The organism is Paenibacillus sp. J22FR5, assembly GCF_059691975.1.
The window spans coordinates 1-57,671 of sequence record NZ_JCAUAN010000031.1; the positions used below are offsets into that span (position 1 = coordinate 1).

Genomic DNA, 57,671 nt, shown 5'->3' on the forward strand with positions numbered 1-57,671 from the left:
CATCAAGATATCAGTGGACATTAAAAAAGATGACCCCTGACCAGTTCAGGGACCATCTCCTTGCTGCTTAGTTCTTTTTATTAAAATGTCTACGAAACGGGTTACAGTTCAAGAATGCAAGGACCTCTTCTGTTTATTTTACCGCGGCTTGACTTGCCACTTCGTGCTCTGATAGACGTTTCAGTAATTCCTGCAACGCCGTCATCTGTCGGCCGCGACGCTTCCCTTCGGCAAGGGAATTTCGCATGGATTCTACGTCCTGAGCACGAACCTTACCGCCATGATGGAAGCGGTTGAATGCCGGATAATCTAGTGGCAGCATGTCCCGTTCCATTTTTAGGTGTACTTTTGCCATCATGCGCGGCCCCATGAACAAGGCTATCATCTTACCGAACAAACCATGTTGCGGGAGTGCCGCTATTTCGCCTTGGGCACGGATGGCAAGTCGCCAAAGTTCCTTGTTCGCCACAACCGTCGAGAAGTCAGGCCAGCCCATAATGTCACACGCTCCGTATACAGGAAAGCCAATGCTGGAGTAAATGTTAAACAGTGCTGGGCTTAGTTGACCACAACGCGAGACCTCACAACGGTTGTAAATCTTGACGAATTGCTTTGCTGCAGCTTTGTTGTTGGTCTCGACTTGGAAACCGACCCTGTTCGCGGGATGCTTATAACAGACAATGGCCTTTGCTACCTGTGCCGGATCTGTTGGTGCATGTACAGGCAAGTTAGCGCTTCCTTGGTGACTTAGCGTGCCGAGAACTCCTCTTAGCAAGCGATCTTCCGAGATCTGCATGACCTTGAGATAATGCTCGCGAAGGCCAATCCCGGCACCACACATAATGACAGTAGCTCTAGAAGCGCGTACCAAGTCGCCGAGTTTACGCAACATGGCTGTGCCTTCCTTCGTGTGGCTGGCAATTCCGTCAAGTGTAATGATGATAAACTGAAATTGTTTATCCGCCAGTTCAGCGACATCCTCGATGACGCTGAAACCGGTGAAATTTTTCAGTGTAGCGTCGTCATAACAATAAAGCTGTTGAGGAGAATTGTATGTGGCTTTTCGTCCTTCTCGCACGAGGAAGGTAATGTCAGTACCGGACAAACTGAGATGGTATCCGATAGAGAGTCCTACTGCCCCCGCTCCTACTATTAGGATATTGGGTTTGTTCATGATAGGTGTCATTTTTATGCACTCTCCTTGTATTCGTTGAAATAGAGTTATACCGTCCTCCAAGACTCCGTTCTGATTATTTCCATTAAATGAACATATGTTGATTAAATGCCACAGTGATAGTATAATCTACTAATATCCAGAATCACAATAATCAATATACGAGTTAATGTTATTAATTCAACATATCGACTTGAGTTTGTTTAAATAGATGGGGAAAGAAGAGGATCGTATGGTCGGAATAAAGAACAATAGAAGAACCAAATATACGACAGACCTCATTAAGAGGAGTTTCCTTTCTCTGTTGGAAACGAGAAAATTGCCTCAAATAACGGTCACCGAAATATGCAAACAAGCAGACATTAACCGCGGTACCTTCTATCTGCACTACAAAGATCCTTATGAATTATTTGAAGTGATGCAGAAGGAAATTAATCAAGAGATATTGGAGACGTTGCAAAAGGATCAGAGTCCGTGCACGGTAGATGGATCCTTAATCAAGCTATTGAACATAATCCAAGAGAAGAAAACGATCTATCGAATCATGATTTCGGATAGAGGAGAAAGTAACTTTTTATCAGAAGTATTGCTTGAGGTTCATAAAGATTATCGGCATAGAATGGGAGATGACCAAAACAAAAAGGACCCGTCTGCAATGGACTATTCTTTTACTTTTATGGTTCACGGTTCTATGGGAGTCATTAATCAATGGCTGGAATCGAATGGGGAGGAAAGCCCGAGCGCTATTGCGCATATCATTTCTTCTTTTAAACCAGAATGAACGTGAACAGGGCTTTATTTCTGCAATAATATACTAAATGGCATTTCATTTTATGCAATAGGCGTAACATTGCGTGGTATTCAACATTATAACTTGGATGGCAGTCTACAATTATCCTATCAAAATGGAATTATGCTTTTTAATCCAGAACAGGCCCATGACGGAATGGCACATGATAAGGAAGGCCTTGATTATGTCATGCTATATGCCATATTGAGTGAAAAAGATGAGGCGTTGTGCAGTGAATTACTCTTAACCCTCACGGTTAGTCTGATTCAAACCAATCTTTCTACAGACGACAAGAAAGATAACGCGCTAATTAGAAAAGCAAAGGATATGCTTCATGCCAAATTTGAACATGTACTTAAGCTTGATGAGATCTGTAAAGAGCTTCATTTATCGAAATTTCAGTTTATCCGATTATTCAAGGCTCATACTGGAATTTCACCCTACCAATATTTTCTTAACTGCAAAATCGAATGTGCAAAGCAGTTAATCGAAAAAAATAGAGATATTTATGTCGCACATAAATTGAGGTTTCTGCCTAGATCCGTTTACCGGACCGGGACAGAGGGATAAAACAAGGAAGAGAGTATGTTAGATCCTTTGCTTTCAGAAGGATCTTTTATTTTGCTCTTTGAACTGTTTAATCCCTCCCCTAATTAAAGGAAAGAGTATGTTGAAACAAACGACAGATTTCTTGAGAATGAATCAAAGCAATGAAAAGATTGTCATGTTAACAGCCTATGACTTTCCTTCTGCAAAACTTGCAGAACAAGGGGGCGTTGACGTCATTATGGTGGGTGATTCGCTTGGAATGGTGGTTCTGGGTTACGATTCAACAATCCCAGTTACACTCGGAGATATGATTCACCACACGAAAGCTGTTAAACGAGGAGCAAAGGATACATTTATCATTACGGATATGCCGTTTTAAACCTATCATTTATCTGTTAGAGATACATTAATCAATGCCGGGAAATTAATTCAAGAAGCCGGTGCCCATGCTGTGAAGTTGGAAGGTGCCGATGAAGTCATCGAACATATCACCATCCTGACAAGGGCAGGAATTCCTGTCTGCTCCCACCTTGGGCTGACACCGCAATCGTCGGAGTTTTAGGCGGATATAAGGTGCAGGGAAAAGATGCGTCAGCCGCTAAAAAATTGCTGGAAGATGCTAAGAAATGTGAAGCGGCAGGGGCATTTGCGCTTCTTTTGGAATGTGTTCCAAGACAACTTGCAGAAGAAGTAACCAAAGCCCTTTCGATTCCAGTGATTGGAATCGGTGCTGGAGTGGATGTGGATGCCTAGGTTCTCGTCTATCATGATATTTTAGGCTATGGTGTTGAGCGGGTACCTAAGTTTGTCAAACAATACCATTCGGTGAATCCGATTATATTGGAATCAATTCAAGCTTATTCTGCTGATGTGAAGAATAAACGTTTTCCTGAAGAAAAAATATTTTTACGATGAAGGAAGAGGAACTGAAAGTACTTTATGGAGGTAAGCAATGAAGGTAATTTAACAGAATCAAAAAAGACATCGCAAAAAATCATTCAATCCACCCATATTTTCAACAATAGGGAAAACGTTTATTCCAAACTCATTATCCATTAATATAATAGTCTTGTAATGTAAACAAAAGGAGGAGTGTATAATGAGTTGTTCAAGTGGACTTGGAGGTGGATGCTGTCCTCCTGCACAAATGTTCCAAGAACAAATTTGTGGTAATTTTAACGGACCTTCAGCAGGTGACGTATGGAGTGCCCCTGCTGGAGCTTATTTTGCAGGAACCTTTCAAATATTCAACTCAGCTTCGAGTACAGCGATTGTTACTGCTCCAGGGACTGCTACTCCCGCTATTGCTTTAAGTGCAGCTCAAGGAAATACGGATTCCCAATCTGTTAATAATCCTACCAGCTTTTCAATTATCTCAGCCGTTGGAGACAGTGGCACGTTTTGTATCACTCTATATAAACGTATACTGGCGTAGCCTATTGATATCATAATCAAAGTGTTTCGTCTACTCTTACTATCCAGGATCGTTGATGTTAAGGTACCCGCAAGGGTACCTTTCTTTTTAGGCGAAATAAAAAAGTTTATAGTAAAAAAATAAATAGAAAAGTGGTGAAGAACAATGGGAGGATATTTGGTTCTCTTCCAAATGGGCCTTTCTCACCCATCCTCTTTTTTGCTACTTCTACCGAAACGACAACGGGTAATCTAGTCGGTGTCGGTGCAGTCGATGTTCTCACGCTTGGCGTAAGTCCGTCAAGTCCAGGTCAGCATCAAGTAAAGCTTGATTCGACAGCCGAGTTAGTCTTAAACAAACCTGCTGGTACTACTCTTACTTATAGTATTGATTATCGGTTACAAAAAGACGGTGCAAATATTGCAGTCCTCACAGAATCTGGGAGTTTTACTGTTCCGAACGCTAATGAAGCTTATATCCTAATTCCAAGCCTAACTTGGAATGACACAATTACTACTTCTGTTACTTACACAGTGGAAATTCAAGTTACAACGATCACACCAGCTGCTACTACGATAACGGCACAAACTCGGGCGCTGAATGCTATTGTATTTTAAAATGGTATTTTGCTTAATAGGTAGTTAGTTATTTTCTATAATACAGGGTTATCCAGTATTTACCACTGCACTTTTGTTCTAATTTACCTTCAAAACTGATTTCAAGATTAGTTATAGATTTGAAAGTTACTGATTTGGTTTGATCTTTTTCTTCGATGGTAAATAAGGTTATATCTGGGATGCCATCACCATCCATATCTGCTTTGACAGTCATCATACATTCACTGGAATTAAACACTGTAACTGAACCGTGAAGAGGAGAGATGTCAATTGATCTCCAATATTCTATAAATTTACCGTTACAATCCTGTTGAATGATACCGCATAATTCATCCTTCACAAGTTCATCTTTCGGAGATTCTGAAGGTAAAGGAGGTTTAGGCGGGAAGAACGGTGGACACCCGGATGGAGGGTTCTTAAATATACAATTCGATGTGCGCAACTTTCTCCTGCACGTACATGAACGCCGCCGTAATGGTGGACGTGCCCGACAAGACCCATAGCGCCGCGATTTTTTTTTCGGTTGGGATGATGAGGTGACGCATCGTATTCCGCATGTAATTTGAACCCCCATTGTTCTCCCTCTTTTCCATTAAACTGATGCTTCATACTATGTTGAAACCACCACGTATGCAATTGTTCCAATGAAAATAGACTCATAGTAGGGGGATGAAAGTTACTCAATATCTGCTCCCTTGGATTCCAGAAACTACCTATACAGACAGGCCCATGCAATTGCGCATGGGCCTACTCAATTGATTTATTTTACCGTTTTGTTATAAGCACCAATTTTCTCCGTAATGCTTTTTGCTGCGCTGTCAAGCGCCTCTTTTGGAGCTTTTTTGCCAGTCAAAGCTTCTTCGATTGCCGTTTCGACGATTTGACGAGCTTCCGGGAATACGCCCAACACAGCACCTTGGGTTGCTGTGTTCGCTTTTGTTATATGCAATTGATCAATTGCAGTTTGGAATTGCGGGTATTTCGCAAAATCCATAGATGCTTTCATTTTGTTGATGCTTTCATCATAAGTACCTTGGAAAACAGCCTCAACCTGTACATTTTTCTGAGAGGCATTGAAATCTGCGACTAACTTATCGACGGCTTTGCCAAGCTCTACGCTCGTCGAGTGCCACCAGATCACTTTAATGGGTTCAGTTGGTTTTTTTACATCAGTTGTAGCGGAGTTTGCATATTGAACAAGAGGATGTTATAGCTGCCTCGGCTGCGGGACTGGATAAAGGATGAGACTTACACGATTTATTTTCCTGTTGAACAGAAATGAGTTTTAGGAGCGAGATGGATAAAATGACAGTTAGCGGCAAATAGTAGATGGGGTGAGACAAACTTTTTTGGATAGAGAGAGGAGGAAGCGAATATGCCAAATAGTCAGTCCCAGATGACCCAAACGACATCCGATCGCAATGTGCTTACAGACAAGGAACTCTCCTATGTGAAAGACTTTCTGTCTTGGGAGCTGCTCGCGATGAAGAAGTGCCATGATACCGCTAATCGGTGCACCGATCCGCATATTCAAGCACTTATTAACCAAACGGGACAAAAGCATCTCGACCACTACAATTCGCTGCTTACGCTGCTTCATTAGCGGTTTGCGGCATCCACTGGAGGTACAGTTATGAGTCTAGAGCTCGCCATGCCCCAATCGGGACAACTTCCGCAAGTGAAGGGGCCGGATTTAAACGATCGCGATTTTTTAAATGAAATTTTAACCAATGAGAAGTACTTGTCTTCCGGGTATAATACGGGGTTGCTTGAAATGCAAAATCCAAAGCTGCATGAAACGGTGCAAAGTATTTTGAGCGATACCCATAATACCCAATATCAGTTGTTCAACCAGATGTTTCAAAAGGGCTGGTACAAAATGAAAGTCGCGGATCAACAGGAAATTCAGCAAACGAAAACGCAATTTACGAATTATCAAACGCAGTTTCCGACGTTTCATTAATGGATAGAACGGAGCCTTTGCACCCAAGTGCAGTTGGTTCCGTTTTTTTATCTTAAAAAAAGCGCGACGCTAGAAATGAGGCGGAATCATGCGAGGTTGCATGCTGACTTCGATTTCGCCAAGCCAAAGATTGCTTCCTTCTATTTTACGAACAGGAAAAAATATCATGTTTTTGTATAGATTTCATAATAATTACAAACAATTCAATACAAGTGGAATTTTGTTTGATAAAGAGGAGGATTCGTCTGTGTTAAATTGGGTTGAAGTTTTATTGCGCACATTACTATCGATTGCTGTACTTTTCCTTATGACAAAGCTGTTGGGTAAAAGACAAGTTACTCAACTTTCCTTCTTCGAATACATAACGGGTATTTCAATTGGTAATCTTGCGGCATCCATTTCGTTGGATATTGACTCGGCATGGTATCTAGGTCTAGTTTCCTTAGGTGTATGGGTTGCATGCACGTTAGGTATTGAATTTTTGCAGTTAAAAAGTAAAAAGATGCGCGATTTCATTGATAGTAAAGGAACTGTACTGATTAGAGAAGGAAAAGTTTTGGAAGATAATTTAAAGAAAGAACGTCTCACCACCGATGAACTCATGGAGCAATTGCGTAAAAGATCGGTATTTAAAGTGGCCGATGTTGAATTTGCGATCATGGAACCCAGCGGGGAAATCAATGTGCTTTTAACTCGTGATAATCTACCGTTGACGCCAAAACATTTGGGCATCAAAGTCGCGCCCGAGAAGGAGCCCCAAGCGGTGATTATGGATGGTGAAATCATGGTTGAAGCCTTAGCCACCCTTGGTTTTAGTCAGGCATGGTTGAAAACCGAGTTAGATAAATTGGGTGTTACGATTGAAAATGTGTTTCTAGGTCAGGTCAATTCTTACGGCCAATTGTTTGTGGATTTGTTTGACGATAAGATTATGGTCCCTGTGCCACAGGAAAAAGCAACCCTTTTTGCAACATTAAAACAGTGCGAAGGCGATCTAATGTTGTATGGACTGACCACGAATAATAAAAAGGCAAAAGAGATGTACGAGCAGTGCTCAAAACAAATGGAGGAAATCATTAATCAATTGAAGCCTGTACTTAAACATTGATGTTTAAAATTTAATCCTGCACAAACATGGATGAAATAGCAGTTAATTAGCAAAGAAGACTTCCATTCCATAAGTGAATGGGAGTCTTTTTTTGTAGGGAAGCCTATATAATGCGAAGTTTTCGTCACTTTTTAAAGAAAACGACAGATTTCAAAATATACTTTTAGCTCCTAACTGTCTAGAGTATGGGTATCGAAGGTTCATACATTGGCAATCTGGTAACTAAGGAGAAGAAGACAAATGAAAACGTTTTAAAAAAACTACAGTTTAACTTTATTGGCGTTACCAGGAATAGCGTTATTATTTATTTTTGATTATCTGTCATTATACGGATTATTACTTCCTTTCAAGAATTACAAGTATGATCTGGGAATCTGGAATAGCCCGTGGGTTGGATTGGATAATTTCCAATTTTTATTTAAGGGCGATGTGTTACAAAGAGTGTTAAGAAACACTTTGCTGTACAACCTTGTTTTCATCACATTAGGCACAATGGCTTCAGTTATATGTACGCTGATGCTTCTGGAGGTCAGCAAGAAATTTGTGAAGGTTCGATTTCGACCTTGCTGTTGAGTCGAAGGGGATGAGCATCGCCTTCCGGGAGATCGATTCGGAGCGAATTGAATTCGAGACGGAGGCGGGCAACGTCTATGTTTTACTGCCGTCTGTGGCAAAATCATAGTACTGACTATGGTAATGGAGGTGAATGAATGTTCATCTCCATCGGGTGACTCTATACATACAATAGGACTAAAACAAGAAAAGCGATATCTTGTTTTAGTCCTTTTCATGCTTAATTATTGTGAAAAATGCAAGGAAAAACTAATTAATTAAAATGAGTTTATATAAAGTTTAGTTGAATTTAAACTAAAATAGGGTTGACTCGCTATTTATTTCGATATATGATGATATCTAAATTCAAATATACTAAACTAGATTATTTGAATTTATAATATTTTCGTGTGTAATTTTATGTGTGTTCCAATTCCCTTTGTTGAATATTTCAATAAAGGGAATTTTTATTAATTTGGATGTGAGGTGCTAAGATGACGAGATGGAGGAATATTCGATTTCAGACAAAGTTGTTTGCAATGTTTCTTCTTCTCAGTAGTATCCCGTCTCTCCTGATCGGGATTATAGCGTATCAGAAATCAGCCGTCATGCTTTACAATCAGACGCAGCAGGATTTGAATGTTATTCTTGCACAGATGAACACGTCTATCGAACGTCAAATTAGTGATTTTGACCGTTTCTCTATGCTGCCTTATTTTATACCGGAGACATTTAATTTTTTAAACAAGCCGTATACGTTGCCGGAACAATGGGGCTCAGCGGAAAGGGATGCGCAGCGAACGCTAATTCGTCTTATGAGTGCATATCCGTCGATTAATTCATCCATCAAAGGTTTGATGGTATACGGAATGAACGGATCTAAGAATGGTTATCTCATTAGTGGGAATCCAACCATTAAACCGGAGGTAGATGAGAGAGAGTCGGTATGGTATAAGAATGTGATGGAGAAGAAAGGTGGTTTTGTTGTTACAGGCATTATGGAAATCAAGCAATTCAAGGATTCTTTCAATGCGATCATTGGCTCCCGTTTGATTGTGGATGAGGATTCTCAACCTCTAGCTGTCATAGCGTTCTATATTTTACCTGATTTCATACCGAAAATCGTTAATTCCTTAGAACTGAAAAATGTTCAAGTCACAGTCTTGGATCAGGATCGAAACTTGATATATACCTCTGACAAAAAGTTGGCAGAGCGCATTCAATCGATCGGTCTTTTCCAAAATATTGGGACTTGGGAAACCACAGTTACAGAGGATTCTAAACAGAGATCTTTCAGTGGCATATTTCTTAAAAGTGATTACTTAAACTGGAAAATTTATATGGGTGTGAACAGTGATGAAATGCTGAAAGGCAGTCGAACTATTCGTAACTATACCTTTGGAATCGTAATCATTATGGGGTTTGCGGCGGGGGCAGTATCTTGGCTTCTGGCGAGGGGATTATCGAAACCGATCTCGAGGCTTATTCGTTCCATGAGGGACGTTGAAAGAGGGAAATTCTCTGTTCCTGATTCGTTTGGCCGCGGGGATGAGATAGGTCAGTTGCAGGTTAGCTATGGAAAAATGGTGCATCGGTTAGATGAATTAGTACATTCTATTGAGGAAAAAGAAAGACAAAAACGTTTTGCAGAGCTGTATGCGCTCCGAGCGCGGATTCAACCGCATTTTCTCTACAATACGTTAAATTCTATCCGAATGTTGGCTATCCTCCAGCAGTCTAATCAGATCGCAAAGCTTATTCATGCGCTTAATAAGCTATTGCATGCAAATATGAAACTCGATACGGAGCTTGTTACATTGGAGGAAGAAATTAGATTACTAAAGGCTTATGCTAGCCTAATGGATCTTAGGTATACGAATGTTTTTGAGGTAGAATGGCAGATCCCTGTTGAGCTTTACCATGCAGTTGTGCCTCCCATGGTGCTTCAACCCTTGCTTGAAAATGCAATTTTCCACGGTGCTAAAGGGCTGGAACGCAAAATGCATATTGTTGTATCGGCTGCTCTTTGTACTGACCACAGAACACTTATCCTCCAAATTTCTGACGATGGCGTGGGGTTTGAGAAAAACTCATTGCATCTGTTGAATGAAATGAATGATGAGGAAGAATCAACGCATATCGGGCTTCGAAACGTTAACGATCGAATTCGTCTCCGTTTTGGTTTTGAATATGGGTTAACGCTAGAACGGCAGATGGAGTGGACATGTGTTTCGCTTAAGATGCCATATACCTACAAGGGGAATGGAGGAAGAGGAAAATGTGGAACCTGCTCGTAGTTGAAGATGAATCCATTGTTCGACTAGGGCTTAGGTACATGGTCAATTGGGAGAGCCTAGACATATTTTGGAAAGCGGAAGCGTCGAACGGAGAAGAAGCCTTACGCATATTGGAGAGCGAGCAGATTCATATCGTAATGACGGACATCCGAATGCCAGGAATGGATGGACTGGAGCTGGCGCGGCAAATTAAAGAGCGTCATTCGAATGTACAGATTATTTTTTTGAGCAGCTATGACGATTTTGCCTATGTCAAGGCAGCACTCCGTCTCGGTGCTATCGATTATTTGCATAAACCGACGATGGATGAAGAGGAAATTATAGGTACTCTCCGGAAAACTGTTGCAATGCTCGAGGAACATTCTCAGGCTTCAAATCCACAGCTTACAGAGGATGATAGGAACCAATATTTACTATCTCTGTTGGATAAATATACGTTCCCGGATTCCCCACTGATTGCCGAGGTTATGACAGATGAGCTTAAGTCGGGCTGCTGGTTAACCGTCATTCGGAAGAGAGGGGATGCGATGTCAGAAGAAGCCGATTCTGAGCACCTGCGTTTTCTTTCCATGCTCTATTTGGTTGATGAATTCGTCTCCAAGGACTGGGGAGGAATTGTATTTCATCGCCACTATCGCGAAATTATTTGGATCGCACCAGCCACTGCAAAGTCAGAAACCATTAGGCAAGCAGAGCGAGTGAAGTATTTGGAAAGTTTGAGGCAGAAAGTGTTAGAGCTTCTGAATATTGCTATTATTTATTCGTCTAGTACCTCATGCGAGTCTATTACTGAGTTACCAAAAGCGTATCTGGAAGCACTGCTAAGGCTGCCCGTTAATGAACAGAGCGACAATCTGATTGTCCGTATGGCGAAGGAATTGATTGATAAGTCTTTATTTGAAGATATTACACTTACAAAAGTTGCTGTAGATATTCATGTTAGCTCGGGCTACTTAAGCCGTGTGTTTCTAAAGGAAGTAGGCGAAAATTTTAGCGATTATGTCATTCGCAACAAGATGGACTATGCTCAAAAACAGCTTCGCGAGACTACAAAGAAGGTCTATGAAATCGCTGCCGACATCGGATACACGAATGCTTACTACTTTAGCAAGCTGTTCAAAGAACGATTTGGTATAACGCCGCTAGAATATCGCAATCAATAGCGCATAAGTTACTTCCCTTGTACTGCAAACCTTTTGCGGCATAAGGGATTTTTTCATGTTTTTTCGAATTGAACAAAAAAGTATAGGAAATGTCAAAAATCAGCTATGGATAATGTTATCTTGACTATTTCATCAATTTAATTGGACATAATTACAATGGAAAGTGCAGTTTCCGTTACTATTATGCTACGCCGGACTTCCGTACAATGTTAGTATAACCGATAGCGAAAGGAACAGGAGTTATGACGAAGCAAATAGAGAATACATTCGAAGTTGAACAGTGGGGGAGATACGAATTCCGCTGCGAAGGACCCCATCAAGGAAATCCGTTTACCGATGTTTACTTCGGTGCACGTTTCAAATACGGTCATCGCGTGGTGGAAGCAGATGGTTTCTACGACGGAAAAGGTCAGTATTGCGTTCGGTTTATGCCAGACAGATTAGGAATATGGTCTTTTGAAACCGTTAGCAATGTGTCTAAATTGAACGGTCTTACAGGAACTTTCGATTGCGCAATACCGGGGCCAGGCAATCATGGGCCCGTAAAAGTCGATAACATCTATCATTTTGCCTATGCGGATGGCATACCGTACCGACCATACGGCACAACCTGTTATGTGTGGAATCACCAACCTGAGATGTTGGAAAAACAGACGTTGGCAAGCTTGCGCCAATCTCCCTTCAATAAAATCCGGATGTGTGTGTTCCCCAAACATTATGATTACAACCTGAAGGAGCCTGAATTATATCCTTTCGAGGGTTCACTTGAGACCGGCTGGGATTTTAGTAGATTTGATCCGACATTCTGGGAACACTTAGAAAACCGAATTCAAGACTTACAGGATTTAGGAATAGAAGCCGATCTTATCTTATTCCATCCGTATGATCGGTGGGGATTCGCTAAGATGAGTTCGGATGTAGACGAACGATATTTACAATATGCCATTGCTAGACTGTCTTCCTTCCGAAATATATGGTGGTCGTTGGCCAACGAGTATGACCTCATGCATGAGAAGAAGATGAGCGATTGGGACAGGTTCTTCCAAATCGTTCAGGAGCGTGATCCTTACCAGCACTTGCGTTCAATCCATAATTGGCACAATCCGGAGATTCATTATAGAAGCAATCTGCATTGGTACGATCATGGCAAACCATGGGTGACGCATGCTAGCATTCAGCATCATGATCTGAACTTTGTTCCAGAATGGCGGGATCAATACCTTAAACCAATTGTTGTCGATGAATGCCGGTACGAAGGAAACTTGAATCATGGCTGGGGTAATATTACGGGGGAAGCGATGACTGAGTGCTTTTGGAGTGGAATGGCTAATGGAGGTTATGTCACGCATGGGGAAACATTCTTACATCCGGATGTCATCTGGTGGTCACATGGCGGGACGCTTCAAGGAAAAAGTCCGGAGCGCATTCAATTCTTAAGGAATTTATTAGAAGATGGGCCCCAACTCGGGTCAACCTCAATTAACTTTAAGTGGGATGCGGCTGCCAGCGGTGTGGATAATGAGCTTTATCTCGTTTACTTTGGACAAAGTTGTCCCGCGTATAGAATGTTGGAGCTTCCCGAAGATGGTCGTTTTGAAATTTCCTTGATCGATACGTGGAATATGACCATCACGCAGCTTGATGGAGAATTCAAAGGTGCTTGCCGTGTCGATCTGCCTGGGAAGCCGTACCTAGCTATGAGAATCAAGAGAATTGGAAACGATTAAAGGGGGTGATCTATGCGATTTGAAACGGGAGAAGCAGCACATTGAATCATCAATTCAGATTTTACTATTAGGGGGAAAACGTATGAAGAAAATGGTAACTGTACTCATGAGTGTTATGCTCGCAGGTGGTGTGTTAGCAGGTTGCGGTACGGATAGCAGCAATAATGTAAAAGGCAATGCAACTGCAACGACTTCCGACAACGGAGGAAACGCAACTAAAAAAGTGAGCATATCCTTATGGACTTTGGATAATGGCTGGGATTGGGTGGCTAAAGCTCTCGAGGATTTTAAAACGGAAAATCCCAATATAAATGTGCAATTAAGCAAATATGCAGTGGATCCCTTTAAAGAAAATTTGAAGCTAGCTGCAAATTCAAAGACGCTTCCGGATATGTGGTTTACTTGGGGAGGGACTCTTGGTTCCTTCTACCCTGAGAACGGACTAACTCTTGATTTAACTTCAATTGCTAAAGATCATAAGTATGAGGGAATGTATAATAAAGCGGCCTTGGATATGTCATCTTACGGTGGAAAGCTAGCTGGCATTCCAATCCACTTGAACGTTATGGGCATGTGGTATCCGAAAAATATATACGACAAAGCCAAGCTAACCCCGCCTACGACTTTTGCTGAGTTTGACTCGCAATTGAAAACTATTAAGGATAGCGGTGTTATTCCACTTTCCTTCGGAAGCAAGGGTGGATGGCACACAATGCGCTTGACCGAAGTGCTTCTTGAACATTTTGCAGGACCGGATCTACACGACAAGTTATCAAACCTTACCGCGTCCTGGAACGACCCGGCTGTTGTCAAAACATTTGAGAAGTTAAAGGAATATACGGATAAAGGCTACTTTTCGAAAGGCTATGTTTCGCTTGATCCACAAGAAGCCCAAGCTAGTTTCGAACAGCAAAAAGCTGGTTTGATAAACGAAGGGACTTGGTTTGACCGAGATATTAATAACGCTGGTACTGACGCTAAAAATTTTGGCGTATTTAAATTCCCGACGGAACAGAAACCTGCTAGAACTTCGGTATTTGCTGAAATGTTCCAAATTAATGGTTCATCAGATAAAGCAAAGCAGGAGGCTGCAGTAAAACTTGGCGAGTATTTGACTAGCGTTAATGTAATAAACAAGTACAACGAAACTTACGGAACGCCGGCTGCACTAAATACGAAATTGTCTGATAAAACACCACATGTGAAAGAAATGCTAGAAAGTGCAAATGACGGAGCCTTTTTGATTATGGATCAGGCTTTACCACAACAAGTCATTCAAAAAGTATTCGAAGCGCAAGACCGTGTCGCACTCGGCGAATGGACGCCACAACAAGCGGCGCAAGAAGTTGATAAGGCTGCTACAGATTTCAAAAGTAAGAAGAAATAAAGTTTCGTAACATCATAGAGGGCTTGGTTGGAGCGATCAAGGATTTGATCGCTTCAACCTCTTCCAAAAGGAGGATTCCGGATGGAATTCAGAATCTTGAAACCTGTGCTGTTTTTACTTCCTGCGTTTTTGATTTATTTGGCGGTTATTCTCGTTCCTTCCTTATATACACTGTATCTTAGTTTTTTCAGTTGGAACGGGGTAGCACCGAGCAAAGATTTCGTAGGGTTGCACAATTATATGGATCTAATTACAAAGGACACTGTATTTCCGAGGGCTTTAAAAAACAATTTGCAGTGGATGCTTGGCTCACTGGTTATGACATTGGGACTCGGACTGTCACTCGCGTTACTGTTAAATAAGAAATTAAAGGGACGCACCATGTTCCGCGGCATCTTTTATTTCCCATATGTGTTGTCGGGAGTCGTCGTCGCTACGGTCTGGGCTTGGATGTATAATCCGACACAGGGTTTTGTCAACAAAGTTCTGGAAACCATTGGACTAGAAAGCTGGACGCATGCATGGCTGGCGGAACCGAAAATGGCTCTTTACGCGGTATTTGTCGCTGCTGTGTGGCAAGGGGTTGGTCAGCCAATAGTACTTTTCCTAGCAGGATTGTCAACAATCTCGCAGGATCCATACGAAGCAGCAATCATCGATGGCGCAAAGCCCTACCAATCATTTTGGTACATTACCCTTCCACTTCTTCAAGAAACATTCATTATTGTCATCGCAACTACCATGATTGCTGCAATGAAGGTATATGACATCATTTATGCCATGACAGGCGGTGGTCCGGCGGAAAGCACGCAGGTGCTGTCTTCCTATATGTATTATCAAACCTTTAAATTCGCCAATATTGGAATCGGGTCAGCCATTTCATGGATATTAGTGCTTATTGTTATGGCCGTTCTTATTCCATATGTATATTACACAACAAAAAAATCGCATTTGTAAGTTGAGGAAGGTGATAGAAGAATGCATGAACAGAGAAAACACCCGATTTCCAGTGCGATGACATACGCTTCATTGGTCGTGCTGTCCATTTTGTTTTTGATACCGGTTATTTTTATAGCGTTTACTGCACTCAAGTCGAACGCAGATTTATTAAACTATCCGTTCTACTCGATACCGAAGGAATTTCACTGGGATAACTTCCTGAAAGCTTGGGGTCAGGGAAGAATGAGTATGTACATGAAGAATACGATAATAATTTGCCTGGTTAAAGTTCCTTTAGGGATTTTAATTGAAGCCCTAGCGGCTTTTGCCTTGACGAGGCTTAATTTCAAATGGAGCGATCCCATTTTTACACTTTTTCTGATCGGTATGATGATCCCTATCCAGGCAACGCTTGTACCGCTCAACATATTACTAAACAAAGCAAACTTAGCAGGCACATATCCTGGAATCATTTTAGTTTATATTGGATTTGGAATTCCATTCGGTATCTTAATCCTTCGTGGTTTCTTCAGAACAATTCCGAAAGAATTAGACGAGGCATCGTTAATCGATGGCTGTGGAGACTGGAGCAAGTTTATTAAAGTTATTCTTCCACTTTCCATGCCCGCAATCGCGACGCTGATCATTTTTGACTTCATGGCGACTTGGAATGAATTCCTGCTTGCACAAATTTTCATTACCAAGGATGCAATGAAAACGATTACGACAGGGCTGATGGCCTTCCGTGGAGAGCGTTCAACGGATTACACACTTTTGAATGCTGCCGTGTTGATTTCAATTATTCCAGTTCTCGCTGTATATTTGACGTTCCAGAGGTTTTTTGTCAACGGATTGGCAGGTTCAGTGAAAGGATAAGCGATAGGAAAGAGCAATATACGTAGATGGACTATTACCAATAATTTTACTTTGATACAACGAAGGGGTTTCTATGATAATTCCAACGAGTTCGCGGATATTCTCGGCACCACGCGCGGCGTACATGTATCGACTTGATCAATCAGATGGCGAATTTAAGCTTTTTTCCTTATTGCTGCTGCTGCAGTAACGACAAGTAAAGGCAACAAATAAGAGAAAGTGGCCCAAAACGCATGAATGACGGAGACCGCATAAATCCAAGGGGCTGCTCCATTTTCAATTTGATGCAGAGAAAAGAGATAGCAGATTAGCGCTAGAGGAAAGACAAGGATTCGATCGTCCCGGAGCCCGAACAATTTCGTGAATGTCAAATTCAGTATAAAGAGAGTAATCGTTGCTTTTATAAAAGAAGTCATGATCAAGGAAACACCGATCATGGACTCAAATCTTTGAATGACTTCAAGCAGGTCAATGATTCGAGCGACCTCGAACATCGAATATTTTCGTTCGCCTGCCATTGGACCGAACACCAGAATTGTGCTGAGCGTTACAGCGATTAAAAAAAAACCATTCACAAACAAGGCGAGATACATGCCTTTCTTTACTTTTGGCCGATCTTCCTTACGCACATAAGGAAGCAGCATGGCCATAAGCACAAGTTCGACATAGGGGAAACCGTATGAGAAATATGCGCCAAGTAGGACTGGCTTGATGCCGTCCGGCAGAATGGGGAACAGATGATCGATCTCGTAATTGTTGGCAGACAATATAAGAACGAGAATGATGAAACTGAGGACCAAAACGATAGGAACAAAGAGCATTCGGGCGATCGTTTCTATCCCTGAACGTACGGTCAGAGCGACTACAACAAATACAGCAAGTACAAATAGATACAACGGGGTTTGGCGCATCATGGAACTTGTCATAAATAACCCAATATCCAGGACAATTCCGGATGTCATGTGGAATTGAAACGAAATGAAAGGAATTATTAGAAGGATTGTAATCCATTTGCCGACTAAAGCCCTGCTGGTTTCGATGAAAGTAAGGTCTGGAAATTTTTGGTACAAATAAAGAATGCAGGATAAGATGAATGCGCCAGCAGTTATAGAAAGGATAAGGGAAATCCATGCTCCGTTTTTGGCGTAGCCGATTAGTGGTCCTGGGATATTTACTATGGAAGATCCCGTCATGAATGAAAAAAACAAGACACCCATTTGTGAGGAGCTAATTTGTTCTTTTGATTTCATTACTTGCACCCCCGCAGTCGCGATTTCGATTAGTTAAGAGGGAACCTTTAAAAATTCAACAATGCGACGGGCAGGATCGCTAAGGAGTGCAGCGGCGGCTTCTTCCAGAAAAGGCCATTTCAGGTTAAATACATGACTAATGCCGAGATAAAGAGAAAGCAGCAGCATAGCTGAATAAGCCATGATCTCGCGGCCGGTCAGCTTTTTAAGTCTCGGTATATCCGCTATCGAAATAGCCGCGTAAATCACAAGCAGCAGGAATATCTTGATCGACATTTTTCATGTCCCTTCTATTTTTTCAAAACAGGATTAGCGATGGATGTTCCGCTGTTGATGACCTTAACATCAACGGAGATATCAAACTGAGTGTTTGCAAAGCGGTCATCCCATTGTGGCTTCCATTCCTTCCACAAAGTCGGATTTTTTTGATAAATTTTGTTGCCCAGGCCGATGGCATCGAATTTATTTTTTTTTAACCAACGGGTTGTTTCCTCAATTCGTTGTTTGATCGTCTCCTCCACTTTTTTGGCAAACTTCTTTTCCTCATTTACCGTTTCCAGCTTGGAGCAGGACATTTCCATGAGAGCTATTTCTGCGCTAACCTTAACTTGAACTTTCAGCGAATCCTCATTCATCACTTTAGGCTGCCATTTACTTTTGAAGGTGAGGATTTCAACAGCTTCTTCATTCTGTTTGGGCTCGGACGGATTCTGGCAGGGGATTTCGATCATTCCACTGTCATATTTGTTAAGAAGCATTTGCACGATTTCTACGTTAGAAGGTTCCATTTTACCCACAAATTTCCCCTTTTTAAGCATGGCAACTCCGGCAATGTTCGTGACTGTTTTTCCATCTTTGGATAAATACAGATAGGGAACCGTAGCGTTGCCGACCTCGCTTTTCATTTGCAGACCTAATTTCAACAAATTGGTTGCTATTGTTTTGCCGCTATTGGACGAAGATGATTTTTCACTTTGAAATAGTTGTTGGCTTATCGTATTTTCGATGATCGGCTTCATATTCAAATATTTGTCAGCTCTTCCTTGTGCGATCATGATGGTAACTGTCAGCCGGGGCTCGTGATCCCGATAAAAAAATTCGAGCAAAGGGAATAGCTCCCCTTCACGAGCAAGCTCTTCTCCGACAATAATTAGACGGGTATGGCTCCACTGGGTTTTGCGGCCGAGATTAATGGGAATATCCCGTATGGCTCTGGGAAGCGTAGCCGCGACTGTCGTCACATTGGCATAGGCTTCATTGGTCGATTTACCGCCAATCGAACCAACACCCTGGGTTGGCTTGAATACTTGTGTAGTCAGTGAAATTTCCCTTTCTCCGGCTTTATCCAAGGCAATCCCCATCACAAACCCTTTCTCAGGAAGCTCTGCCCGATCCCAACAACCGGTCAAGACGAAAAGTGCCGATAAGCTTATGAACAATATCCATATCTGCCTTTTCATGATGTTGGCTCACTCCTGATTTACGAGTTGGATTGTTTTCAAGGCTGCCTTAATGAGGGTTTCGCGGTGAGCGCATTAATATATGGAGCGGTGCACGAATGAGTATATCTTTCATATGTTTCGGTCTAAAAGGACCGATTGAGCCTAAATAAGGCTGGCCTAAAGAACGTAAATTCGCCAAGTGAAGCCAAATGAGCATGAATGCGATTAATATGCCGAATATGCCCAACGTGGCTGCGAATACCATGACAGGAAACCGTAAAATGCGCAGCGCTATGGCCAAGTTATATTGAGGTACGGCAAAGGAGGCAATTCCGCTTAGGGCAACGGTGATCACCATGATCGGGGATGCGATGCCGGCATTGATGGCCCCTTCTCCGATAACAAGCGCTCCTACAATACTGACCGCTGATCCGACCGGACGCGGCAGACGAATTCCGGCCTCCCGAAGCAGTTCAAAGAAAAATTCCATAATGAATGCTTCGAAGACAGCGGGGAATGGAATCCCTTCACGGGAATTGATAATGGCGAGCAGCAGAACGGTCGGAATTAATTCTGGATGGAAAGTGGATAAAGCAATATATACGCTGGGCAAACCCACGGCAATAAATAAGGCTGCGAATCGCAATAAACGGATAAGACTTGCAACAATGGTTCTTTGATAATAATCTTCGCTGGATTGCAGTAGTTCGACTAACAAACCGGGACAGATCAGCATGGAGCCGGTCCCTTCAACCAACACGACAATTTTCCCTTCCAGTAAGGACGCAACGGCTACATCCGGTCTTTCGGTGTAACGGTATTGAGGAAAAGGAGAGTATGAGGAATCCTCAATAGCTTCTTCAATATACGAGGTTTCTAATATCTCTTTGCCCTGAAGACGGGTCAGTCTCCTTTCAAATTCGGCTAACGTTTCAGGATTGACGGTTCCATCCAAATAACCATAAGCAACTCTCGTCTTCGTTTGACCCGAAACGGGCAGCATTTCAAATTTAAAATTTGGGGATTTTAACCTAAGTCGCAGCATGCCTAAATTTTTATTTAAATTTTCAACTGTGCTTTCGCGAGGTCCTTGAACGACCGGTTCGATGACCGATTCAGTGACTTGTCTGGTTTCAAGACCTATCGCATTATAACTTAGTGCTTTGTTCCATTGGTCAAAGAAGACGATCAGCTTGCCGAGTAGTACATCATTAATGGCATCATTTAAATCCTCAATTAATGTGGCGCTTTGCGCTGAGGCGACATGACGGCTGAAAAAGAAGTCAATATCATCCGGAGTAACCATCGTTCCCGGGCCAACTTCTTGTGTGACCAGGTCCTGGAGCGATTCTTTAAAGAAGTTATGTTCTTTTTTTTGAATCAGTGCCTCCGAATAGATGGAGAATGCGGCATGCTTCATTTCTGGACCGTAGTGCCACTCCAGAATGACAATGTCGCTGCAACGATCGAATACCGTCTTCATTCTCAACAAGTTGTCCATCAAATGTGCAGAGATGGCATTAGCGTTTACATCTGCTGGCAGTGGCGGATTCACAGTGTCAGTTGTGGAAAGCTGTTCATTAAGAACGTTATGCAAAGGCGTATTGTCGCGATAACGTCTTTGAGTAAGCCTTTTGAATAGGTTCATGAGTTCAGTCCTTCCTCGAGGATTGTATTATTTTCCCCATAAAGCTGGAAAGTAATTCGCAGGAAGGGTATTTCTGTTAAATATTTTTAGGCTATCACCCATTGCTGCAACGAAGAATAATCTGTAGGGAACTAATGCCAGTGGAGGCGTCCATTATGCATTATAGTGATTATCAATACAAGCTCCGTAACGGCCTATGTAGGATTTGAAGAATTAATCGATTATTCCGCGACGAAGGGAGCGGTCGCCTCCTTTACCCGCTCATTAGCTTTTGATCAAGACTCTTGTAGCGTTTGGATGATGTAGTCGGCCGTTCGAATCGCCAAAGCCACTATGGACAAAGTAGTATTCGTTGCGCCGATGGAGGGCAGCACGCTGCCGTCTGCTATGTAAAGACCAGATACACCATGAATTTGTCCATACCTGTTCGTGGCGGAAGTATGCGGGTCATCCCCCATTCTGCATGTTCCTGACTCGTGGTTATCGGTTCCGATCGGCATTAAGCAAATCTCGGGAACACCGTTCTTGGTCGTTGCCAGGTCCAACTGCATAGCTCTGGAAGCTTGCTGTAAGGCGGTCGACATCTGCCGGATAACCGCTTCATCCTTTTCACTGTATGCGAAATTGACTTGTATTTCTGGTACCCCGTATGCGTCTCGACTGCTTGGATCCACATACACTCTGTTTTCGTAACGTGATTCCACCTCGCCGGAAGCGCCGAAAAAGCTGATTTTCCACAGGTCCTTGATCGGTTTTTGTTCGTATTGATAGTTAAAATATTGTTCCGGACCTTGCAGTTGAAGCTGATAGGGACGCCCCATAAGCTGCGGAATGATAATTCCCAATACGCCTAGCGGCTCAGTAAAACCTCGGGTATTTACGTTTGCTGTGGCAATCAAGTACGAATGGTTAATGAGATAACGGCCGATTGCTTTTCCCGGAATCTTAGAGTTAAGCAATATTCGTGGGGTTTGTAACGCGCTTGCCGATAAAACGATTGTTTTCGCCTTAATGAAATGGGATTTCTTATCCGGGGTCATCACCCGAACTCCGACTGCTTTGCCACGATCCGTTACCACTTCTGTAGCATAAGTATTAACGGCCAAATCAAAAGGACGCCGAGCTAATGCTCTCGCCAAAGAAACAATGGAACTGTAAAAAACGTTTGAATGAATTTTACCGAATCTGGTTTGATCCAGATCGGCGGCGACTGGAATATCTTCTGCATTGTAAAAGCCGTTTTCCCGAAGACGCTTAAGCAGGACTTGGGTAATTGACGAATCTTTCGTATAAGAGCGGGTGACACTCATCAATTCTTCAGCGATATTGTAATAAAAATTCATTTCTTGGATGGAAACCGGCCATTTGGCTATGACGTGATCAGGCATGCGCGGAGTGATCGCCCCCCAGAGCAAGGTTCTTCCGCCTAAAGCATAAATAAGCTTTGCGCCGGGAAGTTGCGGGAGCCGGTCTCCAATCGGATAAGTTATTCGATATGGTCTTAATAATCTAAAGTTATCGCCGTTTATCGTCGCTATGTTCATTGCATGGGTAGGCAGGGAAATGTCTCCTCTTTCGACGACGCCAATCTTCTTACCGTTGTTCCCCCACTGCTCGGCTAACCGCCAAAGGGCGGCTCCTCCTCCGGCTCCTGTCCCGACAATAAGCACATCGTATTCGGTTTGGGCCATCTGTTCTGCGGAAGTGAGCGGAATCCACTCGCGAAGAAAATCCGGCTCTGGTACAGGCGGGCAAAATTCGGCAAAGATTCGGTTATCGGCTTCAGGCATGGTCATGTCAGGAAGGTTAACCCGCTCACCTGTGATAATTGTATCGGGCCTTGCGATATGTGGATTAACCGACATCATTTGCAGTAATCCTACCTGAAATTTTCGAGAAATTTGAATAAGGGTATCTTCGTGATCGGCAACATAGATCCTCATGTAATCACTTCCTTTTTAAATAACGTATATGCTCCCAATACCTATGTTAATGACATGTATGATAAATGGAGGGATGAATCGATGAAAGTAAGGATTGGCAGCGGACAGATGTTTGAGATGAAACCGATCCGCGTGACCATATGGAATGAATTTATTCATGAGAGAACAGACCCGCATGTAGCCCGCATCTATCCAAAAGGCATTCATCAAGCGATTGCTGCTGGTATTGGACCGTACGGATTTCAAATTCAAACGGCAACCTTGGATCAGCCGGAGCACGGATTAACGACGGAGGTGCTTAACCATACGGATGTATTGATTTGGTGGGGGCATCTGGCTCATGATGTGGTATCGGATGAGATCGTCGATAGAATTCAAGCAAGGGTATTGCAAGGCATGGGTCTCATCGTACTTCATTCTGGCCATCGTTCGAAAATTTTCCGGAAATTAATGGGGACTTCATGTGATTTGAAATGGAGGACAGATGCAGAGCGGGAAAGGTTATGGGTTGTCGACCCTTCTCACCCGATTACAGAAGGAATTGGCGAATTTATCGAATTGCATACGGAAGAGATGTATGGAGAGTTTTTTGATATCCCTGCACCCGAGGAGCTTGTATTTGTCAGCTGGTTTCAGGGAGGAGAAGTATTTCGTAGCGGCTGTACCTATAGGCGTGGACTCGGGAAGATTTTTTACTTCCGACCAGGACACGAAGAGTACCCTACCTATCACAACAAATATATTTTGCGGGTTATAGCGAATGCAGTAAACTGGGCCGCGTCACCCCATGGGGCAGAGCCTGTATACGGATATATGCGACCGCTTGAGCAAATGAATAAAGAAGTGCCTCCTGTACCCGTTCAAGTGAACATGGCATTCGGTCGTATATCCAAGCAATATTTCGGGAAAACCGCTGATGGTGAACCTGTGTATCTCTATATATTAACCAATAAACACGGCATGCAAGCCTCAATTATGACTTACGGCGGCATTATGCTGACCCTCAAAGTACCGGACCGAAACGGAGCAATGGAAGATGTCCTTCTTGGTTATGGGACGTTGGAGGATTTCTTACGAACCGGGAATAAGCCATACTTCGGGTCGGCCATCGGACGGTACGCGAATCGCATTGCAAATGGCCAATTCATCCTTGATGGTGTGACCTATCAGCTATCCGTCAATGAATCACCCAATACGCTTCACGGCGGAAAAAGGGGATTTAACAAGAGGGTTTGGGCATCAGAGGAAGTCTATCACAATGACGCAGTTGGAGTCGCGTTATACTATACTAGCAAAGATGGTGAAGAGGGGTTCCCAGGTAATCTTGGAGTAAAACTTAACTATACGCTGACAGACAACAATGAGTTAATCATTAATTATTCAGCCATGACAGATAAAAAGACCGTTGTAAATCTGTCCCAACATAACTATTACAACTTGGCAGGCGCGGGCAAAGGGAATATTCTTGGTCATGTGCTTACGATTCAAGCCGACCGGTTTACGCCGATTACGCCGGATCTTATTCCGACTGGGCAAATTCAAAGTGTCGCCGGTACACCGCTTGACTTTCGGATCCCGATAGCAATCGGTGCGCGGATCCATTCCCAAGATCCCCAGATGAAGTATGCAAGAGGCGGTTATGATTTTAATTATGTACTGAATCAAAGCGGTGCCGCTATAGTTAAGGCAGCAAGCGTGTATGAACCGAATTCGGGCCGGATGATGGAGGTCTATACGACACAGCCAGCCATACAGTTTTATTCAGGAAACAGTCTGGATGGAAGTGATATCGGGAAGGGAGGAATCGTTTATAAACGGTATGACGGGCTTTGCATCGAGACTCAGCATTATCCAGATTCTCCGAATCATCGCAATTTCCCTAGTACTGAATTGCTCCCGGGTCAGATTTACAAGCAAACGTCCATCTATAAGTTTTCAGCATTTTGAAACGTATATCAATCGTTATCAGCAGCTATCTTTTGTATGAGCGCTTAGTTGAGATTGGATTAATTAAAAAATAAATCAGAACGGGAATGACCACCACATCATTTGATTGTGGCGGTCATTTTTTTTTGTAGTAGCAGTGTAAATATGAGCCTGGCTTAAAAAAACCGACACTTGACACTCATGGCCTTTGCTATTTATCAGAATGGTCTGCAAGGGAAAAAAGGCCTTCTATCCAAAAGAATAATGGCTAATAGATCAAACAGAACTAAAGGGATGATGAAAGGCAGGAATGAAATTTGCGCTTTCTTTCCATTTCGTGCCGGTTTTAAATAGACCCTATTACCGTCCACTTTCACTATGGTTCCTTTGTAAGTGCCATGAGTCGTTCTTATCATAACTTCTCGATTGAGGTACTTTTTACAAATTAAATAGGAATCTGATCGCTTCAAAATGAATACCTCCTTTCTAGCTTTATTTATCTAGTATATGTCCGTCCAATAGAACAAGTGTGTGTTATAAACAACTAATAATAATTCCTGTGTCTGATGCTACAGTTTTATTTAAAGTGAACAGACGTTCCAAATAGTTTTTCATATCCAATTTAATATATATTTCTAATTAAGTATACTTTAATAACCAATTTAGTATATATATTGAATTTGAAATGTTTTACAATTGATTTGTAAAGCGCTTACAATACCGTGAGAGGAGTTAAACAAATTAGGCTTGTCGTCTTTTATAAGAAAATGAAAAAAGTAATTTGTCTCATTTATGAAAAAACTAGCAGAGGAGTTTTTTAATGAAAAAAAGGTATAAAATCTCAAGCATTGCTGCCTTGGTTATTGTAATTTTCTTAATGTTGTTGACTACTGCAAGTGCTTTCGGCCCTTCTACCCTATATACGTCGCCAAGCACGGATCCAAGTCCGGGAACCTTATATCCGAGAGCACTTACCCTCAATTATAGCGGTTCTTATAATGGAAGGATGCTGGCGACATTTGAACATTATGTTAATGGTACCCCTTCTTTCCCTATCTACCAAAGCACGGATGGAGGAGTAACCTGGTCACACCTTTCAGAAGTTACGGACCAAGTCAATGGATGGGGATTACGTTATCAGCCATTTTTGTACGAACTGCCGCAAACTATTGGCAATATGCCGGCTGGAACTCTTTTATGCGCGGGTAACTCTATTCCTTCAAACTTGTCCTCAACGAAGTTAGATCTCTATAAAAGTACGGATCATGGCGTTACTTGGACTTTCGTTAGCAGCCAAGCAACGGGTGGGAAGGCCGATCCATCTGGTGCATTCGATCCGGTCTGGGAACCATTCCTTCTTGTAGCCAACAATAAGCTCATTTACTATTATTCAGATGAAAGAGATCCTCTTCACAATCAAAAGCTAGTCCACATAACTTCAACAGATGGGATTAACTGGAGTTCTATTGTCGAGGATATTTCCCTTGCAGATTCGACAAAACGACCGGGTATGACTACCGTCGCTAAAATGGGGAATGGCAGCTACATCATGACGTACGAATACGGTGGTGCAAGTCCTAATTTTGCGATTTATTATAAGATTTCTACGAATCCAGAAAATTTTGGGGCAGCTACTGATCCCGGGACTCAACTCATCACGCAGGACGGTGTTAAACCTTCGAGTTCACCTTATGTGACATGGCTCTCGGGCACAGGACCTAACGGGACAATTGCTGTAAGAGCAAATTCAAGTTCAGAATTATTTTTGAATAACGAAAATGGAGCATCGAACACATGGACCAGAGTTAGTACGGACGTTGCAGGTGGTTACAGCCCAGCATTAATACCTCTTGCTGATAATCACAATGTGCTAATTCTTAACGGAGGTCCCCTCGGAAGTACGAACCATAATTCGGTCACTTATGGAAGTAAAGAATTGGGAGACGCTACTCTGTTGCACCAATGGGAATCGTTTAGCGTACCCGGTTCTTATATGAGGCATTATAATTTTGCTGGGAGAATTGATCCGTCTCCTATTAGTCCGATAGATGACTCCAAATTTCGGATGGTACCGGGACTTGCGGATTCAAGTGCTGTCTCTTTCGAATCGCTCAACTTCCCAGGGTATTATTTAAGGCACTACAACTATGTACTCCAAGTGGGTAGAAATGACGGAACCACTACATTTAAGAGTGATGCAACATTCACGAAAGTGGCGGGATTGGGTGATTCTTCTAAGGTGTCCTTTAAATCATACAATTTCCCGACACGCTACATTCGCCAGTTAAGTAATGTTCTTAGAATCGACCCTATTAGTACAACGCAAGAAAAAAATGATGCTACCTGGATACAGCATTGATAAAACAGTATTTGAGAATATTAGCTTAAGATAAGGGCTTTCAACATAAGGTGGAACGTGAAGGAAGTCGGAGGATTGAAACATAAAGGAGATCGTCACACACCTTCCCAGGAAGATGTATGCCGATCTTTGTTTTTAGATGGGGATTGGATGTCCAGTCGTGGTAAAATATTCCTGTAAAGGCGTTATTGGCCTGTATTTCGATACTAAAGTTGGGATGGAGTGGTATTTGATGAATTTGCATGTGAAAAACGAGCTTGTTTTGCCGCGAAGCCTTCCAGAAGCTCAAGGCCTTTCCTCCTCATCCGTAGTGGAATTTCTGGAAGCTGTACGGACGCAAAATCTGGAACTTCACAGCTTGATGCTGCTGAAAAATGGCTTTGTCATCGCCGAAGGATGGTGGCATCCATATGCGGCAGATTTGCCTCACTCGCTGTTCTCGCTGAGCAAAAGTTTTACTTCCACCGCCATTGGACTCGCCGTGTCGGAAGGTATTCTATCGTTGGATGATAAAGTTGTTTCGTTTTTTCCGGATGAAACGCCTAGCGAAGTGTTACCCAATTTGTTAGCCATGCAAATTCGCCATTTATTGATGATGGGCACCGGACACTCGCAAGATACGAGCGATTCGCTGTGGAAACATGAAAACGGTAGTTGGGTAGAAGCATTTTTGCAGCAGCCAGTCCCATACGCACCTGGATCTCATTTCGTATATAACAGTGGGGCGACCTACATGCTGTCCGCTATTTTAAATAAGGTTACTGGCCAATCGCTGCTGGACTATTTGCAGCCACGTCTACTGGAACCACTCGGCATTTCCGGCGCAACGTGGGAATCGTGCCCGCGTGGTATTCACATAGGTGGCTGGGGGCTCAGTTTGACAACAGAAAGCATCGCCAAGTTCGGCCAACTATATTTGCAGCATGGCATTTGGAATGGAGTACGTATCCTAACTGAGGACTGGGTGACGGAATCAACATCGAAGCATATTTCGAACGGTGACGGTGGTGAGAGCGATTGGGCACAAGGGTACGGTTATCAATTCTGGAGATGCCAACACCATGCATTCAGAGGCGATGGGGCGTTCGGACAATTTTGCATTGTCATGCCTCATCAAAATGCCGTTATGGCGATTACTGCTGGCCTCAATGACATGCAGACTGTTCTGAAAGCAGTATGGACGCACTTACTGCCAGCGATGCATCCGGACCCACTGCCGTATAACGAGGAATCAGTTGTCGTAATGGGAGAGCGTTTGCAGAATTTGCGTCTTCAGCCGCCGCAAATAGCAGTTTCGTCTCCCCAAGAAGCTTCGTTCACCGGGCATTATCAACTTGAGGAAAATAATCTGTGTTGGGAGACAATCACTATACGGGTTGAAGAAAATGATGTGTACATCAAGCTTCGCGACCACCATGGAGACCATCATGTACAGTGTGGCCGAGGGGCATGGATAGAACAATTGTCCCGACTTAATCAAGGCATGGAACAACGCGTAGCAGCCAGTTTCACTTGGAGAGATTCGGATACGCTGGAGTTAACTGTACAATATATCCAAACACCGTTTTGCCACACGGTCGTTTGCAGCTTGAATGGGACAGAACTCTCACTGGCAATCACACCTAATGTCAACTTTGGGTCGACAGACTCGACATTGATTAGTGGTATGAGAAAAGGAAATATTACGTGATTGGGGGAATAAGAGAGGTAATCGTGTAATCATATTTTTTAGAAACTTAAAAGACATGTAATAAAGGGTTTTGCCCATCGGAGAAGAATAAAACCTAGATCAATTGTTTAAATTAGGGGACGCTTACTCATGAGACTGAAAGAATATTTATTAGATTCTTTAATGAACTTAACCTCCGATGGGATTGTAATCGTTGATGTAAATGGAACTGTGTTAGAGGTTAATAAGAAATTTGAAGAGTTACATGGCTGGACGAAGGAAGAGGTTATAGGGAAAGTATTGCCGATGACTCCTGATAATTATAAAGAAGATGCTCTTCGACTATATCAATCTTTAATAGAAGGCGAGCCAATCAAGAATTTCGAAGCGATAAAACTTAGAAAAGACGGCTCTACATTTTACGCGAATGTTACGGTTTCACCTGTGAAAAATTCTGAAGGATTGGTTATTGGATTTATCGGTGTGGAAAGGGACATTAGTGAAAAGAAAAAAGCAGATGAGGAGCTTTTAGATAGAGAAAAACAGTTTAGAAGGTTGATTAAACTTAATCCTGAACCCATTGTTTTGCATATAGATGGGGTCATCCAGTTTGTGAATGATGCTTGTTGTAAACTTTTTGGTGGTGCTTCATCAGACGAGTTCAAAGGAAGATCGATCTATGATTTTTTCAGTTCAAATGATAAGGACATCATTATAGCGCGACTTCAGCAGATCATGCAGACGGATATGGATAGTTACAGTGAATTTATTGAGAGAAAGATGCGAAAGTTAGACGGAACTTTTTTTGATGCAGAATTATCTTCCATATATGTCTACAAAAATATGGGGTTTCCTGTCGTGCAGAGCGTGATTCGTGATCTCACTGAGCGCAAAAAGTCGGAAGAAGCGATTATTAGGTCTGAAAAACTGTCGCTCATTGGTCAATTGGCAGCTGGGATAGCACATGATATACGTAATCCATTGACTTCCTTGAAGGGGTTTGTGCATTTACTTAAAAGTAAAAATACAGACTATGTTGATGTCATGATGGAAGAACTTGAACATATCAATTATGTAGTCAATGAATTTATGACTCTGGCAAAACCACATCTGAATTATTACATAGAGAGTAAGACGTTAGAGCTTGTTCAAAGTGTAATTGGTTTTCTACAACCCCATGCTCTTCTGTATAACGTTCAAATACAAGTGGACATGGATCAAGAAATCCCCTTAATTTATTGTATACCGGACCAAATCAAACAAGTTTTAATTAATGTCTTGAAGAATGCGATAGAGTCTATGGCCAGTGGGGGAGTAATACAAATATCATTCAGAAATCATTTAAATCAAGATTTGGTTATTTGCGTCAAAGATCAAGGTGTAGGTATTTCTGAAGAAAGGTTAACCCAGTTAGGAGAGCCGTTTTTCACTACAAAGGCTAATGGAACGGGGTTAGGACTAATGGTTTGCAAGCGTATTGTCGAAGGACATGGAGGCAAATTGTCAATTCAGAGCAAAATTAATCATGGTACTACTGTTGAAATAGAGCTGCCTTTAAAAAAATAAAACAAGTGTTGAGTGCTTAATGTTGAAAATTTTTGAGAAACGCTGAATCATTCAACTTACATCCCTCGTTCTGGATCATGATGGGGCGCTCGGCTAAAGTGAATTCGGGCCATTCGGGCAAAAGCCGCCGAAATGAATCGGTTGGTGCGAGACCCGAAATGGTCAGCTTGAAGCACACCATCCCAGGGCTTCAGGGAAAATTTATAACTTCGCGAAATAGTCGATAAGAAACTGACGGAACGTCCGAACTGCCAGACCTAAGTGATGCCCCTTCTTCCAGTGCAGCTCGATGGAGCGGGAACAGAAGGGCCGCTTAATCTTAAGAAGGCTGATGGAATCGTCCGTTGTTCCTCTCCATGTGACGGAAGGAACAAATGCAATTCCCTGACCGGCACGAATGAGCTCTCTCACCGTTGCGGGATCATCGCTTTCAAACGTAATTCGGGGATTGAATCCAGCGACTATGCAGAAGGCATCGGTCCTCTCACGCAAGCTGTTACCTTTCTTCAAACAAATAAGACCTTCATTGGCGATTTGTTCCAAGTGGATGCTGGATTGGGAAGAAAGTGGATTATCCTTTGGTACGGCTATAAGAATTTCCTCATTAAGCAATTCCAGTTTATCTGTTCCATGGAGTCCGATCGGCAGGGAAGTTACGCAAAGATCAAATTGGGACGGAGCCGAAGTCCGGAAATGCTGGTAGAGCTGAAAGGTAACCTCCGGATACAGGAGACGAAATTCTCTTATCAGATTCGGAATGATTGACGATGCCACATCGAAACTGAAGTGAATCGTGCCTTTCACTTCGCCTTCCTCATCCTGGAGCTCGTGTCTGGCTTCGTGAAGTTCATTCAGAACCCCCTCAACCCTCCTCAGAAACATCTTTCCCTTGTTATTCAACTCAATATGCTTACCTTTGCGGTCAAACAAGGGGACGCCTAGATCCTTTTCAAGATTGTGGATCATTTTACTCAGAGCCGGCTGTGAAATATGCAGCTCCCTGGCAGAACGAGTTACATTCTCCGAACTCGCGACGTGTTGAAAATAGACCAGTTGTTGAAGCTCCATAGGTAAACCTCCCTTATATTCATTAGGTTATATGAAATATGATTAAATATGTATTTTAAATTATATGTCAAATTAAACTACAATGGAAATAAGAAGTTTTTGCATGATCTAATAAGATGATCTCTGCATATGGAGGCTGATGATGTTTGCCGCATACAGGAGTAATAACGCGTAGTTGGACGCAGCGCAGTGACGAGAAGAACCTTCGGATGAAAGCAGCAAAGGAATGGATGAAAGGAAGACTGCTGCCTACCGAGAGAATCGTGGATGTGCTGGAGGTCCTGATCAAGCCTGAAGATAAGGTTGTGCTCGAGGGCAATAATCAGAAGCAGGCATCTTTTCTCTCTGAATCGCTATCCCGGGTATCCAGCAAGCGAATCAACCGATTGCACATGTTAATCAGCAGCATCTCCCGACCGGAGCACCTGGACTTGTTTGAGCAAGGGATCGCTAGTAAACTCGATTTTTCTTATGCCGGTCCGCAGAGCCTGCGGGTCGCCCAGTTGGTCGAGGACGGTCTCATTGAGATCGGGGCGATTCATACTTACCTTGAGCTATATGGTCGTTTGTTTATTGATTTGATACCGAATGTGGTTTTGGTCGCAGCCGATAAGGCTGATGCGGAGGGGAATCTCTACACGGGCCCGAATACGGAGGAAACGCCTACCATTATCGAGGCTGCCGCGTTCTCGAACGGAATCGTCATTGTTCAAGTGAATGAGATCGTGGAGAAGCTGCCCAGAGTGGATATCCCTGGCTCTTGGGTGGATGTAATCGTACAAGCAGATAAGCCGTATCCGCTCGAAGCGCTGTTTACCCGAGACCCGCGCCATATCACGGAAAGTCAGATCCTGATGGCGATGCTTGCGATTAGAGGGGTTTATGAAAGGCATCAAGTGCAATCGCTCAACCATGGGATCGGCTTCCATACAGCCGCGATCGAGCTGTTGCTTCCAACCTACGGGGAACGTCTGGGACTGAAGGGGAAGATTTGCAAGCATTGGGCGTTAAACCCGCATCCGACCTTAATTCCTGCCATAGAAAGCGGCTGGGTGGAGAGTGTTCACTGCTTCGGGGGCGAGGTGGGCATGGAGGAGTATGTAGCGGCTCGACCGGATGTCTTTTTTACAGGGCCTGATGGCAGTCTTCGTTCGAATCGGATGATTTGTCAGGTAGCGGGGATGTATGCTGTGGATTTATTTATCGGCTCCACTCTTCAGATGGATTATGAAGCCCATTCGTCGACTGTAACAAGAGGTCGATTGACGGGGTTTGGTGGGGCGCCCAACATGGGAAGCGATCCAAGAGGAAGACGGCATGCGACTCCGGCATGGCTCGATTTGATTACGGAAGATACTCCTACTGTAAAGGGCAGGAAGCTGGTGGTCCAAATGCTTGAAACCTATCAGAAAGGAGGCCAATCTGCCTTTGTTCCCTCTCTTGACGCCATACAGGTAGGCAAGCAAGGTAAGCTGCCGATCGCGCCGGTCATGATATATGGAGACGACGTTACGCATGTCATTACGGAGGAAGGGATTGCTTACTTGTATAAGGCGCAAAACATGGAAGAAAGAAGACTTGCGCTCGGAGCGATTGCTGGCGTAACGCCGCTCGGACGAGAGCATGACCGTTCCTTGAATGAGCGGCTGCGACAGGAGGGGCTCATCGCGTTCCCGGAGGATCTGCAGATTCGGAGAACCGATGCAAGAAGGTCCCTACTCGCGGCCAAAAGCATTGAAGATTTAATCGACTGGTCAGGCGGCTTATACCGACCGCCTGGAAAATTCCGAACGTGGTGAGGTGATGTCAGTGTGGAAAGACTCGGACAATTGCGGGAAAAAGTTGGCATCCCTGGCTGTAGCTGCGCTCATTGAGGAAGCGGAGCTGACTCCCAAGCCCGGATTGGTCGATATGCGCTCATCGGGAAGTCATACCAATATGGACATTTCCTTAATGCGGGCATCTGCCGAAGCCCTGCATTCCTGCTTCGAGGCCATGGGGAGATCGGCCTTTCGGCGTAACCCGGATCAGGAATTGCGGGAAGAGCTGGCTTTCTTGGGACGCTCTGGAGAGGCGGAGATGATGCGTGTGACACAAGGAGTGAACACTCATCGAGGGGCAATTTGGGCACTCGGCTTGTTGATCGCCGGCGCCGCTGTTCACGGCTGGCCGGTGCCTGCCGAGGATATCGCGGCCACCGCTGGCAATATTGCGAAATTCGAGGATCGACACGCCCCTCCACAATTCACCAATGGCATGAAGGTTATGCGCCAATACGGCATACATGGAGCAAGAGGGGAAGCCATACAAGGCTTTCCTCATGTCGTCGGTATTGGACTGCCAATGTTGCGGGAGATGAGAGCGAGGAATCACCTGGAGGGAACGGCACGGGTTCATGCTCTTCTTTCCATCATGGCCCGTCTATGTGACAGCTGTCTTCTTCACAGAGGAGGACCGCTAGCACTTGAGGCTGCGCAACAGGGGGCGAGCTATGTGCTTGAATTGGGAGGGCTGGTTACAACAGCAGGCAGAAAAGCATATCTCCAGCTCGAACAGCGCCTGCTCGATCACCGTGTATCCCCGGGAGGGAGTGCAGATCTGCTTGCAGCCGTACTATTTTTAGATAAAATTCAAAGCGCGACGGACGCAGCGCATTTGCTGCATGGAGGTGATTACGATCGAACAGTTAAACTTTGAATATAAAGCAGAGCGAAATATCACAAAAAATGGGCATGTAGGTGTTGTTGCTTCAGGCGATTTGGAGGTTTTGGTGGAACCTTCTCTGAATGGTATTGCGAAGGTTAGCATAAGAACGCAGACTGTGGGTTTTGGGGAGATTTGGAGAGCTGTATTAGACCGTTTTTTCCTTGCTAACAACATTGCTGTAAACATACAAATTAATGATTTTGGTGCTACGCCAGGTGTCATTAGCCTGCGTTTGGCCCAGGTTGTGGAGGTCATGGAGCTATGAGCATGCAGCCAAATTTCATGAACAGCTTCATAGAGCTAAGCGCCAGAGAAAGGGCCAAGGCGGTGTTGGATTCAGGCAGTTTTCGTGAACTACTGGATCCGTTCCAGCAGATTGTTTCTCCCCATCTTGCCGCTCAGGGGATCGTCCCCCAAAGCGATGACGGCGTTGTAGTAGCCAAAGGGACGATTGAAAGTAGCCCGGCTGTCATCGCATCTGTCGACGGCAGGTTTCAGGGGGGAGGCATTGGCGAAGTCTCCGGCGCTAAGATCGCAGGGGCTCTGGAGCTGGCTTTGCGGGACAATCAATTTGGCATATCCACCCGTGCGGTACTACTTTTGGAAACCGGAGGCGTCCGCTTGCAGGAGGGAAACTTCGGGCTGCTTGCGATCGCGGAAATTCAAGCGGCTATCGTAGCGTTGAGGCGCTATCAGCCGGTGGTCTGCGTCATAGCCGGCATGATCGGCTGCTTCGGCGGGATGTCCATTGCGGCAGGGCTTTGCAGTGCTATCATCATGACTAAGCAGGGGCGACTACAGTTGAACGGGCCGGAGGTAATCGAACAGGAGGCGGGAATTCAGGAGCTCGATTCCAGAGACAGGCGCCTCATCTGGTCGATGTCGGGTGGAGAACAGCGGTTTGAGACCGGATTGGCAGATCAACTGGTTCATGATGATTTGGAGCAAATCCGAGGAGCCGTTCGCTCCGTTTATCGGTCAAAAACAACGGCCTCTCCCAGAAGCTCGCAGGTGGACCGTTATCTCTGTCGTCTATCTGGTCTAGATGCGGGGGAACGAATAACACCAGGTATGTTAAGGAACCACTGGGGGTATTCCGATAAGACAGACCTTGGACCCATGCCACCTTCTCTAAATCAGCATCTTGGAGGAAGTGAAGGAGAAAAAACGAGCCGGGGCCGGACATTTTTTCATCGATTAACGCATTCGAAAGAGCGAATCCCCACTAGGGCCCGAGCGGTCATGTCGGCGGACTCGCGTCTTGGACTGGAGCGAGTGCGGTATATTGCCGTTGCACCAGACGAGGGAAACCGATTTGTCCGAGCCCGAAACGGGGAAGTCGGCTTGGATGAAGGGTGGAGTATCGCGGATTGCGTACGCCAAGCTGTATCGGAGGACAAGGATCGGGATAAACGGGTGATTGTAGCCATTGTGGATGTTCCCAGCCAAGCTTATGGATATAGGGAGGAGCTGCTCGGGGTCCATCTGTCCTGCGCTGCGGCGGCGGATGCCTATGCGACGGCCAGGCTTGCTGGCCACCCCGTTATCGCACTTATCGTCGGTCAAGCGATATCCGGAGCATTCCTGGCCCACGGTTTGCAGGCAAACCGAATCCTAGCTTTGGATGATCCTGGAGTGACGGTGCAGGTGATGTCCAAGCAGTCGGCAGCGCGAGTGACACGAAGAAGGATCGAGGAGTTGGATGAGACGGCAGCCAGAATCGCTGCTACCGGATATGATGTGAAGTCGTTCGCCACGCTCGGTGCGCTTCATCGCTTGTTAGAGGGAATTCATGCCGAATCTCCTACGTCCGTCGAAATAGAGGTGGTCAAATGCGCTTTACTTGAGGCGATCACAGAAGCACGTCTATCCCCCTATGATTTGAGTAGCCGGCTTCAATCCGAACAGGCTCAAGCCTCTCGATCTTTATCGATTATGGTGCGCAAAAAGCTGGCCGAACAATGGAGCTGAATGTCCATGATTTGATTAGAATCCAGTCATCTTTTGATTTGCAATGGGAAGGTTCTGTTCCGGATTGGATGCATGAGGCCTTGAAAGAAACCCCGTGGGTTGTCGTCCGCCGCAGTGCGATCAAGGACGCTCTCATCCCGGTTGGTATTCGCGGCGCAGATCGTAGTGAACGCTTGGCTGCTCACCTTCCCGTACCCTGCGTACAGGAGGTAATAACTCCCAAACAGCTTGCCCTTGAAGCGCGATGGCGTCATCATGTTCCCAAAACGAACATGCTAGCATTCTCACAATTGGATGAAATCGCTGCTTATTATAACCCAGTCGGCATCGGCTGGGGACCAACAGGCAGTATAGGTTTTGAGCTCGCAAGTGGTGCGAGAACCATTCATCCTGGAAGTGACATGGATCTTGCTATTTATACGCCACAGCGAGTAGATCGCCAGACGGCTTCCGAATGGAACGCATTTAACAGTCAACGTTCAATCCGAGTGGACGCCCTTCTCGAAACCCCGGCTGGGGCGTGCTCTTTAGCCGAGTATGTGCGATCCGAGTCGCCCATTCTGCTACGGACGGTGAACGGTCCGATGTTGGTTAAGTGTCCGTGGACACCTGAAACTTAAGGAGTACGAATAAGATGACATTGGCGTTTCTTTTTCCTGGTCAAGGCTCACAACATCCGGGGATGCTTCACCAACTGCCGGACCACCAGTCTGTGGCAGGCACGATCGAGGAAGCCTCTAGTGTCATTCATTCCGATGTCCTTCAATTCGATACGGCTGAATCCCTAGGCTCCACGGTTGCTGTGCAGCTTTCTCTTCTTATATCGGGCGTTGCGATGGCCCGAATGCTTATTCAAGAGGGAGGGCAGCCATCTTATGTAGCCGGACATTCCGTCGGAGCATTTGGAGCGGCGGTTACATCAGGTGTATTGAGCTTCCGAGAGGGGTTACGCCTTGTTAAACTCCGGGCTGTTCTTATGGAGGAGGCCTTTCCTTCGGGCTATGGTATGGGAGTCATTACCGGCATAGGTACATGGCAGGTGGAGCAACTCATTGATCAGGCCGCTAGCAAAGGGGAGCAAGTCTATTTGGCCAATCTTAACGCTGAGCAACAGGTTACTGTTGCAGGAACGATCGAGGGCATTAGACTGGTACTGGAAGGAGCACATGGTGCAGGTGCGCGCAAAGCGGAACTGCTGCGAGTTGCTGTTCCCTCGCATTGTTCATTGCTGGAGCCAGTGGCTGGTATGCTAAGGAAAGCGTTAAGTTATGTACCGCTGAATGAACCGCAAATCCCTTATATTTCCAATAATACAGCCCGGCTATTGCGTTCATCCGATTTGATTTGCGAGGACCTAGTAAGCAGTCTTGCCAGACCGGTGAGATGGCATGATATGACCACACTGCTTGTTGAACGAGGCACCCGCTTGTTTATTGAGATGCCGCCGGGTCATGTCCTCTCCTCTCTATCCAGATCATCCCATCCATGGGCTCGTTCGGTCGCAGCCTCTGAAATGGGATTGGAGTCCCTGCAATATCTGATGAGGCATGAACAAGATGTGTAGCACGTTACGTGATGAACGGATTATAGCTGCCTTAGTCGGTTGGCACAGGTGAGGTGAAGAAGCATTTTGGTATACAGCAAACGCTTCTTCATCTTTTTAGTATTTTGTCAGTCAATGGATGTTCGTCCTATGTAATAGTAATGTTCATTCGGCAATTTCATCAAGGTCTTCGTTGTAAGCCAATATCCCGCGTTTAAAATAATGCAACTTTTCGTCAGAGGTAGTTTCCATTAAATTGGTGACCAACAGTTCGACGCTTTCCTTGTAGTTTTGGCTATTGTACAGCGCCATGGCGAGAAACACTTGAATGGCCCGGTTCTCTGGAAATTCCCTCGCGCCTCTGCGCAACGTCTCCACTGCTTTTCCGTAGTCCCCCCAGTAGCGATATGTACTCCCCAGACCCATTAGGCATCTTTCTAGATCAGGTCCAGATAGGCCCAATTCAAGAGCTCGCACATAAAATGGAATCGCCTGACGTCCCATGCCAGAATTGTCATGCGCGATTCCGGTTTGGTAGTTGATCTCCGCATCATCCGGATAATTAGACAGTAGTTCTAATAAGTGCTCGCGAGCCTCGCTTAAGATCGCTAGATCTTGTGTGGCTCGTCCTTCTTCGCGCCGTTCAATCCATATGCTCAAATCGTCTCTAGTCATATGTTCACCATTCCTATGTTGGCAGTCTATTGAGATAAGACCATCTTAACATAAAGCAGGCGCTTATTGAGTTAACAGGCTACTGGCTTATGCAGATAACAAAAACAAATATTTATTGTAAATGTTACCATAGAAATCGACTGTCTTCAGAAAAATGAGTCTGATATCGAGTATAGTTTTTCTTCATTTGCTACTTCATTATTTTAAATAAACCGCTTATATTAAATACATACATAAAATGCTAGTTTCCTTTTCCCTACAGAAATCGTAAAGGTCTTTCGAATCGTTATGTAAACGCCATCAAAGAAAGAGTGATTCGATGAAATCTCGCCTAGTAACACTTAGCCTATCGATTTTCATATTATTAACCGCGTGTCAATCTCAGAACGTAACGAAAGTTCCCAGAAATCAGCCAAAGGAGCAAACACTGTCTTGGGTTCATCATTTTGATGAGGAGGGCGCTCGCAAATGGTTAGACACGGGTACACAGCTGTTCAGTAAACAGCATCCTTCGTATTCCTTTGCACTTACGGGTGTTGATGGAGGCAACTATTTGAGTTTGCTGCGTACTTGGGCGATATCGGGCAACATGCCGGATATGTACATGATTGATAATTTAGATACAGCTGGGGATTTTATTCGCACAGGCTACGCGATGGATTTAAGTAATCAACCCTTCTTATCCGGAATCGATGAGCGTTATCTAAATGGCGTGAAATCAGCCGATGGGCGCATTTGGGCGCTGCCGATCGATGTGAATGGTGTCGGTGTGATTTACAACAAGGATGCATTTGCCAAGGCTAATATTAAGGAGCCGCCAAAAACATGGGAACAATTTATCGAAGCCTGTGAAGCACTGCAACATGTAGGGATTATCCCGATCGCAGCTGGCTATAAGGATTCTTGGACAATCACCTGGGATATCGCGGCGGATTTGTTAGTGAATCAACATGCTGCGAATCGCAAGTGGATTGCGGATATAGAAGCAGGCAGAACGTCATTTGCCGATGATCAGATTCATTTCAAGGGGATTTTGCAACGTTATGGTGAACGCTTGAATTTTGTGAATAAAAGCCCCTTTGAAACGGATTGGAATCAGGCACAAATGCTCCTCGCGGAAGGAAGAGCTGGGATGATTATTAACGGGACTTGGACCGTTGATGGTGTGAAATCGAAGAATCCTGCGACGAATTTGGGGATGTTTGCATTCCCTTATTCAAATGATCCGCAGCATGCGATATTCGGGTTAAAATCGACAGGTGGGATTGTGGTCAATCCCAAATCACCGCATAAAGAAGCCGCTTTACAAACATTGGAGCTGTTTGCTTCGCAGAAGATGGGAGACATTTTCCAAAAGGATAAGAAAGCGCTATCTGTCATCAAAGGTCTACCCAAAGATTTCGATCCAACCTATGTAGAATTAGATTCAACGTACATTCAAACGGGTAAAACGTACGATTGGTCGAGCCTGTCCGTCGATTTCGTGAACCAGGATCTGCAGAAGGTATTCATTAATGCCATTACCAAATTCGTCATTGACCGAACGCATAATGTGGACCAATGTATCCAGGAACTAGATCAAGCTTTTAATCAGATTCGTAGACTTTCCAAATGAGTGCTGGTAAGGAGTAGGGATGAATGAGAGTGATTCAGCTGTTATTAAATCGGATCAAAGATTTTCGAATCCGCACGAAATTTTTTCTATCCAATATGATTCTCATTTTATTTATCTCTACAACCATTGGCGGGGTTGCTATTTACGCTTCAACGAAGTTTATTGAATCTAATACCAAGGATCTCTCCATGCAGGTGATTCACCAAGTTTCAGATAATATTGAGAGCAAAGCGAAAGAAGCTTTCACTTCTTCGGTCTATGTCCTTAGTGATACGAACATTCGGCAAATTGTTGCTGAACAAGGGGAACAAGTAACGAGTGATAGTTATCCCGCCTTTCGAAGTCGAATGGAATTTTTACTAGCCCAATATGGGAATGGGAATCCATATTTGAATGCCATCATGATCCAAACGAGCAAAGGGCAGGTGTATTGGTGGGAAAATAAAAATGGGCTGGATCATACACTGAATCATGAGGATGTTGCTGCCATGACAGTGAGTGGAAAAGCGTATTTACAAACGCATCAGCTCAACATGGGATGGTCAGCTTCTTTACGTAAGCGAAACGAAGTGTTTCTGATCCGAGATTTCATTGATTTGAACCAAATCGATCGCAGCTTGGGTACGATTATTTTCAGTATAGACTCCACCTATTTTCTGTCTCTTGGTAGTGGGAGTTCCATTATTAAGCAGGATAATGTCGCGATTCTCAACCCGCTCAACGAATTGTTGGTAGGTGGAGGTAGCCCTGAAACAGACAAGCTTATTAAGAAAAGTATTAACAATGTGCTGAGTGAACAGGATGATGCAATGGCCACGGTTGAATATGCAGGCTCCGATAGTCATCTGTTCGTTCAAGAACGAACACCTACTTTGGGCTGGCGGGTACTCTGTTTCATTCCCATGTCAGTGTTATTGTCAGGTACACAATTATTGGTGCTAGTTATTCTATTTGTCTCGTTACTTGCCGTGCTGATCTCAACGGGTATTGCCGCGATACTTTCAAACTCGTCGACGCGAAATATCAAAATTTTGGAGCAGACGATGCGACGCGTCGAAGATGGCAATTTCGATGTGCGAATCGTGCCGCTCGGTAAAGATGAAATCGGGAGTTTATCGATTCGTTTTAATTTCATGCTAGCTCGTATCAATGAGCTCATTAATACGGTGTACAAGGAGCAAATCGCGAAGCAGCAAGCGGAGTTCACAGTTCTGATGAGTCAGATTAATCCTCATTTTCTATACAATACCCTAGGAACGGTGAAATGGTACGCTCGGATGCATGATCAACCGAAGATTGAACGTATGGTCACTTCAGTGATCGACTTATTGAAATCTTCCGTGCGGCGTGTTGGTGAATTTCATAGTCTAGCAGAAGAAATGACACAGTTGAACAATTATATGTATATTCAACAAATTGGGTATGGGGACGCTTTTCAAATGGTCTATGAGGTAGATGAGCAGTTAATGGCATGCGAAGTGCCCTATTTTATCCTGCAGCCTTTGGTCGAGAATGCCATTCTGCATGGGATCGAAATGTCGAAAGGACAAGGGCACATTCGACTAACGGCTAGGGTCGCCCATAATGTCTTGACGCTTATCGTAGAAGACAATGGCAAAGGGATGGATACGGAACAAGCTGCGAATCTCCTGCATGTTGTTTCAAAGAAAGAAACCGTCCCAGGGGTTACGGGGATTGGTATCCATAACGTTCACGAGCGAATCCAGCTTTATTATGGACATCCGTATGGGCTCAGCTATGAGAGTGCAATAGGCGTGGGTACCAAAGCAATTGTGCGTCTTCCGTATAAAATACATCGTCAAAGGTGGGCTGAGCATGCTGAACGCCATGATAGTTGAAGACAATGCGATTTATCGATATGCGATTAAATCAATTATTCGATGGGAAGATTACGGCTTTCAAATTGTGAGTGAAGCTCTAAATGGCGTACACGCCTTAGATTTATTGCAGCATCAGCATGTTGATTTGATTCTGACCGACATTTCAATGCCTGAGATGAATGGGATTGATTTAATCCAGCGAGTGAAACAACAGGATGAATCGATAAAAATTGTAGCACTCAGCTCGTTTGATGATTTCCGTTTCGTAAAGGAAGCTTTAAAGCTAGGTGCGGAGGACTATTTGTTAAAGCATGACCTTGAACCAGATACTTTACAGCAGTTACTTCAGCAAATGAATACGAAAATTGAAGCGGATCACGACCTTCAAAGACAAGTTGACATTCGTAATGCGAATATGCAGGAAATGTGGCATTTATTAGGACGCAAGTTACTATTGGGGGAATTAAAGTCTTCCGATGAAATGGATGAGCAAGTAAAGGCGATTCGATTTCCTAAACAAACAGGACCTACGGCTGTTATGCTTATCGAGGGTGAGTTTAGTTCGAGTTCATATCACGCCATTTTTCCCCACAATGATGATTTCCCTATGATGATATCCATTTCAGCTTATAGAACAGTTGTTATAGCCCATTTCCCACATGAGAAAAGCGAACGAACATGCAGCGAAGAATTACTGCGACAAGCCTCGATGATCATTAAGCAGATAAACGAAAATACGACTTTGACAGTGGGCATCAGCACGATCGGGTATGGATTAAAGGATTGGTCGATGTTATATAAGCAAGCGGAATCGGCCTTAGAGCAGTTTATTTATGAAGGTGAGGGTCAAGTCTATTCGTATACGGTCAGGAATCCTAAAGAAATAGAAAGCATGGAAGTTTCAATGAACGGCTTGTCTGCCGCCATCAAAAGCGGTCAACTTGCAGAAGTTGAAACGCAGACGGAGTTGTTTTTTAATAGCCTGTTTGAGAGAAAGCTGCCACTAACTGAACTAAAAAACCTACTCCACGAGGTGATCATGCTTACGAAAGTAGCTGCGATAGGTAGAGGAAAATTTACAACTAATGCCGAGGCTACTTATAGGCAAATCAATCGCATGCTGGAAATATCCCCTTACTTCCAACAATTGAAATCATTATTCCAGAATTGGAATAAAGAACTGAGCTATGAATCGAATCACAACGTGGTATTTCGGAAAGAAATTCAAGCAGCCATTACGTACATAGAAGAACATTATGCGGAGGATATAACCGTTACGAAGCTGGCTGAGACGCTTCATCTCAGCTCTAATTATGTATCGAATTTGTTCAAAAATGAGACAGGAATGAGATTCATCGAATATTTGAATCGTTGCCGAATACGTAAAGCCAAATTATTGCTTCAGGATGCCAGCTTGAAGGTGTATGAAGTAGCGGAAAAAACCGGTTTTCAAGAAACCTCCTATTTCTGTAAAGTATTCAAAGAAATGGAAGGTAAGACGGTCAAAGAATATAGATGCGAGAGTTAACCAAGCAAGCTTGTTCTGTGAATACTATAAGAAATCAGTGAAATATAGAAGGAAAGCAGCTGTGAATTCAGTTATAATTCACAGCTTTTTGCTATGTACAGGAGCGGTGAACATTGGAGTTTTGTTATATATTTAAGAGTTTATTTCAATGAAAGCGCTTTATAAATAGTCTATACTCACATTGTACAAACAACAGATAAACAACCTTGGTTAATGAAACGGGTTTCATAAAAGAAATCAAGGAGACGAAATGAGGGGATTGTGCTTTGCAACAATCAATAAGCCAAGCGATGGGTATTCAATTATCGCCTGAAGCGATGCGAATAGACGGCAAATCGGAAATTATACTTTGTGCTTCTTTATTTTACTTTCGACTCCCTCGAGGGTTATGGAAAGAACGATTAGGTAAAGTGAAAGCTTTTGGATATAACGCAATTGATGTTTATTTTCCTTGGAATCACCATGAGACTGAGGAAGGTGTATGGGATTTTAGCGGAGAGAAGGATGTCGCCAATTTTCTTCAGGAGGCTTCGGATGCCGGCTTATGGGTCATTGCGAGACCGGGTCCGTACATTTGCTCAGAATGGGATGGGGGGGCATTACCTGCCTATCTATTCGTTAAAGAAAATCTGCGCATTCGGGATAATGATCCGCTTTACTTGGCACATGTGGCTAGATGGTACGCCGAGATCCTACCTATTCTTCAGCGATATGAACATGGGCAGGGAGGTTCCATTATTGCCGTCCAGTTGGAGAATGAGCTTGATTTCTACCCTTGTGCGGATCCCAAAGGATACATCTCAGCGTTGAGAGATCTAGCGATTCAACATGGGATCAAGGTTCCCTTGATCGCATGTGCAGGTCAAGGTGGATTGTCTCAAGCATCCGGGTTCGCTGAAGGTGTTATGCCTACCTGCAATTTTTATCCGAATGATCGTGATCCGAATTTCGAAGAGAAAGTTCTCTACTACAGAGAAGAATTAGCCCGCAGGGGTTATCCCTTACTGGTAACCGAAACGAACCGCTCGCACTTCCTGCTTCGAAGACTATTATCGGCGGGTGCCAAATTGCTAGGTCCTTATTTGCAAGCGTCAGGGACAAACTTTGGCTTTACGAATGCCGCCAACAATTGGGGGGATCCGCTATCCTTCCTTACGTCGGATTATGATTTCCATGGGATGATTACACCAGAAGGACATATCCGAGAAGAAGCGTACGAGGGCAGGTTGCTGCATCATGTCATTCAAACCTATGGCGCTTCTCTCGCCGAGGCATCGCCAAGCGAACTGCTTCATCGACTAGCGTTGAAGCAAGGTGGAGAACTTCTATTTGTCTCGAACGTCTCGGAGTTGGATGAGGAAGTTCAACTTTCGTTGGAGGATGACCACATTCCTCGCTATACCTCACTTGTTGCCGTTTCAGGGCATTGTCCAATCCTGCCGTTCCAAGTACCTTTACAAACTTGGGGGATTGCAGGCGGAGGCCAACTTGATTATGCAACGGCCGAACTGCTGCAAGTGAAGCATGTAGCGCATGAGCAACGTACACTGCTCGTTTTTCATACGGAGGGTGTAGGGGAATTGCAATTCACATTTGAGAAGGAGATCGAAATAAGGAACTCAGAGATGGAGATTCATGAGCCTCGATCTGAGCATGGAGTAACCTTATCCTTTCAATCTACGGAAAATGAAGCTAGAGCCTGGATTCACTTATCCGATGGACATAATCTTGAAATCGTCGGCATGAGTCGTGATCGTGCGCTGCGGTTGGAAGGCGTCGATGAGGAAGGCAAGCTGCTTATAGGAACGCTAGCTGTGCAAGCGGAGGAAAGCCGAGAGATGGATGGGACATGGAGGATGAGCGCCGTTGATCCCGTAATTTCCCTTTCAAATGAGGTAGTTTCACTTGGAGACCACGCTGATTATTTAGAAAATCACGGGATTTATCGCGGATTTGCATGGTATAAAGCGAAATTATCGCAAACTCCGGATTATCAGGGCATTATCCTACAGCGGGCTAGTGATGTGATTTCTCTCTATTCGGGTGAAGCGTATATAGGCACAGTTACGCCTGGCGGAGCAAGCCGCTTGCTGTCGTTCCCTGAGGGAGTTCACGTTATGCCTGAACTAACAGCTCGCGTAGAAATTTGGGGTCATACCAATTTCCACGATACGACGCTTCCAGGCCTTCACTTAAACAGTCTGAAGGGATTAACAGGCATAGTTGGGGTCACTTCGGCGACAGATTTAAACCAGAACTGGCGATTCAAGCTCATGCAATCCAGCGAGGATAAGGGCGATTATGCAGCCACTGATTTGGATGATGGGCAGTGGCCTCTGGTGAGCATCGGAGGTTGGTTATCTGCGGAACAGCCTGCGCACCACTGCTATCGCAAGCAGGTGAGGCTGACGGACAAAGGCGATCGTTGGATTCTGCATACGCCAGGTAACTTCACGCAAGCTTATGCTTATGTAAATGGACATTCACTTGGACAAGTGAATCCGCATGATCCGTTTCTTGATCTTACGCCTTACGTGAAGGCGGGAGAAACAGCGGTGATCACGCTATTTTTGGATAAAACGTATGTTCCTTTGAGCGGTCATATCACACTGTACGAAGGAACGTCCGCGAATAAGTGGACCGTAGCGGGTTGTCAGGAAATAGGCCTACTGCAACATGCAGAGATGTCGCGTACAGACGCGCAAACTGTCCAAGGAGCAATAACGATGAAGCCTGGGTCAGTCTCATGGCTCTACAGCGAGCTCAAGGATCATAACGAGGGATTAGGCTGGCGAGTTTACGCCAAAGGCCGTGATATGAAACTGACTGTGTTCTTCAACGGATATTTGGTGGGGCGATTATGGACCCAAGGCGGTGCGAACAGACCGGTATTCCGTGGCGGCAGTGATGAATCTTTTTATTTGCCTGGACCGTGGTTCCATGAGCAGGAAGCGGGTAATGAACTTGTCATTTTATTGGAAGCAGTAGCGTTAGATGAAGATGCCATGCTGGAGCCGTTACGATTCGTACCCGTCTCCGCTAGTTAATTTGAAAGGAGCTTGCGTATGAAAACTGCCATCACATCACAGGCATTAGAGGGCGTCTCACCTGCAGTCAGAAAGCGAACGACACCGTTGCGGAGATTTTGGTCGCACCGCACGTTATTCCTCATGTGTGTGCCTGCTATTCTATTTTTCCTAGTGATGTCCTATCTTCCTATGCCTGGGCTTTATCTTGCCTTCATCAACTATAACTACTCGGCCGGTATCTTCGGCAGTCAGTTTGTCGGGTTTGATAACTTCAACTTTCTAGTGACCTCAGGCGCGCTATGGAAGCTAACCTTCAATACAATTGCCTACAACCTTGCTTTTATCTTAATTGGCAATACACTGCAGATCGGCATCGCCATTCTACTCAATGAGCTTCGTAAAAAGTGGTTTAAGAAAATTACGCAATCCTTGATGTTTCTGCCCTTTTTCATCTCATTCGTGCTTGTCGGACTGATTGCTTATAACATCCTTAGCTATGATTTTGGTTTACTGAACAGCATTCTCAAAGAGATCGGATGGGATCCTGTAAAGACTTACTCGAATCCGAGTATATGGCCCTTTATCATTGTCATCACGTATTTGTGGCAATCCACCGGCTATGGCTCCATTGTGTATTTCGCCGCCATTATGGGATTAGACTCTGAGATTGTGGAAGCTGCTGAAATTGATGGTGCCAATGCCTTACAGCGTATTCGTTATATCGTATTGCCATGGCTAAAGCCGACTTTCATTATTTTATTGCTGTTCTCAATGGGAGGCATCCTCCGAGGGAATTTCGGATTGTTTTATAACTTAGTCGGCGCCAATAACACGGCACTCTTCGATGCAACAGATATTATTGAGACGTTCGTATTCCGCTCCTTAATGAACAACTTTAATTTCTCTTTAGGAAGCGCTGTCAGTTTATATCAGTCTGTGTTTGGCTTCTTCATCGTCATAACAGCGAACTGGCTTGTGAAAAAGGCTTCGCCTGAAAACACACTGTTTTAATGTGAATTTGCGCTATTCATCATGATGGATAGCTGAGGAGGGACATCCCATGGAGCAAGTCATCGCTCGCCAGAGGGGGACGGACTTTTCGTCCGTGGCCATACGATTATTTGGTTATTTCTTTATAGGTTTATTCGCGCTATGCTGCCTAATCCCGTTTCTTCTCGTCCTTGGCACTTCGTTTACCTCAGAGAAATCGATTACGCTGCATGGTTATAATTTATGGCCGAAGGAATTCAGTACGTTTGCTTATAAAATTGTGTTCGAAAACCCAGGCGTAATTCTTGGCTCTTACGGAGTGACGATGGGGATTACCATTGTGGGAACAACCATCGGACTGTTTGTCGTCGCAATGACGGGATATTCCTTACAGCGTCCAGATTTTCCTTATCGAAATCGGATCTCCTTTTTCATCTATTTTACAACCTTGTTTCAAGGCGGAGTCGTCCCTTTCTACTTAATCATGACCCAATGGCTGCACCTGAAGGATAGTTATTTAGCAGTTCTACTGCCTGGGTTGATGAGTCCATTTCTAATCATTATGATGAAAAGCTTCGTCACATCCATCCCACATGCGATCACGGAGTCAGCGAAAATGGATGGTGCAGGAGATTTCCGGATCTTTACAAGGCTAATCCTGCCAATGACGACACCAGCTTTGGCCACGATCGGATTATTCATCGCGCTTGGCTATTGGAATGAATGGTATAACGCCATGCTGTTCCTTTCGCCAGATTTGAAATATAGACCTCTGCAATTGTTTCTCTATAACGTTGTCACGAGCGCCGACTTTATCAAGAATTCATCGGTCTCATCCAATGTACAGCCTAGAGATATGCCGCTGGAATCCATGAAAATGGCGACTGCGGTCGTTGCAACAGGACCCGTCATCCTGTTTTACCCGATGGTGCAGAAATATTTCATCAAAGGTATTACCGTTGGTGCTGTCAAAGGCTGACGTCATGTATAGACCAAAATAATGATGGGGAGGCAATTCCATGTTAAAGAGAAAGAAGAAAACGCTTAGTCTCGCACTCGCAGCAACACTCGCTGTAAGTTTGACGGCCTGTACGTCATCCAGCAGCACGTCTACAAGCTCGACGGACAAAGCCACAACGACAGCGGCAGCAACGGCAGCAACGGCAGCAACGGCAGCAACGGCAGCAGGCGGTAAAATCGATACGTCTGAGTTTCAAACGATTTCTTATGTTATGTTAGGCGACAAGCCGAAGAATGGTCAATTCGAGAAAGTCATGGAAAAGCTCAATGCGATTTTGAAACAAAAGGTCAATGCGAAACTGGAAATCAAATGGGTGGAATGGGCAGATTGGCAAACGAAGTATAATTTATTACTCGCATCCGGGGAGCCTGTTGACTTGATTACCGTGGCCACAGACTGGTTGGATACATGGCAAAATGCGCAAAAAGGCGCCTTTCAGCCCTTAGATAAGCTTCTTCCAGTCTACGCACCGATAACGTATAAGGAAGTCCCGCAAGAGAACTGGGCGGAGACGAAATACAAGAATCAGATCATGCTAATCCCGGAAGATCATTATACGCAATGGGTTAATCACGGCTTCTTATATCGTGGTGATTGGGCGAAGGAATTCGGCATCACGTCGCCGATTACAGATTGGAAAACATTGGAGAAATATCTCCAAGGCGTCAAGGATAAGAAGCCAGGCGTTGTTCCTTGGGATACGAATGGTACTGCCGCAGGCAATATTGGCGGTTATATCAATTCCTACACAGACGCGATTGAGCTTCCGGTGAGTACGGGGCTATTCTCATTAATCTATGGTAAATCCTATGATGAGAAGTATAAGGCCTACAGTCCTATACTCGATGATACGTTCGTCAACTTTGCTAAATTAATGAAAGACTGGGGCGACAAGGGCTTCTGGCGCGAGGATGTCTTGAACTATAAAGGCGACAACCGTTCTGAGCTGGAAGCGGGCAAATCCGCGGTGGATCAGCATCACACGCAAACCTTCCTAGGCGAGCGCATCAAAATGGATAAGCTGCAGCCAGGCTCAGATCTGCAATTCTTCCCATTCTCAGCGACTCGTAACAATCTCGTCTCGATGTCGATCACACATGGCGGAACGTCCATTGGTGCGAAAAGTAAGCATCCAGAGCGCGCTCTGATGGTTTATGAGCTTATTCGTCAAGACCCTGAAGTGTATCGTCTGATGAACTATGGCCTTGAAGGCGTACAATATGTCGTGAAAGATGGCAAACGCTATCGTCCGGATGGGTATGATGTCCAACGAGACGACTTCTATACCGACTTCTGGGGCGGACGTATCGATAAGAACGAAATTCCTGATGGCAATGACTGGGTTGGGAAAGGCGCTTTGTATGCCTCCTATGACAAAGTCAAAAAAGCGTATCCATACGGCCGTTTTGTCTTCGACAAAGCCAACGTCTCCAATGAGTTGACAGCAGTCACGCAAGTAGTTGGATCAATGGCACCTGCCATTCTCTACGGCAAAGCGGGTGACCCGGTGAAAGCGGTAGACGATTTCAGAGCGAAATTGAAAGCTGCTGGTTTTGACAAGTTGATGGCTGAGGTTCAAAAGCAATTAGACGCTTTTAAAACGACAGTAGAAAGCACGAAATAAAGCAATACCCATATCGAAGGTCTGTTTCAGATCAGGCCTTCGATCTTTCGCTTTTCAATTCGACGTAACGGAGAGTGAGCTCCTGGAATCAATTACGGTCTACGATATTGCTAGGGAAGCGAACGTTTCCGTCGCGACAGTTTCCCGCGTTCTCAATGATACTGCACCCGTTCGAACGTCCACCAGGCAGAGAATTATGGCGATTATTGAAAAACATAAGTTTCAGCCCAATGCCTTGGCACGAAGTCTGGTTAATAAGAAGACCGGCATGATAGGCGTATTGTTTCCAGATAGCAGCAATATGTTTTTCTCTGAGGTGTTCGGAGGAGCAGAGAGAGCAGCGCAAAAGCTGGGGTATACCCTGTTTTTATGCAACACTTTCAGCGATTGCAGCAGAGAATCCGAATATTTAAATTTGCTATGTGAAAGGCAAGTGGACGGACTCCTATTCATGGGAGGCCGTATTAATGCACGGCATTGTCCGGAGGGGCTTGTACAGGAAGTGGTGGATATTCAGAAGAAAATCCCCATTGTATTCATCAATGGCACACTGCCAGGGCATCCGTGTCATCGTGTGAAAACAGACGAATACATGGGCACACAGCTTATTGTTCAGCATTTGATTGATCGGGGGCACCAGCGGATTGGTTTCTTAGGCGGAAGCGCAGCAACGACAACAACGATGGAGAAGCTTCAAGCTTACCGACGTACACTTGAATCTAATCATCTCACTTATCGTAAGGAATGGGTGCGTTTGGGGAGTTTCTCAATATCTTGCGGACGAGAATTGATGGAAACGTTTCTTACAATGCCTAATCGTCCAACGGCTATTTTATGTATTAATGATTATGTGGCGATAGGTGCGATGAAAGTGGCTTTATTTCGTGGGATGCGGATTCCGGACGATATCGCGATTGCCGGATTTGATGATACCCAATTATCCTCGGCGATGAATCCGGAGCTAACGACAGTTTCACAGCATAGTGAACTCTTGGGTATGCAGGCGATGGGAATTTTATCCAAATTAATTCAGAAAGAAAAGGTGAAGAAGCTGACGGTTTTGGAGGCTAATCTCATCATTAGGCAGAGTACGCAATGAGAAATAGTTGTAATTCAATATTCCATTCAAACGGAGCGACGCTGCTTAGCGGGCTCCTTTTTTTATTGACCATGAATAGAATACGCATATTTTCAAGGTTGTTAGCGCTTTAGTTGTTTTGTATACTAAGCAATACTGGGTTAATAGGCGTATTGTTGATTCCATGCTGTTCATTCGCAAATCGTACATAAGGTTAACCTGACTATCCCTAGAAGCGAGGCTGAAGCATGACCATACTTAAAATTCCGGGTTTACAACCAAAGCCGCATTCGTTGAAATATCGATTAATCCTAATCCTTTTTATTAGCTCTCTTGCGCCGTTACTTCTCATAGGAAGCATTTCTTATTTCTCCATGTATGCCATTTTACAAAATAAGGCTGAGGGCGGAGTTCTTAGTAATTTGCATCAAGTAAGGTTATTGCTGGAAGATACGCTCGGCCAGCTGAACCACACTTCGCAGCAGCTCGCCTTTGACGGGAGGGTTGGCAAAAGCCTTGAGAGCTATTTGTCGGCTGATATCTATGAGAAGAAAAGATTGAACGACGAGATCAGAAGCGAGTTAGGCTTAATTCATTTTACCAACCCGACGCTGGGACTAATGTTTTACTATTTTGAGGATGATAATCAGGTGTTATTTGAGAATTTTAGTGTCAGTGACAATTATGATCTCAAGCAGCTACCTGTACTCATTAAATTCGATAAACTTACGTATATGGGACCGCATCTTTCTTTAAATCCGATTGATGGCAATCAAGTGCTATCGATCCTGCGTAAAGTCGAGCTGCCGGATCGTGATGATGTTTATGTCTATATTGAAACTAATTTTAAATTGGCCGAAAGTATCCTCAAAGACAATGATCAATTCGGAGGCAATTTGGTGCATCTAATCGTCGATAATCATGGCAAAATCGTTTATAGCGAGAATTCCACTGATTTTCCAGTAGGGATGGAATATGTCAACAATGATTCGATTAAGGACATTTCAGGTAAATATAGAATGTTCGAGGAATCAAGCAATCAAACTTGGAAAGTTATGGCTGCAGTTCCTAATTCGGTATACAGCCTCGAAGTATATAGATGGATGAAGCAGTTTGTCTTTTTCGCCATTTTAACATTAATAGCAAGTTTCTTTATTGCCTGGGTTATTTGGCTAACGGTCTATCGTCCGCTCAACCTGTTAAGTACGGATATTCGCAATGTAAAAAGCAACAATGAGGTTTTCCCAAGAAGACAATCTCAGATCTCAGAGTTTTCTGTTATTTACAAAGAGTTTGCGGAAATGAGAAGTCGGATTTTCGAACTAATCAGTGAGGTGGAGCAGAAAGAACAGAGTAAAGCATTTCTCGAAGTTGAGAAATTAATGACCCAAATCAATCCTCACTTTATTCATAATACGCTCGATACTATTCGATGGCTGGCTCGTGCCAATGGGCAGAAAGATATTGATCGATTGGTGTCCACCTTGAACAAAGTACTCTATTATAATCTCGGCAAAGGTGGACCGGCAAGAATTAAAGATGAAATTGACGCTTTGAAAAACTATGTTGAACTGCAGGGCATCCGATATAACTTTCATTTTGATGTGAAAATCCATGCGGATTCGAAGTCACTTGAGTTGCCGGTTCCAAGGTTTATTCTGCAGCCTCTTGTTGAAAATGCCTTATATCATGGCCTGGGAGACAACGGAGTGATCGAAGTTAGCGTTATAGAAGATGGAGAGTCGCATGTCATTATTGAAGTGAAAGATAATGGAGACGGAATGACGAAAGAAGATATTGAACAATTAATGAGCGAAAACACGGTAGAGAAAAAGAAGGTAGGAATGGGAATTGGGCTGCAATATGTATACCGAATGGTGAAGTTCCAATTCGGATCTGCCGCAAGTTTTCATATTGAAAGCACAATCGGCGCAGGGACGACAATCGTACTTCGTCTTCCGATAGGAGGAGTATGCTGATGATAAAAGTTATGGTTGTGGACGATGATCACTTGGTACGCAAAGGTTTCATCACGATGATGCCTTGGCGCGAGCATAACTTAGAGGTCGTAGGGGAAGCAGGAAACGGTAAAAAAGCGTTGGAGTTTTTGGAGAATAATCAGGTGGACTTGCTGATTACCGATTTAGCGATGCCTGTCATGTCAGGTATTGATTTAATGAGGTGTGTGAAAGAAAAATATAGGGATATCAGCATGGTCGTATTGACGTTTCATCAGGATTTTGAACTCATTCAGGAAGCGCTTCGTTTGGGGGCACTAGATTACATAACGAAGGTTGAGCTTGAACACGAGCAGATGGACGAGGTATTAAGAAGAATTGTAGGCAAAATGAAGGAGCAAAATGTGCGATCAAGAGACGCGCATGTGCAGAATCAAAGCATTCCTATTTTTGCTGATGAGGATGAGGGGCCATATTCGCCAGAAGTGAATGCAAGTATTTGGAAGGCAGTAGAAATCATTCATGCAGAGTTTCAAAATGATCTCTTATTGCCGGATATCGCCAAAAGAGTGAATATGAGTCGCAGCTATTTCAGTCGCTGTTTTCGGGATATTGCGGGAAAAACGTTTAACGAGTATATCCGTGAAGTGCGGGTGAATCATGCGAAAGCCATGCTTACACAGACAGGGAAAGCGATTGGGTGGATCGCCACGCAGGCGGGATATCCAAATGAAAAATATTTTAGCAAAGTATTCCGGGAGTTGACGGGGATGCTGCCTGGTGAGTTTCGCAGGAGCCAGGGTTAGGACGAGGTCGCAAATCGTCTTCTGTAAAGTGCACTTTTGTCTACTGAATGTTCAAAGGATACCGATTACGAGACGATTTGCACCTAAAACATAAGACATAAATGGACCCGAATGTCTTTCATTTTCTTTAAGATGTATGTGTAGGGTAATTAAAGAGGAGGGGCAAATATGAAAAACAAAAAAGCTCTAATTTCCATGATGGCAATAGCTGTTCTGATGACAGCATGTTCTAGCAACAACGGAGGGACTAGTAAGGATGGCGGCGCTTCAGCGTCAGCAGATTCGAACGTTAAAGTAGACCCTTTCAAGATGCCGAATCCGATTGAAGTTACCACTTTCAAAAGTTTAAGCCCTGGGGCGAAGTTGCCGGCTGGTGATACCGTAGAGAGTAACCAGTACATGAAATATATCTCACAAAAAACAAATATCAATTTTAAAATTCTATGGTATGCGGCTGCTCAGGATCATGAGCAAAAGATGAAATTGGCGATCGCGAGTAACGATCTACCGGATGTTATGCTTGTTAATGAGCAAATCTTCCTATCGCTGGCTGAAGCCGGACAAATTGAGGACTTAAGCAAAGTTTATGAAAAGTATGCTTCCCCCTTAGCTAAAGAATTGTATGCTTCAACGAACAACAAAGCGCTGGATAAAGCAAGCTATAAAGGTAAATTGATGGGTATTCCAAATATTAGCGTTCAAGCCGATGCGGCAAGCATGGTGTGGGTGCGCAAGGACTGGATGGATAAATTGGGACTTCAACCGCCGAAGTCGGTTGACGATGTCGCTGCGATCGCCAAAGCTTTCGTTGAAAAAGATCCGGATGGCAATGGGAAAGCAGATACAATGGGGATTGCCGGTTTCGAGAAATCATTGGCTGTAAACGGTAAAGCGCAACGAGGAGACTTTAAAGGTATTTTCCAAGCGTTCGGCGCGTACCCTTCCGGTGGCGTTGAGGGTGTTTCCAACTGGATTAAAGACAGTTCTGGCAAGGTCTATTATGCTTCTATAACGCCGGAAACGAAGCAAGCGCTCAGTAAGCTGCGTGATATGTATGCCTCAGGTGCAATTGATAAGGAATTCGCCCTGCGTAAAGATCCGAACGAGAATATTGTATCTGGTAAAGCGGGCGTATTCTTCGGACCATGGTGGTCCGGTGGTTTGGCTGCCGATACGATGAAGCTCAATCCAAAGGCTGATTTCGTGCCATATTTAATCCCGGATGCTAAAGGCACTGTGAACACCATGATGGTGCCTGTGAGTACACAGTTTATCGTCGTGAAGAAAGGGATGAAAAACCCTGAGGCCGCTATGATCTACGCGAACACGTTTATCAATGCGCAGCGTAAAGTAGATCCAGATGCTTTGAAACTAGACTTTACTGTAAGTGCTGAACACTGGCCGATCGGAAATGCGACCTTCGATTATGCGGATGCGGTTGAAAGAAAGTCCGATACGTTGAAAAAGGCAATGAGCGGCCAAACCAAGCCTGAAGAGCTGAGTCCAGAAATGAAAGAACTGTTCGATAAGGCAACTCGCGACAAAGCCAATCCTAAAGGGGATCTGAAAGATTGGTCTGGCTATTATGGATACACCGTACCCGCAGATTTGCTGAAACAAAACATGAATAAGGTGTACAGCGAATTTACAGCTAACACCAAAACGATGGAAAGAAAATGGGCCAATTTGCAAAAGTTGGAGAAAGAAACGTTCTTCGGAATCGTCATGGGCGAGAAGCCGCTTGATGCGTTTGATAAGTTCGTTGCGGATTGGAAAGCACAAGGCGGCGACGAAATTACGAAAGAAGTAACGGATGAACTCAGCAAGTCCAAAAAGTAAACCGTAAATGGAAAAGAGCGCATCGCCTAACCGATTGGTGGTGCGCTCTTTGTACAATCATGATGGATAAGTTTGAACCAGAGGTGTATCGCAAATGAATATTAAATCATTTTACAAGCATTACCATTTGATGCTCCTGCCGGGTATTGTGCTTCTCATTATTTTTCAACTCATACCGATGTTTGGGATCGCGATTGCGTTCCAAAATTTCAAAATCGGTTTGGGAATCTGGCACTCTCCCTGGATTGGGTTAGAAAATTTCACGTACATGTTTCAACTGGAAGACAGTAAAACGATATTCTTTAATACGGTATTTATTGCTGTATGTAAAATTATTGCGCACCTGATCATCCCGCTCACCTTTGCTGTTTTGCTTAATGAGGTTAGATTTCGCATCTTCAAACGATGGGTACAGACGGTTGTGTACCTGCCACATTTTATTTCGTGGGTCATATTAGCGGGAGTCGTGATGGATATGCTGTCTTTGGACGGCATTATCAACAGTACGTTGAAAATGTTAGGTTTCGAACCGATTATGTTTTTGGCAAAAAACAGTTGGTTTCCTAGCATTGTGGTTAGCACAGACATTTGGAAGGAATTTGGATTTGCTGCCATCATTTATTTAGCTGCATTAGCTGGCATTAATCCTTCACTTTATGAAGCGGCTGAAATAGATGGCGCTAATCGATTGAAGCAGTTATGGTATGTCACATTGCCGAGCTTGATTCCTACCGTTGTTTTGTTGGCTACCCTGAGTATTGGTAATATTCTGAATGCAGGATTTGATCAAATTTTCAACTTGTATAATCCGCTTGTCTACAAATCAGGGGATATTATCGATACGTATGTATACAGGGTCGGTCTTGTGCAGGCTCAATATGGCTTAGCTACGGCCGTCGGCCTATTGAAATCGATGATTGGATTCATACTTATCATTATTTCTTACAAAATTGCTTATAAATACGCAAATTACAGAATTTTCTAATGAAGCAGGTGAATACCCGTGGTACGAAATAAAACGATATCGGCACAAATAACCGAAGCAGTTCTCATCTTGGTCATGTTAGTCATCTCATTCATGTCACTTGCGCCTGTTGTGCACGTTTTCTCCGTCTCGTTTAGCGACAACGCTGCAGCGGCAGGAGGTTTGGTAAAGTTTTGGCCTGTTGGCTTCTCTTTGGAATCCTATCGCAAAATTTTGGAAGAACCTCATTTTTTCCATGCATTTTTAGTTTCTGTCAAACGGGTATTGCTAGGCGGTGGAATCAACTTTGTATTGACCGTTATGATGGCGTACCCATTGTCTAGAAGTAGCAAAGAATTTCCACACCGGGCTGTGTACATGTGGTTCATGCTGTTTACAATGCTGTTTACCGGCGGGATCATCCCGTTATATTTGACCATAAAGTCGTTAGGCATGTTTAATACCATATGGGCTCTTGTCCTGCCGGGTGCAGTACCCGTTTTTAACGTTATTTTGTTAATGAACTTCTTCCGAAACTTGCCGAAGGAGCTTAGCGAAGCAGGCTATATGGACGGCGCGGGCCCTTGGTATATGATGATTAAAGTATATTTACCGCTTTCGTTGCCAGCAATGGCGACAGTAACGTTATTCAGTATTGTCGGTCATTGGAATGCGTTCTTTGACGGCATGATCTTTATGCGCAGTGCGGAATATTATCCACTGCAAACATATATTCAGCAGCTTGTCGTAAGCCAGAACTCTATGTTGGAACTTGATTCATCGAAGCTTGAGATGCTGATGAAAGTATCGGATAAGACACTCAATGCTGCCAAAATTGTGGTCTCTATGGTGCCGATTCTGATTATTTATCCGTTCCTGCAAAAGTACTTTATTCATGGCATCATGCTTGGATCTGTCAAAGAATAGACAAAAAGAGGTGCAATGTGATGGACTGGAAGGTCATGACATTCAATTTGCGGTATAACGAACCGAAGGATGGGGAACATGCATGGCCCTATCGCGTAAAGCGCGTTTCCCATACAATCCAAGAGCACG

General features: G+C 44.1%; 46 protein-coding genes and 7 pseudogenes (1 of these 53 running past the window's edge). 40 read left to right on the plus strand and 13 right to left on the minus strand.

Features of this window, described 5'->3' with window-relative positions:
* Window positions 1–133: 133 nt before the first annotated feature.
* The gene (locus AC58P7_RS27060) at window positions 134–892 is read right to left on the minus strand and encodes a hypothetical protein (RefSeq protein WP_497348676.1); all 759 of its coding nucleotides are present in this window, start codon (window positions 890–892) and stop codon (window positions 134–136) included.
* Window positions 893–937: 45 nt separating this feature from the next.
* A pseudogene (locus tag AC58P7_RS27065) lies at window positions 938–1,186 on the minus strand (ketopantoate reductase family protein); the annotation flags it as partial.
* A gap of 292 nt (window positions 1,187–1,478) precedes the next feature.
* Between AC58P7_RS27065 and AC58P7_RS27070 the strand changes: the two are divergent.
* The 5 genes and pseudogenes from AC58P7_RS27070 to AC58P7_RS27090 all read left to right on the plus strand — a co-directional run bounded on the left by AC58P7_RS27070 (window position 1,479) and on the right by AC58P7_RS27090 (window position 4,544).
* Window positions 1,479–1,955, plus strand: a complete 477-nt coding sequence (locus tag AC58P7_RS27070; RefSeq protein ID WP_497348556.1) for a TetR/AcrR family transcriptional regulator — start codon at window positions 1,479–1,481, stop codon at window positions 1,953–1,955.
* Between the two features lie 51 nt (window positions 1,956–2,006).
* A pseudogene (locus AC58P7_RS27075) lies at window positions 2,007–2,480 on the plus strand (AraC family transcriptional regulator); the annotation flags it as partial.
* A 154-nt stretch (window positions 2,481–2,634) separates the two neighbouring features.
* Window positions 2,635–3,469: pseudogene (gene panB, locus AC58P7_RS27080) on the plus strand (3-methyl-2-oxobutanoate hydroxymethyltransferase).
* Window positions 3,470–3,612: 143 nt separating this feature from the next.
* A complete protein-coding gene (locus tag AC58P7_RS27085; protein WP_497348558.1) occupies window positions 3,613–3,948 on the plus strand; it encodes an S-Ena type endospore appendage in 336 nt (111 codons plus the stop codon).
* Window positions 3,949–4,079: 131 nt separating this feature from the next.
* On the plus strand, window positions 4,080–4,544 hold the full coding sequence (locus tag AC58P7_RS27090; RefSeq protein WP_497348560.1) for a hypothetical protein: 465 nt from the start codon (window positions 4,080–4,082) through the stop codon (window positions 4,542–4,544).
* Window positions 4,545–4,572: 28 nt separating this feature from the next.
* Here AC58P7_RS27090 and AC58P7_RS27095 read toward each other — a convergent pair whose 3' ends face one another.
* The 3 genes and pseudogenes from AC58P7_RS27095 to AC58P7_RS27105 all read right to left on the minus strand — a co-directional run.
* Complete coding sequence (locus tag AC58P7_RS27095) at window positions 4,573–4,884, minus strand: S-Ena type endospore appendage (protein WP_497348562.1); 312 nt, start codon at window positions 4,882–4,884, stop codon at window positions 4,573–4,575.
* Between the two features lie 76 nt (window positions 4,885–4,960).
* Window positions 4,961–5,101 carry a hypothetical protein gene (locus AC58P7_RS27100; RefSeq protein WP_497348564.1) on the minus strand — a complete coding sequence of 47 codons (141 nt, stop codon included), beginning with the start codon at window positions 5,099–5,101 and terminating at the stop codon, window positions 4,961–4,963.
* Window positions 5,102–5,304: 203 nt separating this feature from the next.
* Window positions 5,305–5,571, minus strand: a pseudogene (locus tag AC58P7_RS27105) (ABC transporter substrate-binding protein); the annotation flags it as partial.
* A 348-nt stretch (window positions 5,572–5,919) separates the two neighbouring features.
* Between AC58P7_RS27105 and AC58P7_RS27110 the strand changes: the two are divergent.
* The 9 genes from AC58P7_RS27110 (at window position 5,920) to AC58P7_RS27150 (ending at window position 16,556) form a co-directional block, all read left to right on the plus strand.
* Window positions 5,920–6,147 (plus strand): hypothetical protein, encoded by a 228-nt coding sequence (locus AC58P7_RS27110; protein ID WP_497348566.1) that lies wholly within the window; start codon window positions 5,920–5,922, stop codon window positions 6,145–6,147.
* 30 nt (window positions 6,148–6,177) lie between these two features.
* On the plus strand, window positions 6,178–6,507 hold the full coding sequence (locus AC58P7_RS27115) for a spore coat protein (RefSeq protein ID WP_497348568.1): 330 nt from the start codon (window positions 6,178–6,180) through the stop codon (window positions 6,505–6,507).
* A 307-nt stretch (window positions 6,508–6,814) separates the two neighbouring features.
* Window positions 6,815–7,615 carry a DUF421 domain-containing protein gene (locus AC58P7_RS27120; protein ID WP_497348664.1) on the plus strand — a complete coding sequence of 267 codons (801 nt, stop codon included), beginning with the start codon at window positions 6,815–6,817 and terminating at the stop codon, window positions 7,613–7,615.
* A 1,046-nt stretch (window positions 7,616–8,661) separates the two neighbouring features.
* A complete protein-coding gene (locus tag AC58P7_RS27125) occupies window positions 8,662–10,464 on the plus strand; it encodes a sensor histidine kinase (protein ID WP_497348570.1) in 1,803 nt (600 codons plus the stop codon).
* Window positions 10,446–11,627, plus strand: coding sequence for a response regulator (locus AC58P7_RS27130; RefSeq protein WP_497348572.1), 1,182 nt, complete (start codon window positions 10,446–10,448; stop codon window positions 11,625–11,627). Before AC58P7_RS27125 ends, AC58P7_RS27130 begins: the two co-directional genes overlap by 19 nt.
* Window positions 11,628–11,869: 242 nt before the next feature.
* Window positions 11,870–13,354 (plus strand): DUF5605 domain-containing protein, encoded by a 1,485-nt coding sequence (locus AC58P7_RS27135; RefSeq protein ID WP_497348574.1) that lies wholly within the window; start codon window positions 11,870–11,872, stop codon window positions 13,352–13,354.
* Between the two features lie 82 nt (window positions 13,355–13,436).
* Window positions 13,437–14,741: an ABC transporter substrate-binding protein gene (locus AC58P7_RS27140; RefSeq protein ID WP_497348576.1), complete on the plus strand. Its 1,305-nt coding sequence runs from the start codon at window positions 13,437–13,439 to the stop codon at window positions 14,739–14,741.
* A gap of 81 nt (window positions 14,742–14,822) precedes the next feature.
* Entirely contained in the window at window positions 14,823–15,698 is an 876-nt protein-coding gene (locus tag AC58P7_RS27145; RefSeq protein WP_497348578.1) for a carbohydrate ABC transporter permease, read from the plus strand.
* 21 nt (window positions 15,699–15,719) lie between these two features.
* Window positions 15,720–16,556, plus strand: coding sequence for a carbohydrate ABC transporter permease (locus AC58P7_RS27150; protein ID WP_497348580.1), 837 nt, complete (start codon window positions 15,720–15,722; stop codon window positions 16,554–16,556).
* A 155-nt stretch (window positions 16,557–16,711) separates the two neighbouring features.
* On the opposite strand, the gene AC58P7_RS27155 is transcribed toward AC58P7_RS27150, so the two are convergent.
* Genes AC58P7_RS27155 through AC58P7_RS27170 form a run of 4 tightly spaced genes read right to left on the minus strand, consistent with a single transcriptional unit; the run spans window position 16,712 to window position 20,896 of the window.
* On the minus strand, window positions 16,712–17,806 hold the full coding sequence (locus AC58P7_RS27155; protein WP_497348582.1) for a GerAB/ArcD/ProY family transporter: 1,095 nt from the start codon (window positions 17,804–17,806) through the stop codon (window positions 16,712–16,714).
* Between the two features lie 33 nt (window positions 17,807–17,839).
* The gene (locus AC58P7_RS27160) at window positions 17,840–18,082 is read right to left on the minus strand and encodes a hypothetical protein (protein WP_497348584.1); all 243 of its coding nucleotides are present in this window, start codon (window positions 18,080–18,082) and stop codon (window positions 17,840–17,842) included.
* 14 nt (window positions 18,083–18,096) lie between these two features.
* The gene (locus AC58P7_RS27165) at window positions 18,097–19,266 is read right to left on the minus strand and encodes a Ger(x)C family spore germination protein (protein WP_497348586.1); all 1,170 of its coding nucleotides are present in this window, start codon (window positions 19,264–19,266) and stop codon (window positions 18,097–18,099) included.
* Between the two features lie 49 nt (window positions 19,267–19,315).
* Window positions 19,316–20,896 (minus strand): spore germination protein, encoded by a 1,581-nt coding sequence (locus AC58P7_RS27170; protein WP_497348588.1) that lies wholly within the window; start codon window positions 20,894–20,896, stop codon window positions 19,316–19,318.
* Between the two features lie 168 nt (window positions 20,897–21,064).
* Here AC58P7_RS27170 and AC58P7_RS27175 point away from each other — a divergent pair.
* Window positions 21,065–21,166 (plus strand): annotated as a pseudogene (locus AC58P7_RS27175) (SDR family NAD(P)-dependent oxidoreductase); the annotation flags it as partial.
* 5 nt (window positions 21,167–21,171) lie between these two features.
* Here the strand turns inward: AC58P7_RS27175 and AC58P7_RS27180 are convergent.
* Window positions 21,172–22,839 carry a GMC oxidoreductase gene (locus AC58P7_RS27180; protein WP_497348590.1) on the minus strand — a complete coding sequence of 556 codons (1,668 nt, stop codon included), beginning with the start codon at window positions 22,837–22,839 and terminating at the stop codon, window positions 21,172–21,174.
* 81 nt (window positions 22,840–22,920) lie between these two features.
* Here AC58P7_RS27180 and AC58P7_RS27185 point away from each other — a divergent pair.
* Both AC58P7_RS27185 and AC58P7_RS27190 read left to right on the plus strand, forming a co-directional pair.
* A pseudogene (locus AC58P7_RS27185) lies at window positions 22,921–23,673 on the plus strand (ThuA domain-containing protein); the annotation flags it as partial.
* Between the two features lie 81 nt (window positions 23,674–23,754).
* Window positions 23,755–24,786 (plus strand): annotated as a pseudogene (locus AC58P7_RS27190) (aldose epimerase family protein); the annotation flags it as partial.
* A gap of 197 nt (window positions 24,787–24,983) precedes the next feature.
* Here the strand turns inward: AC58P7_RS27190 and AC58P7_RS27195 are convergent.
* Complete coding sequence (locus AC58P7_RS27195; RefSeq protein WP_497348592.1) at window positions 24,984–25,235, minus strand: hypothetical protein; 252 nt, start codon at window positions 25,233–25,235, stop codon at window positions 24,984–24,986.
* Between the two features lie 350 nt (window positions 25,236–25,585).
* On the opposite strand from AC58P7_RS27195, the gene AC58P7_RS27200 reads away from it, so the two are divergent.
* From AC58P7_RS27200 to AC58P7_RS27210, 3 genes are all read left to right on the plus strand, one after another.
* Complete coding sequence (locus tag AC58P7_RS27200) at window positions 25,586–27,124, plus strand: AbfB domain-containing protein (RefSeq protein WP_497348594.1); 1,539 nt, start codon at window positions 25,586–25,588, stop codon at window positions 27,122–27,124.
* Between the two features lie 160 nt (window positions 27,125–27,284).
* Window positions 27,285–28,814: a serine hydrolase domain-containing protein gene (locus AC58P7_RS27205; RefSeq protein ID WP_497348596.1), complete on the plus strand. Its 1,530-nt coding sequence runs from the start codon at window positions 27,285–27,287 to the stop codon at window positions 28,812–28,814.
* Between the two features lie 129 nt (window positions 28,815–28,943).
* Complete coding sequence (locus AC58P7_RS27210) at window positions 28,944–30,359, plus strand: PAS domain S-box protein (protein WP_497348598.1); 1,416 nt, start codon at window positions 28,944–28,946, stop codon at window positions 30,357–30,359.
* Between the two features lie 201 nt (window positions 30,360–30,560).
* On the opposite strand, the gene AC58P7_RS27215 is transcribed toward AC58P7_RS27210, so the two are convergent.
* On the minus strand, window positions 30,561–31,427 hold the full coding sequence (locus AC58P7_RS27215) for a LysR family transcriptional regulator (protein WP_497348600.1): 867 nt from the start codon (window positions 31,425–31,427) through the stop codon (window positions 30,561–30,563).
* A 146-nt stretch (window positions 31,428–31,573) separates the two neighbouring features.
* Between AC58P7_RS27215 and mdcA the strand changes: the two genes are divergently transcribed.
* Genes mdcA through mdcH form a run of 6 tightly spaced genes read left to right on the plus strand, consistent with a single transcriptional unit; the run spans window position 31,574 to window position 37,668 of the window.
* On the plus strand, window positions 31,574–33,226 hold the full coding sequence (gene mdcA, locus AC58P7_RS27220) for a malonate decarboxylase subunit alpha (RefSeq protein WP_497348602.1): 1,653 nt from the start codon (window positions 31,574–31,576) through the stop codon (window positions 33,224–33,226).
* Window positions 33,227–33,230: 4 nt separating this feature from the next.
* The gene (locus AC58P7_RS27225) at window positions 33,231–34,124 is read left to right on the plus strand and encodes a triphosphoribosyl-dephospho-CoA synthase (protein WP_497348604.1); all 894 of its coding nucleotides are present in this window, start codon (window positions 33,231–33,233) and stop codon (window positions 34,122–34,124) included.
* The gene (locus tag AC58P7_RS27230) at window positions 34,105–34,398 is read left to right on the plus strand and encodes a malonate decarboxylase subunit delta (RefSeq protein WP_497348666.1); all 294 of its coding nucleotides are present in this window, start codon (window positions 34,105–34,107) and stop codon (window positions 34,396–34,398) included. Before AC58P7_RS27225 ends, AC58P7_RS27230 begins: the two co-directional genes overlap by 20 nt.
* A gap of 2 nt (window positions 34,399–34,400) precedes the next feature.
* Entirely contained in the window at window positions 34,401–36,104 is a 1,704-nt protein-coding gene (locus AC58P7_RS27235) for a biotin-independent malonate decarboxylase subunit beta (RefSeq protein ID WP_497348668.1), read from the plus strand.
* Window positions 36,095–36,724 (plus strand): malonate decarboxylase holo-ACP synthase, encoded by a 630-nt coding sequence (locus tag AC58P7_RS27240; protein WP_497348606.1) that lies wholly within the window; start codon window positions 36,095–36,097, stop codon window positions 36,722–36,724. The genes AC58P7_RS27235 and AC58P7_RS27240 overlap by 10 nt, the downstream gene beginning before the upstream one ends.
* A gap of 14 nt (window positions 36,725–36,738) precedes the next feature.
* A complete protein-coding gene (gene mdcH / locus AC58P7_RS27245; RefSeq protein ID WP_497348608.1) occupies window positions 36,739–37,668 on the plus strand; it encodes a malonate decarboxylase subunit epsilon in 930 nt (309 codons plus the stop codon).
* Window positions 37,669–37,812: 144 nt separating this feature from the next.
* On the opposite strand, the gene AC58P7_RS27250 is transcribed toward mdcH, so the two are convergent.
* The gene (locus tag AC58P7_RS27250) at window positions 37,813–38,322 is read right to left on the minus strand and encodes a tetratricopeptide repeat protein (RefSeq protein ID WP_497348610.1); all 510 of its coding nucleotides are present in this window, start codon (window positions 38,320–38,322) and stop codon (window positions 37,813–37,815) included.
* Window positions 38,323–38,641: 319 nt separating this feature from the next.
* Here AC58P7_RS27250 and AC58P7_RS27255 point away from each other — a divergent pair, with 319 nt between their 5' ends.
* The 14 genes from AC58P7_RS27255 to AC58P7_RS27320 form a co-directional block, all read left to right on the plus strand.
* Entirely contained in the window at window positions 38,642–39,937 is a 1,296-nt protein-coding gene (locus AC58P7_RS27255; RefSeq protein WP_497348612.1) for an ABC transporter substrate-binding protein, read from the plus strand.
* Window positions 39,938–39,960: 23 nt separating this feature from the next.
* On the plus strand, window positions 39,961–41,796 hold the full coding sequence (locus tag AC58P7_RS27260; protein WP_497348614.1) for a sensor histidine kinase: 1,836 nt from the start codon (window positions 39,961–39,963) through the stop codon (window positions 41,794–41,796).
* On the plus strand, window positions 41,774–43,306 hold the full coding sequence (locus tag AC58P7_RS27265) for a response regulator (protein WP_497348616.1): 1,533 nt from the start codon (window positions 41,774–41,776) through the stop codon (window positions 43,304–43,306). Before AC58P7_RS27260 ends, AC58P7_RS27265 begins: the two co-directional genes overlap by 23 nt.
* A gap of 266 nt (window positions 43,307–43,572) precedes the next feature.
* Window positions 43,573–46,353: a beta-galactosidase gene (locus AC58P7_RS27270; protein WP_497348618.1), complete on the plus strand. Its 2,781-nt coding sequence runs from the start codon at window positions 43,573–43,575 to the stop codon at window positions 46,351–46,353.
* A 123-nt stretch (window positions 46,354–46,476) separates the two neighbouring features.
* Window positions 46,477–47,346, plus strand: coding sequence for an ABC transporter permease (locus tag AC58P7_RS27275; RefSeq protein WP_497348670.1), 870 nt, complete (start codon window positions 46,477–46,479; stop codon window positions 47,344–47,346).
* Between the two features lie 49 nt (window positions 47,347–47,395).
* Window positions 47,396–48,304: a carbohydrate ABC transporter permease gene (locus AC58P7_RS27280; protein WP_497348620.1), complete on the plus strand. Its 909-nt coding sequence runs from the start codon at window positions 47,396–47,398 to the stop codon at window positions 48,302–48,304.
* Window positions 48,305–48,344: 40 nt separating this feature from the next.
* Complete coding sequence (locus tag AC58P7_RS27285) at window positions 48,345–49,970, plus strand: ABC transporter substrate-binding protein (protein ID WP_497348622.1); 1,626 nt, start codon at window positions 48,345–48,347, stop codon at window positions 49,968–49,970.
* 106 nt (window positions 49,971–50,076) lie between these two features.
* The gene (locus tag AC58P7_RS27290) at window positions 50,077–51,069 is read left to right on the plus strand and encodes a LacI family DNA-binding transcriptional regulator (RefSeq protein ID WP_497348672.1); all 993 of its coding nucleotides are present in this window, start codon (window positions 50,077–50,079) and stop codon (window positions 51,067–51,069) included.
* A gap of 227 nt (window positions 51,070–51,296) precedes the next feature.
* Window positions 51,297–53,027, plus strand: a complete 1,731-nt coding sequence (locus tag AC58P7_RS27295) for a sensor histidine kinase (RefSeq protein WP_497348624.1) — start codon at window positions 51,297–51,299, stop codon at window positions 53,025–53,027.
* Window positions 53,027–53,812 carry a response regulator transcription factor gene (locus AC58P7_RS27300; RefSeq protein WP_497348626.1) on the plus strand — a complete coding sequence of 262 codons (786 nt, stop codon included), beginning with the start codon at window positions 53,027–53,029 and terminating at the stop codon, window positions 53,810–53,812. The genes AC58P7_RS27295 and AC58P7_RS27300 overlap by 1 nt, the downstream gene beginning before the upstream one ends.
* Window positions 53,813–53,980: 168 nt before the next feature.
* Window positions 53,981–55,651 (plus strand): extracellular solute-binding protein, encoded by a 1,671-nt coding sequence (locus AC58P7_RS27305; protein ID WP_497348628.1) that lies wholly within the window; start codon window positions 53,981–53,983, stop codon window positions 55,649–55,651.
* Between the two features lie 94 nt (window positions 55,652–55,745).
* Window positions 55,746–56,636 carry an ABC transporter permease gene (locus AC58P7_RS27310; RefSeq protein ID WP_497348630.1) on the plus strand — a complete coding sequence of 297 codons (891 nt, stop codon included), beginning with the start codon at window positions 55,746–55,748 and terminating at the stop codon, window positions 56,634–56,636.
* Window positions 56,637–56,654: 18 nt separating this feature from the next.
* Complete coding sequence (locus AC58P7_RS27315; protein WP_497348632.1) at window positions 56,655–57,542, plus strand: carbohydrate ABC transporter permease; 888 nt, start codon at window positions 56,655–56,657, stop codon at window positions 57,540–57,542.
* Window positions 57,543–57,562: 20 nt separating this feature from the next.
* Window positions 57,563–57,671: the 5' portion of an endonuclease/exonuclease/phosphatase family protein gene (locus AC58P7_RS27320; protein ID WP_497348634.1), read on the plus strand. It continues 686 nt past the right edge of the window; 109 of the gene's 795 nt are visible here — the first part of the coding sequence; the start codon lies at window positions 57,563–57,565; the stop codon falls past the right edge of the window.

Excerpts from the sequence above, each read along its gene's own strand:
- AC58P7_RS27225 (WP_497348604.1), top strand. The coding sequence starts at position 33,231 with ATGTCAGTGTGGAAAGACTCGGACAATTGCGGGAAAAAGTTGGCATCC.
- AC58P7_RS27275 (WP_497348670.1), top strand. The coding sequence starts at position 46,477 with ATGTGTGTGCCTGCTATTCTATTTTTCCTAGTGATGTCCTATCTTCCT.
- AC58P7_RS27300 (WP_497348626.1), top strand. The coding sequence starts at position 53,027 with ATGATAAAAGTTATGGTTGTGGACGATGATCACTTGGTACGCAAAGGT.
- AC58P7_RS27285 (WP_497348622.1), top strand. The coding sequence starts at position 48,345 with ATGTTAAAGAGAAAGAAGAAAACGCTTAGTCTCGCACTCGCAGCAACA.
- AC58P7_RS27260 (WP_497348614.1), top strand. The coding sequence starts at position 39,961 with ATGAGAGTGATTCAGCTGTTATTAAATCGGATCAAAGATTTTCGAATC.
- AC58P7_RS27310 (WP_497348630.1), top strand. The coding sequence starts at position 55,746 with ATGAATATTAAATCATTTTACAAGCATTACCATTTGATGCTCCTGCCG.
- AC58P7_RS27160 (WP_497348584.1), bottom strand. The coding sequence starts at position 18,082 with ATGTCGATCAAGATATTCCTGCTGCTTGTGATTTACGCGGCTATTTCG.
- AC58P7_RS27280 (WP_497348620.1), top strand. The coding sequence starts at position 47,396 with ATGGAGCAAGTCATCGCTCGCCAGAGGGGGACGGACTTTTCGTCCGTG.
- AC58P7_RS27235 (WP_497348668.1), top strand. The coding sequence starts at position 34,401 with ATGCAGCCAAATTTCATGAACAGCTTCATAGAGCTAAGCGCCAGAGAA.
- AC58P7_RS27265 (WP_497348616.1), top strand. The coding sequence starts at position 41,774 with ATGCTGAACGCCATGATAGTTGAAGACAATGCGATTTATCGATATGCG.
- AC58P7_RS27200 (WP_497348594.1), top strand. The coding sequence starts at position 25,586 with ATGAAAAAAAGGTATAAAATCTCAAGCATTGCTGCCTTGGTTATTGTA.
- AC58P7_RS27150 (WP_497348580.1), top strand. The coding sequence starts at position 15,720 with ATGCATGAACAGAGAAAACACCCGATTTCCAGTGCGATGACATACGCT.
- AC58P7_RS27145 (WP_497348578.1), top strand. The coding sequence starts at position 14,823 with ATGGAATTCAGAATCTTGAAACCTGTGCTGTTTTTACTTCCTGCGTTT.
- AC58P7_RS27100 (WP_497348564.1), bottom strand. The coding sequence starts at position 5,101 with ATGCGGAATACGATGCGTCACCTCATCATCCCAACCGAAAAAAAAATC.
- AC58P7_RS27140 (WP_497348576.1), top strand. The coding sequence starts at position 13,437 with ATGAAGAAAATGGTAACTGTACTCATGAGTGTTATGCTCGCAGGTGGT.
- AC58P7_RS27250 (WP_497348610.1), bottom strand. The coding sequence starts at position 38,322 with ATGACTAGAGACGATTTGAGCATATGGATTGAACGGCGCGAAGAAGGA.
- AC58P7_RS27135 (WP_497348574.1), top strand. The coding sequence starts at position 11,870 with ATGACGAAGCAAATAGAGAATACATTCGAAGTTGAACAGTGGGGGAGA.
- AC58P7_RS27125 (WP_497348570.1), top strand. The coding sequence starts at position 8,662 with ATGACGAGATGGAGGAATATTCGATTTCAGACAAAGTTGTTTGCAATG.
- AC58P7_RS27210 (WP_497348598.1), top strand. The coding sequence starts at position 28,944 with ATGAGACTGAAAGAATATTTATTAGATTCTTTAATGAACTTAACCTCC.
- AC58P7_RS27165 (WP_497348586.1), bottom strand. The coding sequence starts at position 19,266 with ATGAAAAGGCAGATATGGATATTGTTCATAAGCTTATCGGCACTTTTC.
- AC58P7_RS27120 (WP_497348664.1), top strand. The coding sequence starts at position 6,815 with ATGACAAAGCTGTTGGGTAAAAGACAAGTTACTCAACTTTCCTTCTTC.
- AC58P7_RS27215 (WP_497348600.1), bottom strand. The coding sequence starts at position 31,427 with ATGGAGCTTCAACAACTGGTCTATTTTCAACACGTCGCGAGTTCGGAG.
- AC58P7_RS27295 (WP_497348624.1), top strand. The coding sequence starts at position 51,297 with ATGACCATACTTAAAATTCCGGGTTTACAACCAAAGCCGCATTCGTTG.
- mdcH (WP_497348608.1), top strand. The coding sequence starts at position 36,739 with ATGACATTGGCGTTTCTTTTTCCTGGTCAAGGCTCACAACATCCGGGG.
- AC58P7_RS27110 (WP_497348566.1), top strand. The coding sequence starts at position 5,920 with ATGCCAAATAGTCAGTCCCAGATGACCCAAACGACATCCGATCGCAAT.
- AC58P7_RS27060 (WP_497348676.1), bottom strand. The coding sequence starts at position 892 with ATGTTGCGTAAACTCGGCGACTTGGTACGCGCTTCTAGAGCTACTGTC.
- AC58P7_RS27180 (WP_497348590.1), bottom strand. The coding sequence starts at position 22,839 with ATGAGGATCTATGTTGCCGATCACGAAGATACCCTTATTCAAATTTCT.
- AC58P7_RS27130 (WP_497348572.1), top strand. The coding sequence starts at position 10,446 with ATGTGGAACCTGCTCGTAGTTGAAGATGAATCCATTGTTCGACTAGGG.
- AC58P7_RS27085 (WP_497348558.1), top strand. The coding sequence starts at position 3,613 with ATGAGTTGTTCAAGTGGACTTGGAGGTGGATGCTGTCCTCCTGCACAA.
- AC58P7_RS27240 (WP_497348606.1), top strand. The coding sequence starts at position 36,095 with ATGGAGCTGAATGTCCATGATTTGATTAGAATCCAGTCATCTTTTGAT.
- AC58P7_RS27305 (WP_497348628.1), top strand. The coding sequence starts at position 53,981 with ATGAAAAACAAAAAAGCTCTAATTTCCATGATGGCAATAGCTGTTCTG.
- AC58P7_RS27115 (WP_497348568.1), top strand. The coding sequence starts at position 6,178 with ATGAGTCTAGAGCTCGCCATGCCCCAATCGGGACAACTTCCGCAAGTG.
- AC58P7_RS27170 (WP_497348588.1), bottom strand. The coding sequence starts at position 20,896 with ATGAACCTATTCAAAAGGCTTACTCAAAGACGTTATCGCGACAATACG.
- AC58P7_RS27155 (WP_497348582.1), bottom strand. The coding sequence starts at position 17,806 with ATGAAATCAAAAGAACAAATTAGCTCCTCACAAATGGGTGTCTTGTTT.
- AC58P7_RS27255 (WP_497348612.1), top strand. The coding sequence starts at position 38,642 with ATGAAATCTCGCCTAGTAACACTTAGCCTATCGATTTTCATATTATTA.